The organism is Silvimonas amylolytica, assembly GCF_014645555.1.
GTDB lineage: Bacteria > Pseudomonadota > Gammaproteobacteria > Burkholderiales > Chitinibacteraceae > Silvimonas > Silvimonas amylolytica.
This window is the reverse complement of sequence record NZ_BMLY01000003.1, coordinates 1-56542: the sequence shown is the minus strand read 5'-3', so window position 1 is coordinate 56542 and position 56542 is coordinate 1. Positions and strand designations below refer to the sequence as shown.

Annotated in this window: 57 protein-coding genes (1 of these 57 cut by a window edge); 25 read left to right on the top strand and 32 right to left on the bottom strand. The window is 57.5% G+C overall.

What is annotated here, in order from left to right; translation table 11 throughout:
• A protein-coding gene (adhP, locus tag IEX44_RS10035) for an alcohol dehydrogenase AdhP (protein WP_188692735.1) crosses the window boundary here: on the top strand, positions 1-502 show its end. Its footprint begins 521 nt before the window's first position; only the last 502 of its 1023 coding nucleotides appear in the window; its start codon lies off the left edge, out of view; it ends in the stop codon at positions 500-502.
• Positions 503-579: 77 nt separating this feature from the next.
• Here adhP and IEX44_RS10030 read toward each other — a convergent pair whose 3' ends face one another.
• The 10 genes from IEX44_RS10030 to queA all read right to left on the bottom strand — a co-directional run bounded on the left by IEX44_RS10030 (position 580) and on the right by queA (position 10019).
• A complete protein-coding gene (locus IEX44_RS10030) occupies positions 580-1350 on the bottom strand; it encodes a flagellar brake protein (protein WP_188692733.1) in 771 nt (256 codons plus the stop codon).
• A gap of 6 nt (positions 1351-1356) precedes the next feature.
• Complete coding sequence (locus tag IEX44_RS10025) at positions 1357-1944, bottom strand: SCO family protein (protein WP_188692730.1); 588 nt, start codon at positions 1942-1944, stop codon at positions 1357-1359.
• Between the two features lie 60 nt (positions 1945-2004).
• Positions 2005-2676: a dethiobiotin synthase gene (bioD, locus tag IEX44_RS10020; protein ID WP_229678936.1), complete on the bottom strand. Its 672-nt coding sequence runs from the start codon at positions 2674-2676 to the stop codon at positions 2005-2007.
• A gap of 20 nt (positions 2677-2696) precedes the next feature.
• Positions 2697-3584, bottom strand: coding sequence for a malonyl-ACP O-methyltransferase BioC (gene bioC / locus IEX44_RS10015; protein WP_188692726.1), 888 nt, complete (start codon positions 3582-3584; stop codon positions 2697-2699).
• Complete coding sequence (locus IEX44_RS10010) at positions 3581-4216, bottom strand: DedA family protein (protein ID WP_188692724.1); 636 nt, start codon at positions 4214-4216, stop codon at positions 3581-3583. Before IEX44_RS10010 ends, bioC begins: the two co-directional genes overlap by 4 nt.
• 187 nt (positions 4217-4403) lie before the next feature.
• Positions 4404-5339, bottom strand: coding sequence for a protein translocase subunit SecF (gene secF / locus IEX44_RS10005; RefSeq protein ID WP_188693951.1), 936 nt, complete (start codon positions 5337-5339; stop codon positions 4404-4406).
• Between the two features lie 21 nt (positions 5340-5360).
• A complete protein-coding gene (gene secD / locus IEX44_RS10000) occupies positions 5361-7187 on the bottom strand; it encodes a protein translocase subunit SecD (RefSeq protein ID WP_188692721.1) in 1827 nt (608 codons plus the stop codon).
• Positions 7188-7245: 58 nt separating this feature from the next.
• Entirely contained in the window at positions 7246-7587 is a 342-nt protein-coding gene (gene yajC / locus IEX44_RS09995) for a preprotein translocase subunit YajC (RefSeq protein WP_188692720.1), read from the bottom strand.
• Between the two features lie 144 nt (positions 7588-7731).
• Positions 7732-8877 (bottom strand): tRNA guanosine(34) transglycosylase Tgt, encoded by a 1146-nt coding sequence (gene tgt / locus IEX44_RS09990; RefSeq protein ID WP_188692717.1) that lies wholly within the window; start codon positions 8875-8877, stop codon positions 7732-7734.
• A 116-nt stretch (positions 8878-8993) separates the two neighbouring features.
• Positions 8994-10019, bottom strand: a complete 1026-nt coding sequence (gene queA / locus IEX44_RS09985; RefSeq protein ID WP_188692714.1) for a tRNA preQ1(34) S-adenosylmethionine ribosyltransferase-isomerase QueA — start codon at positions 10017-10019, stop codon at positions 8994-8996.
• Positions 10020-10225: 206 nt separating this feature from the next.
• Here queA and aroQ point away from each other — a divergent pair, with 206 nt between their 5' ends.
• The 4 genes from aroQ (at position 10226) to prmA (ending at position 13686) form a co-directional block, all read left to right on the top strand.
• Entirely contained in the window at positions 10226-10681 is a 456-nt protein-coding gene (gene aroQ / locus IEX44_RS09980) for a type II 3-dehydroquinate dehydratase (RefSeq protein ID WP_229678934.1), read from the top strand.
• A gap of 51 nt (positions 10682-10732) precedes the next feature.
• Positions 10733-11194: an acetyl-CoA carboxylase biotin carboxyl carrier protein gene (gene accB, locus IEX44_RS09975; protein WP_188692707.1), complete on the top strand. Its 462-nt coding sequence runs from the start codon at positions 10733-10735 to the stop codon at positions 11192-11194.
• Positions 11195-11273: 79 nt separating this feature from the next.
• Entirely contained in the window at positions 11274-12644 is a 1371-nt protein-coding gene (gene accC, locus IEX44_RS09970; protein ID WP_188692705.1) for an acetyl-CoA carboxylase biotin carboxylase subunit, read from the top strand.
• Between the two features lie 145 nt (positions 12645-12789).
• Positions 12790-13686: a 50S ribosomal protein L11 methyltransferase gene (gene prmA, locus IEX44_RS09965; RefSeq protein ID WP_188692702.1), complete on the top strand. Its 897-nt coding sequence runs from the start codon at positions 12790-12792 to the stop codon at positions 13684-13686.
• Between the two features lie 94 nt (positions 13687-13780).
• On the opposite strand, the gene IEX44_RS09960 is transcribed toward prmA, so the two are convergent.
• Positions 13781-14248: an Rrf2 family transcriptional regulator gene (locus IEX44_RS09960; protein WP_188692697.1), complete on the bottom strand. Its 468-nt coding sequence runs from the start codon at positions 14246-14248 to the stop codon at positions 13781-13783.
• A gap of 87 nt (positions 14249-14335) precedes the next feature.
• Between IEX44_RS09960 and IEX44_RS09955 the strand changes: the two genes are divergently transcribed.
• Positions 14336-14647, top strand: coding sequence for a metal-sulfur cluster assembly factor (locus IEX44_RS09955; RefSeq protein ID WP_188692694.1), 312 nt, complete (start codon positions 14336-14338; stop codon positions 14645-14647).
• Between the two features lies 1 nt (position 14648).
• Positions 14649-15764, top strand: a complete 1116-nt coding sequence (locus tag IEX44_RS09950) for a DUF8744 domain-containing protein (RefSeq protein WP_188692690.1) — start codon at positions 14649-14651, stop codon at positions 15762-15764.
• Here IEX44_RS09950 and IEX44_RS09945 read toward each other — a convergent pair.
• A complete protein-coding gene (locus IEX44_RS09945) occupies positions 15685-17019 on the bottom strand; it encodes an MATE family efflux transporter (protein WP_188692688.1) in 1335 nt (444 codons plus the stop codon). The two genes, IEX44_RS09950 and IEX44_RS09945, sit on opposite strands and share 80 nt — an antisense overlap.
• A gap of 139 nt (positions 17020-17158) precedes the next feature.
• On the opposite strand from IEX44_RS09945, the gene IEX44_RS21180 reads away from it, so the two are divergent.
• Together IEX44_RS21180 and tpx are read left to right on the top strand one after the other, a co-directional pair.
• Complete coding sequence (locus IEX44_RS21180; protein ID WP_188692687.1) at positions 17159-18502, top strand: DUF3426 domain-containing protein; 1344 nt, start codon at positions 17159-17161, stop codon at positions 18500-18502.
• Between the two features lie 180 nt (positions 18503-18682).
• Positions 18683-19183 (top strand): thiol peroxidase, encoded by a 501-nt coding sequence (gene tpx, locus IEX44_RS09935; RefSeq protein ID WP_188692684.1) that lies wholly within the window; start codon positions 18683-18685, stop codon positions 19181-19183.
• A 46-nt stretch (positions 19184-19229) separates the two neighbouring features.
• On the opposite strand, the gene nudK is transcribed toward tpx, so the two are convergent.
• Positions 19230-19823, bottom strand: a complete 594-nt coding sequence (gene nudK, locus IEX44_RS09930; RefSeq protein ID WP_188692682.1) for a GDP-mannose pyrophosphatase NudK — start codon at positions 19821-19823, stop codon at positions 19230-19232.
• Positions 19824-19920: 97 nt separating this feature from the next.
• Here nudK and IEX44_RS09925 point away from each other — a divergent pair, with 97 nt between their 5' ends.
• Complete coding sequence (locus IEX44_RS09925; protein WP_188692680.1) at positions 19921-20676, top strand: DeoR/GlpR family DNA-binding transcription regulator; 756 nt, start codon at positions 19921-19923, stop codon at positions 20674-20676.
• Positions 20677-20730: 54 nt separating this feature from the next.
• Here IEX44_RS09925 and kdpE read toward each other — a convergent pair whose 3' ends face one another.
• The 6 genes from kdpE to kdpF all read right to left on the bottom strand — a co-directional run bounded on the left by kdpE (position 20731) and on the right by kdpF (position 28864).
• Positions 20731-21429: a two-component system response regulator KdpE gene (gene kdpE / locus IEX44_RS09920; RefSeq protein WP_188692677.1), complete on the bottom strand. Its 699-nt coding sequence runs from the start codon at positions 21427-21429 to the stop codon at positions 20731-20733.
• Positions 21426-24089, bottom strand: a complete 2664-nt coding sequence (locus tag IEX44_RS09915; protein ID WP_188692674.1) for a DUF4118 domain-containing protein — start codon at positions 24087-24089, stop codon at positions 21426-21428. The genes kdpE and IEX44_RS09915 overlap by 4 nt, the downstream gene beginning before the upstream one ends.
• Before the next feature lie 111 nt (positions 24090-24200).
• Positions 24201-24791 (bottom strand): potassium-transporting ATPase subunit KdpC, encoded by a 591-nt coding sequence (kdpC, locus tag IEX44_RS09910; RefSeq protein WP_188692671.1) that lies wholly within the window; start codon positions 24789-24791, stop codon positions 24201-24203.
• 63 nt (positions 24792-24854) lie between these two features.
• Positions 24855-26969 carry a potassium-transporting ATPase subunit KdpB gene (gene kdpB, locus IEX44_RS09905; RefSeq protein ID WP_188692667.1) on the bottom strand — a complete coding sequence of 705 codons (2115 nt, stop codon included), beginning with the start codon at positions 26967-26969 and terminating at the stop codon, positions 24855-24857.
• A gap of 18 nt (positions 26970-26987) precedes the next feature.
• On the bottom strand, positions 26988-28775 hold the full coding sequence (gene kdpA, locus IEX44_RS09900) for a potassium-transporting ATPase subunit KdpA (protein ID WP_188692664.1): 1788 nt from the start codon (positions 28773-28775) through the stop codon (positions 26988-26990).
• On the bottom strand, positions 28772-28864 hold the full coding sequence (gene kdpF, locus IEX44_RS09895) for a K(+)-transporting ATPase subunit F (protein ID WP_188692661.1): 93 nt from the start codon (positions 28862-28864) through the stop codon (positions 28772-28774). The genes kdpA and kdpF overlap by 4 nt, the downstream gene beginning before the upstream one ends.
• Before the next feature lie 953 nt (positions 28865-29817).
• Between kdpF and IEX44_RS21175 the strand changes: the two genes are divergently transcribed.
• Positions 29818-30666, top strand: coding sequence for a hypothetical protein (locus tag IEX44_RS21175; RefSeq protein ID WP_188692658.1), 849 nt, complete (start codon positions 29818-29820; stop codon positions 30664-30666).
• A 113-nt stretch (positions 30667-30779) separates the two neighbouring features.
• Here the strand turns inward: IEX44_RS21175 and IEX44_RS09885 are convergent, their stop codons facing one another.
• Entirely contained in the window at positions 30780-31343 is a 564-nt protein-coding gene (locus IEX44_RS09885) for a gamma carbonic anhydrase family protein (protein WP_188692655.1), read from the bottom strand.
• Between the two features lie 148 nt (positions 31344-31491).
• Between IEX44_RS09885 and IEX44_RS09880 the strand changes: the two genes are divergently transcribed.
• A complete protein-coding gene (locus IEX44_RS09880; protein WP_188692653.1) occupies positions 31492-33519 on the top strand; it encodes a M3 family metallopeptidase in 2028 nt (675 codons plus the stop codon).
• Between the two features lie 66 nt (positions 33520-33585).
• Here the strand turns inward: IEX44_RS09880 and IEX44_RS09875 are convergent, their stop codons facing one another.
• Genes IEX44_RS09875 through fur form a run of 3 tightly spaced genes read right to left on the bottom strand, consistent with a single transcriptional unit; the run spans position 33586 to position 35506 of the window.
• Entirely contained in the window at positions 33586-34356 is a 771-nt protein-coding gene (locus tag IEX44_RS09875; RefSeq protein ID WP_188692649.1) for an arginyltransferase, read from the bottom strand.
• Position 34357: 1 nt separating this feature from the next.
• Positions 34358-35059 carry a leucyl/phenylalanyl-tRNA--protein transferase gene (gene aat / locus IEX44_RS09870; RefSeq protein ID WP_188692646.1) on the bottom strand — a complete coding sequence of 234 codons (702 nt, stop codon included), beginning with the start codon at positions 35057-35059 and terminating at the stop codon, positions 34358-34360.
• Positions 35060-35089: 30 nt separating this feature from the next.
• Positions 35090-35506 carry a ferric iron uptake transcriptional regulator gene (gene fur, locus IEX44_RS09865; RefSeq protein ID WP_188692643.1) on the bottom strand — a complete coding sequence of 139 codons (417 nt, stop codon included), beginning with the start codon at positions 35504-35506 and terminating at the stop codon, positions 35090-35092.
• Positions 35507-35666: 160 nt separating this feature from the next.
• Here fur and IEX44_RS09860 point away from each other — a divergent pair, with 160 nt between their 5' ends.
• The 3 genes from IEX44_RS09860 (at position 35667) to IEX44_RS09850 (ending at position 37619) form a co-directional block, all read left to right on the top strand.
• Positions 35667-36116, top strand: a complete 450-nt coding sequence (locus IEX44_RS09860) for an outer membrane protein assembly factor BamE (protein ID WP_188692640.1) — start codon at positions 35667-35669, stop codon at positions 36114-36116.
• A 35-nt stretch (positions 36117-36151) separates the two neighbouring features.
• Positions 36152-36952, top strand: a complete 801-nt coding sequence (gene dapB / locus IEX44_RS09855) for a 4-hydroxy-tetrahydrodipicolinate reductase (RefSeq protein WP_188692637.1) — start codon at positions 36152-36154, stop codon at positions 36950-36952.
• A gap of 139 nt (positions 36953-37091) precedes the next feature.
• On the top strand, positions 37092-37619 hold the full coding sequence (locus tag IEX44_RS09850) for a cytochrome b (RefSeq protein WP_229678932.1): 528 nt from the start codon (positions 37092-37094) through the stop codon (positions 37617-37619).
• A gap of 67 nt (positions 37620-37686) precedes the next feature.
• Here the strand turns inward: IEX44_RS09850 and IEX44_RS09845 are convergent, their stop codons facing one another.
• Both IEX44_RS09845 and trpS read right to left on the bottom strand, forming a co-directional pair.
• On the bottom strand, positions 37687-38853 hold the full coding sequence (locus IEX44_RS09845; protein ID WP_188692631.1) for a BaiN/RdsA family NAD(P)/FAD-dependent oxidoreductase: 1167 nt from the start codon (positions 38851-38853) through the stop codon (positions 37687-37689).
• 143 nt (positions 38854-38996) lie between these two features.
• The gene (gene trpS, locus IEX44_RS09840; RefSeq protein ID WP_188692628.1) at positions 38997-40019 is read right to left on the bottom strand and encodes a tryptophan--tRNA ligase; all 1023 of its coding nucleotides are present in this window, start codon (positions 40017-40019) and stop codon (positions 38997-38999) included.
• Between the two features lie 290 nt (positions 40020-40309).
• Here trpS and IEX44_RS09835 point away from each other — a divergent pair, with 290 nt between their 5' ends.
• On the top strand, positions 40310-40954 hold the full coding sequence (locus IEX44_RS09835; RefSeq protein ID WP_188692625.1) for a DUF924 family protein: 645 nt from the start codon (positions 40310-40312) through the stop codon (positions 40952-40954).
• Here the strand turns inward: IEX44_RS09835 and IEX44_RS09830 are convergent.
• The 7 genes from IEX44_RS09830 to orn form a co-directional block, all read right to left on the bottom strand.
• Positions 40951-41748: an ABC transporter ATP-binding protein gene (locus tag IEX44_RS09830; protein ID WP_229678930.1), complete on the bottom strand. Its 798-nt coding sequence runs from the start codon at positions 41746-41748 to the stop codon at positions 40951-40953. The two genes, IEX44_RS09835 and IEX44_RS09830, sit on opposite strands and share 4 nt — an antisense overlap.
• Positions 41741-42571, bottom strand: coding sequence for an ABC transporter permease (locus IEX44_RS09825; protein ID WP_188692619.1), 831 nt, complete (start codon positions 42569-42571; stop codon positions 41741-41743). The genes IEX44_RS09830 and IEX44_RS09825 overlap by 8 nt, the downstream gene beginning before the upstream one ends.
• Positions 42572-42577: 6 nt before the next feature.
• Positions 42578-43546, bottom strand: coding sequence for an ABC transporter substrate-binding protein (locus tag IEX44_RS09820; protein WP_188692616.1), 969 nt, complete (start codon positions 43544-43546; stop codon positions 42578-42580).
• A 270-nt stretch (positions 43547-43816) separates the two neighbouring features.
• A complete protein-coding gene (hslO, locus tag IEX44_RS09815) occupies positions 43817-44683 on the bottom strand; it encodes an Hsp33 family molecular chaperone HslO (RefSeq protein WP_188692615.1) in 867 nt (288 codons plus the stop codon).
• A gap of 51 nt (positions 44684-44734) precedes the next feature.
• On the bottom strand, positions 44735-45310 hold the full coding sequence (locus tag IEX44_RS09810; protein ID WP_188692614.1) for an MFS transporter: 576 nt from the start codon (positions 45308-45310) through the stop codon (positions 44735-44737).
• Positions 45307-45810, bottom strand: coding sequence for a CinA family protein (locus IEX44_RS09805; protein ID WP_188692612.1), 504 nt, complete (start codon positions 45808-45810; stop codon positions 45307-45309). Before IEX44_RS09805 ends, IEX44_RS09810 begins: the two co-directional genes overlap by 4 nt.
• A gap of 268 nt (positions 45811-46078) precedes the next feature.
• Positions 46079-46648: an oligoribonuclease gene (orn, locus tag IEX44_RS09800; RefSeq protein ID WP_188692610.1), complete on the bottom strand. Its 570-nt coding sequence runs from the start codon at positions 46646-46648 to the stop codon at positions 46079-46081.
• A 159-nt stretch (positions 46649-46807) separates the two neighbouring features.
• Between orn and IEX44_RS09795 the strand changes: the two genes are divergently transcribed.
• The 9 genes from IEX44_RS09795 to IEX44_RS09755 form a co-directional block, all read left to right on the top strand.
• Positions 46808-47218: a DoxX family protein gene (locus IEX44_RS09795; protein WP_188692608.1), complete on the top strand. Its 411-nt coding sequence runs from the start codon at positions 46808-46810 to the stop codon at positions 47216-47218.
• A gap of 139 nt (positions 47219-47357) precedes the next feature.
• Positions 47358-47891 carry a sugar dehydrogenase complex small subunit gene (locus IEX44_RS09790; RefSeq protein ID WP_188692605.1) on the top strand — a complete coding sequence of 178 codons (534 nt, stop codon included), beginning with the start codon at positions 47358-47360 and terminating at the stop codon, positions 47889-47891.
• Positions 47892-47905: 14 nt separating this feature from the next.
• Positions 47906-49528, top strand: a complete 1623-nt coding sequence (locus IEX44_RS09785; protein WP_188692602.1) for a GMC family oxidoreductase — start codon at positions 47906-47908, stop codon at positions 49526-49528.
• 12 nt (positions 49529-49540) lie between these two features.
• Positions 49541-50992 carry a cytochrome c gene (locus IEX44_RS09780; RefSeq protein ID WP_188692598.1) on the top strand — a complete coding sequence of 484 codons (1452 nt, stop codon included), beginning with the start codon at positions 49541-49543 and terminating at the stop codon, positions 50990-50992.
• A gap of 97 nt (positions 50993-51089) precedes the next feature.
• Positions 51090-52337 carry a M48 family metallopeptidase gene (locus tag IEX44_RS09775; RefSeq protein WP_188692596.1) on the top strand — a complete coding sequence of 416 codons (1248 nt, stop codon included), beginning with the start codon at positions 51090-51092 and terminating at the stop codon, positions 52335-52337.
• A 3-nt stretch (positions 52338-52340) separates the two neighbouring features.
• The gene (gene rsgA / locus IEX44_RS09770) at positions 52341-53219 is read left to right on the top strand and encodes a ribosome small subunit-dependent GTPase A (RefSeq protein WP_188692591.1); all 879 of its coding nucleotides are present in this window, start codon (positions 52341-52343) and stop codon (positions 53217-53219) included.
• 156 nt (positions 53220-53375) lie between these two features.
• On the top strand, positions 53376-54122 hold the full coding sequence (locus tag IEX44_RS09765) for an RNA polymerase sigma factor FliA (RefSeq protein WP_188692588.1): 747 nt from the start codon (positions 53376-53378) through the stop codon (positions 54120-54122).
• A 131-nt stretch (positions 54123-54253) separates the two neighbouring features.
• Positions 54254-54991 (top strand): flagellar motor protein, encoded by a 738-nt coding sequence (locus tag IEX44_RS09760; RefSeq protein WP_188692586.1) that lies wholly within the window; start codon positions 54254-54256, stop codon positions 54989-54991.
• Between the two features lie 165 nt (positions 54992-55156).
• A partial coding sequence (locus tag IEX44_RS09755; RefSeq protein WP_188692581.1) for a DNA translocase FtsK occupies positions 55157-56542 on the top strand: 1386 nt, incomplete at its 3' end.

Sequence of the window (56542 nt, the reverse complement as noted above, 5' to 3'; positions counted from 1 at the left end):
CTCTGGTATTGGCGGGTTGGGTCATGTCGCTGTGCAATACGCCAAAGCCATGGGCTACAAGGTGGTTGCTGTTGATCACGGCGCCGAAAAACTGGCGCTCGCGAAAGAACTGGGCGCAGATCTGGCTTATGACTATGCCGACAAGGATATGGTCGCCAAGGTACAGAAAGACACTGGCGGCGTGCACGGTGCGTTGGTTACTGCGGTTTCGCCTGCGGCCTTCAAGCAAGGCATTGACCTCTTGCGCCGTGGTGGCACCATTTCTCTGGTCGGCTTGCCACCGGGCACTTTTGAAACGCCGATCTTTGATGTTGTACTCAAACGCATCACCGTGCGCGGGTCAATTGTCGGGACGCGTGAGGACCTGCGTGAAGCATTGCAATTTGCAGCAGATGGCAAGATCAAAGTGCACTACAGCAAGGCAAAGCTGGACGACATCAATAGCATCTTCGACAAGATGCTGGCGGGTGAACTGCTTGGGCGTGTAGTACTCGCACTCTAACAAGCACCAGCCTTCCGACCCAATAAAAAAGCCCCGGTAAAGGGGCTTTTTTATTGGGTCGACAACCAGAATCAGCATCAACGGCCAACGAGCGCCTTGCGTTCACGCTCCAGTTGGGCCAGCAGTTTTTGCAACGTGGCTTCTGCTTGACGGTTCAGATTCAAAAACCGGCAGCCAATGTGATGAACTTCCTGACCTGTGCGATTGGTCATGACACGCCGCGAGCGGACCTCAAGAGCCACGGACATGGCACCCCACTGCCCCAATTCCAGTTCAGCCTTGGACAGTTGTTCACCCGCTTGTAACTGCGCGGCTTGCGCGGGCGTGGCCCACAGACCAACCCCACCCAGCGAAATATCGTGGATTTCCAGCATCGCGCGCTGGCGGTCAGCGAGCACCGTGTCACACAGCCAGGGGCGTACCAGCGGGGTTTCAATACGGAAAAACTCGCGGCGCTGCAGTTTGATCAGATCTTTCGGGAACGGTACAGAAAAAGCGGGCGAGCCTTCGTACTTGATCAGCTTCGGGCGACCGATCACAAACTGGATTTTCACGCCGTCAGGCAAAGCCACCACAATATTGCGGTCAGACTGGGCCAGCGCTTCATTGGTGGGCTCATGACCACCGACATCCAGCACAATTTCACGGTTGGGCACATCAACCGTAAGAATTCGGGACAGCATCAGCTTCTGGCCGTGCGAAAAATACACGGTCACAAAGTCACCGCGCTGTACCAACTGGCGCATCACGGCACCAATTTCCAGCGGGTTGCTCAACAGAAACGGAGAGACGTCCTCGCCCTCTGCGATCGGCATCTGCCGTTCCTGGTTGTTCTCAGGCTCGCTCATGCAAGCTTATTCCTCAATCAGCGTAGTGATGTCTTTCGTCAGCACGGCCGGCGAAGCACCATAATTTTCCAGCACCCGCAGGCGCCCTTTTTTATCCAGCAGAAAGCTGCCCGCACTGTGGTCCAGCGTATAGTTGGCTCCAGCGCCCTGCTTCTGGTAAATCACTTTATATTGACCAGCCACTGCAGCGACCTGCTGCGGCGTACCCGTCAAGCCAACAAACGTTGGGTTAAAAGCGGGCACGTATTGTGCCAGCAAAGTGGGCGTGTCGCGCTCCGGATCAAGCGAAACGAACAAAACTTGTACGTCTGCGGCTTTGTTACCCAGATTTTTCATGACAGCCGCGTATTCTGCCATGGTCAAAGGACAGACATCCGGACAATGTGTGTAGCCAAAAAACAATGCAACGACTTTGCCCTGAAAATCCGCCAGGCGTCGTGCTTTGCCATGATGGTCGACCAGCGTGAAATCACCACCAAAGTTGGCACCCGTTATATCGGTACCTTCAAATGCCACTTTAGAACATCCAGTGCACAGTACGGCCAGCAAAACCAGGCATAGCAATCGTTGCAGCGGTTTCACATACAGGTTCATGGATTGGTCCGGTCAGTTTCGTTCGCCAGTGTGCGCCAGCCGCAACCCTGACACAAGTGTTCAGACTAGAAAAGCAACAGCTTCGGCTGGCAAGCTGCCTTTTTCCGCCTCAGGATGATGGGCAATCTGCCCAATCAAGGGGGCATTGAGGGTGTTTTGCAAAGTAGCCAGATTTTCTTCATAGCGCGCCATCTGCGGATCAACCCGGTTGGCAACCCAGCCCGCCAGCACAAGCCCGCTAGCACGGATCGCCTGGGCCGTTAGCAGGGCATGGTTAATACAACCAAGACGCATGCCTACCACCAGAATCACCGGAAAACCCAGTGCGATGGCCAGATCAGCCATAAAAGCGTGATCATCCAGCGGGGCCAGCCAACCACCCGCACCTTCGACCAGCACGACATTTGCCTGCTGTTGCAATTGCCGGCAGCAATCCTCAATATGCGTCAGCGAAATCTCGATCCCTGCTTCGCGAGCGGCCAGATGCGGCGCAACAGGCGGCATGAACCGGTAGGGATTAACCAACTGCGGATCAGCCTTCACCGAAGAGGCACTTGCATGCCCGGCGACGTCAGCATTCCACATATATGGCTCGTCATGGGGCCCGACTATTAGCTCACAACCTGACGCGACCGGCTTCATGCCGACACTGGAAAGGCCACCCGCAGTGAATGCCCGCAAAAGTTGGCAAGTGGCAACGGTTTTACCCACTTCGGTATCCGTGCCGGTCACAAAAAATCCTGTTCCCTGCATTAGCGCACCCGTGGGCGGAATTCAATAACCTGACTGCCATCGGCCAGCTTTTTGCCTGGTGCGGTATCTGGCTTCCAGGCATGACCATAAACCACTTCGTAGGTCGCGGGCAGTTCGCCGTCGCGGCGGAACGCCTCATAGGCCGCCGTAATGCGTTGCCATGCCGTCTTGCCCATCATGCCATCCCGTCTACCGCGCGTAGCGTTTTGCGCGCCAATGGCCTTGAGATCAGCCAGAATGGGTTTCAGTTCCGGATAGGTCAAGGTGATGTGTTCCATATCCATGACCGGCGTGGCAAAACCACTATTGACCAGCGCATCGCCAAGATCGTGCATGTCGATGAACTGATTCACATGGGTGTGGCCATCTACGCCGGCAAACGCTGCGCGCAACTCACGCAGGGTATCGGGGCCCAGCGTGGCGAACATCAAAAGACCACCGGGCTTGAGCACCCGAAGCATTTCGCCAAATGCGGTATCTGGCTCATTGCACCATTGCAGTGCCAGGCTGGACCAGATCAGATCAACCGAATTGCTGGCCAGCGGCAGCGCCTCCAGATCACCGCACACCTGCACCGGCTTGCGACGGTCAAATAAGGCCCGGATACCGCCGGCTCGACCATCTCGCGCGACACGCAGCATGGAGGGTGCCAGATCAAGCTCAATCAGCCGGCTCTCAGGATAACGCTCACGCAATACCGGACAGGCAAAACCCGTACCGCTGCCTGCATCCAGGACCCGCTCAGGCTTGATGCGGATGAACTCCAGCCGTTCTGCCATACGCTGGACCACCTCTCGCTGCAACACCGCTGCTGCATCGTAGGTGCTGGCTGCCTTGTCAAAGGCAGCACGCACTGCTGCCTTGTCCGTGTAAAACGCTTCGCTCATGCCTTGCTCAGTCTCGCTTTCAATGCACTGATCATGACCGGGGCGACCGAGAGAAACACGATGCCAATGACCATGACAGACAGATTTTTCTTGATAAATGGGATATTGCCAAAGAAATAACCCAGCGCCACCAACCCGCCCACCCAGACCAGCGTACCCGCAACGCTGAACGCCAAGAAGCGCAAGTAAGGCATCTTGCCGACACCGGCTACAAACGGGGCAAAGGTCCGGACGATGGGCACGAAGCGCGCCAGCGTCACCGTTTTGCCGCCATGCCGATCGTAAAACGCGTGGGTGCGCAGCAAGTAGTCGCGGCGGAAGATTTTTGAATCCGGATTACTGAACAGTTTCTCCCCAACCGTACGTCCAATCAGGTAATTGGTACTGTCGCCCAGGACGGCTGCAGCCATCAGCGTGATTGCAAGGACGTATGGGTCCATATTGCCCAGGGCTGCCACGGTGCCACCCACAAACAACAGCGAATCACCGGGCAAAAACGGGAAAACCACAAGGCCGGTTTCGCAGAACACAACCGCAAACAACAAGGCATAAATGCCAGTGCCATAACTTTGCGCCAGTTGCTGCAGATATACATCCAGGTGCAAGAAAATCTGGATCGGATTGAAGTCCATGAGGCAAGGAACCCTTGTCTGGTTGGGAAGGACGCAGCGCTATCCGCACGGATGGTACGGAATAACCCGGGAGTTGTTCAATATTTTTGCGATAAAAAATGACAACGCCGGCGCTGCACGCCGGCGTTGGTGTGAGGCGGCATACCGGTACAAGCATGAATCGTACCGATAAAACCTTTATGAATACTTAGACAACCGCCTCTTGCTTTACTTTCACTGGCTTGATCATGTTCTCACGTGTGACACCAAACATCAGCAGCAGCGGCGAAGCCACCAGCACGGAAGAATAAATACCAAACAAGATGCCAATGGTAAGGGCAGTTGCAAAACCATGCAGTGCCGGGCCACCAAAGATCAGCATGGATAACACCATGACTTCGGTCGAACCGTGGGTAATGATGGTCCGGCTCATGGTGGACGTAATGGCGTTGTCGATGATCTGCGGTACGTCACGGCCACGCATGTTCGGCTTGCGGAAGTTTTCGCGAATCCGGTCAAACACCACGACAGACTCGTTCACAGAGTAACCCAGTACGGCCAGAACAGCTGCCAGCACGGTCAGCGAGAACTCCCACTGGAAGAACGCAAAGAAACCCAGAATGATGATCACGTCATGCATGTTAGCGATCACGGCCGAGATAGCAAAACGCCATTCAAACCGGATAGCCAGGTACGCAATAATGCCCAGACACACCAGGGTAATCGCAGTCAGGCCATGCGAGACCAGTTCATCACCCACCGACGGGCCGACGAAGTCCACCTTGCGGATCTGAACGTCCTGACGATCCTGCTTAAGGACGTTGAGCACTTCATTGGAGAGCTGCGCCGAGGACTTGCCCTTGATGTTGGGGATGCGGACCAGCACATCGCGCGTGTTACCCAGTGCTTGCACCTGGGCTTCGCCATATTTGAGTGCATCCACCTTCTGGCGGATCTGGTTCAGATCTGCGGTCTGGCTGTATTGCAGCTCAATCGAAGTACCGCCGGTGAACTCAACGCTGAAGTTCAAACCTTTGTGCACCAGGAAAAACACGGCCAGCAAGAAGGTCACCAGCGAGATCGCGGTGGTGATCTTCCCGTAGCTCATGAACGGGATGTCGCGCTTTACATGAAAAAATTCAATCATTTTCCTAACTCCCCCGCCTTACACAGCCAGCGAAGACAAGCGGCGACGATAGCCGTAGAACAAGTTGATCAGCCCGCGTGAGACGAACACGGCACTGTACATGGAGGTCATGATGCCGATGCAGTGCACCCAGGCAAAGCCGCGTACGGCGCCCGAACCAAAGATCAGCAGAGCCAGACCGGCAATCAGCGTGGTCACGTTGGAATCCAGAATCGTGGCAAACGCGTGAGCGTAACCATTCTGGATAGACATGTGCGGGCTCATGCCGTTGCGCAGTTCTTCACGCACGCGCTCGTTGATCAGTACGTTGGAGTCAATGGCCATGCCCAGCGTCAGCGCGATCGCGGCGATGCCCGGCAGCGTCAGCGTCACACCCAACATGGACAACAATGCCAGCAGGAACACGAGGTTGGCGATAAGCGCAATGGCGGACGAGACGCCAAACACGCGGTAATAAATCATCATGAACACGGCAATGGCGAGGAAACCGTACATGGTCGATTCAAAACCACGTTCGATATTTTCCTTACCCAGGCTCGGGCCAACGGTCCGTTCTTCCACGATGTTCATCGGTGCAGCCAGCGAACCAGCACGCAGCAGCAACGCGGTATCACGGGCTTCATCCGAGGTCATGGCGCCGGAAATCTGTACGCGGCCACCACCGATCTCGCCACGAATCACCGGAGCGGTGACGACTTCACCCTTGCCCTTTTCAACCAGGATCATCGCCATACGCTTGCCGACGTTGTCGTGCGTGAGCTGGCGGAAAATACTGGAACCGGCCGAGTCCAGGCTGACCGATACGGCCGGCTGCCCTTGTTCGTCAAATGCCGGCTGGGCGTCATTGATGTTGTCACCAGTCAGTTCAACATCTTTTTTGACCAGGATCTGGCCAGGCGTACCACGGCGGGAAGGCTCATCCATCAGCTCCGTACCATCAGGCACATTGCCACCCTGTGCAGCCTGCAGGTGCGACTGGTCTTCGTCCACCATGCGCACTTCCAGCGTGGCGGTACGGCCCAGAATATCCTTGGCCTTGGCGGTATCCTGCACACCCGGCAGTTCAACCACGATGCGGCCTTCACCTTGCTGCTGGATCACCGGTTCAGCCACACCCAGTTCATTCACACGATTATGCAGCGTGGTGATGTTCTGCTTGACCGCGTCAGACTTCAGTTGCACCAGCGACTGTGGCGTAAACGTCAGCGCAACACTGTAGTTGTTCGCATCCTTGCTCGGCGTCACCGCCAGGTTGGGGAAGCCCTTGCGCAGCGCATTGGCGGCATCATCCACCGTTTGCGCATCACGCAACTGCACCACCACGCTGTCCCGCTGGCGATCGATCTTGCCGTAGCGGATCGACTTGTCACGCAACTGGCGACGAACCTCACCGGCCGTCTTGTCGAGTGACTTGGATACAGCGGCATCCATGTCGACTTCCAGCAAGAAATGCACACCACCACGCAGATCCAGGCCCAGCGCCATGGGCTTGCCGCCCAGACGCACCAGCCATGCTGGCGTTTGCGGAACCAGATTCAGGGCAACAGAGTAGTCATCGCCCAGCGCGGTCTGGATTGCATCCTTGACCTTCAGTTGCGTATCGGTGTCCTTGAAGCGCAGCTTGACCGAGTTCTCATCAGCCAACACAGCGTCTGGAGTAAAACCGGCTTTGGTCGCGATATCAGCCACACGATCCTGCAACGCGGCATCCACCTTGACGGTGGAACGGGCGCTGGAAATCTGGACGGCCGGGCTTTCACCAAACAGGTTGGGCAAGGTGTAAAGGACCGCCGCCACAACAGTGACGATGATCAGCAGGTACTTCCACAACGGATAACGGTTCATGTTCAGAGCCGGTAATGACAAGCGGCAGCCAATATGCTGCCGCTTCTCGGGTTACGTTTTACTTGTTGTTTTTGATGGTGCCTTTTTCCAGGCGCTGCGCGACGGCAGAACGCTGGATTTGCACTTCAACACCGTCTGCCACTTCAATGGTCAGGTAGTTGTCTGCAGTCTTGGTCACACGGCCCAGGATACCGCCAGTGGTGATGATCTCGTCACCCTTGGCGACGGCTTGCAGCATGGCTTGCTGTTCCTTGGCGCGCTTTTGCTGCGGACGGATCAGCAAGAAATAGAACAGCACAAAGATAACGACCATCGGCGCAAATTGGAGCAGGCCGGCGGCCGGGCTCGCTGCGGCGGCGCCAGCATCGGCGGCATAGGCAGAAGGAATCAGTTGCAGCATGACGGTTGATTTTCCGTTTTAGTGTTAAGCGTGATAAAGCCGCCCATTTTAGCCCGCGTGTTTGATGAAATCCACAACGGGCCGCCCAGGCGGGAATGCTGCCAGATTGATTGTATCCGGCAGCGACTTCGGACAAGGTTACGTTCAGTCGGTTCCGCGCGCGCGTTCGGCGTGAAATTGTGCAACAAAAGCCGGGAAGGTATCCGCTTCAATCGCCGCACGCATATCTGCCATCAGGTCCTGGTAATAGCGCAAGTTGTGGATGGTATTGAGTTGTGCGGCCAGAATTTCACCCGAGCGGAACAAGTGGTGCAGGTAAGCGCGGCTGAAATTTCGGCAAGTGTAGCAGTCGCAGGTTTCATCCAGAGGTCGCTTGTCCTGACGATGTTTGGCATTCTTGATCTTGATGTCACCGTAGCGCGTAAACAACATGCCGTTACGTGCATTGCGGGTTGGCATCACACAATCGAACATATCAATGCCCTGCGACACGCCATACACCAGGTCTTCCGGTGTGCCCACGCCCATCAAATAACGGGGTTTGTTTTCCGGCAGATGGGGTGCGGTAAATGCCAGCACGCGATAGAACTCCTCGCGCGGTTCGCCCACCGACAAGCCACCAATCGCCATGCCATGAAAACCGATGTCGTTCAGGACGCCCAGCGACTCCATACGCAGGTCTTCATGCATGCCGCCCTGCACAATCCCGAACAGTGCATTCGGGTTTTCCAGGCGATCGAACTCGTTGCGTGAGCGCTTGGCCCAGCGTGCCGACAGACGCATGGAGTCAGCGGCTTGTTTGTGATCCGCCGGGTAGGGCGTGCATTCATCAAAAATCATGACGATGTCAGAGTTCAACACACGCTGGATGCGCATGGATTCCTCTGGCGTCAAAAAGAGCTTGTCGCCGTTCACGGGGCTTTGGAACTTGACGCCCTCCTCCGTGATCTTGCGCAGATCACCCAGGCTGAACACCTGAAAACCGCCAGAGTCGGTCAGGATGGGTTTTTCCCAGCCCATGAATTCATGCAGCCCACCGAACTGGCTCACCACTTCCAGACCTGGGCGCAGCCACAAATGGAAGGTATTGCCGAGGATGATCTGCGCCGAGATTTCATTCAGATCACGCGGCGTCATGGCCTTGACCGTGCCATAAGTGCCGACCGGCATGAATACCGGGGTCTGCACCACGCCATGGTTTAGCGTCACCTGGCCACGCCGGGCCCCGCCGCTGGTGGTTTTAAGTTCAAACTGCAGGCCATCGGGCACTGCCTGATTTTGGGTAGACATATTATTAGATACCTCTCGCAACCGGAAAACAGTCCGGCGCGGATGGATTGAACAAACGGATACGCCAGACAAACGGTTCTTCAACCGGGTCTCTGGCGGAACCAAAACCCGTGATTCTACAGGGTTTGCTTCTCCAGCAGCATGGCGTCGCCATAGCTGAAAAAGCGGTATTCATGCTCAACAGCATGCTGATACGCATTTTTCATGACGTCGTAACCCGCAAACGCCGACACCAGCATGAGGAGCGTGGATTTGGGTAAATGGAAGTTGGTCACGAGGCGATCGACCACTTTGAACTCATAACCCGGCGTGATGAAGATGTCTGTATCGCCCTGCGGCTCAGCCAGCAAACCACGCTGACTGGATGCTTCCAGCGCGCGCAACGACGTGGTCCCCACCGCAATGATACGACCACCCGCCGCTTTGGCCGCTTTCAGTTGCGCCACCGTTTCACCCGAGATCACATAACGCTCGAAATGCATTTTGTGATCCGCAATATTGTCGACGCGCACGGGCTGGAAGGTCCCCGCCCCTACATGCAAGGTGAGAAACGCGGTTTGCACACCCGCCGCCCGCAGTTGCTCCAGGATTTCATCGGTAAAGTGCAAGCCGGCGGTCGGCGCGGCAACAGCACCCGGGTCACGCGCGTAGACCGTCTGATAACGCTTTGCATCTTCGTCATCGGGCACATGAGTAATATACGGCGGCAAGGGCAACTGGCCAGCTGCGTCCAGAATCTGCAGCACAGGCATATCAGATTCGAACTCCAGCAAAAACAGATCTCCCTGACGTTCGACCATCTTTGCTACCCAGCCACCATTGAAAACCAGCTTGCTGCCCGGTTTGGGAGACTTGGATGAACGCACATGCGCGAGCGCACGGTGATCATCCAGCACACGCTCAATCAGGGCCTCAATCTGGCCACCGCTTTCTTTCTGCCCAAAGATACGCGCCTTGATGACTTTGGTATCGTTAAAGACCAGAACATCACCTGCCCGCAAAAAACGGCCAAGTTCGGCGAACGTGCAATCTTCCAGTGTGGCGCCATTCACATGCAGCAGACGGCTGCCACCACGGTTCTCTGGCGGGAATTGTGCGATCAGATGCTCGGGCAATACATAGTCAAAATCAGATAACTGCATGAAAACGCTCGTTCATCACTGTAATAAAGTTACGGGATTATATCAGCATCAACCCCGTGCAAGCCGCGCCGCGCTTCGGTGAAACGCGCTTTCAAACGACTGTTTTACCGCAAAAATGCGGCGAATTTCGTCGAATTTGCTGGACAACACCCATGTAGCTCGGCAAACTCCCGCCGATGACAGGGAACACTCGATCCGGGGCGACCATGACGCAAGGCCGAAAAATTCTGGTTCTGCACGGTCCCAACCTCAATCTGCTCGGGGTGCGCGAACCGCAACATTATGGCGCCGACACACTGGCCGCCATCAATGCCCGTTTGGTTGAACAAGGCACCCTTGCCGGTGCTACGGTCGAGACATTCCAGTCCAATCGAGAGTTCGAGTTGATCGAACGCATTCACGCCACACTGGACGACGGCACTGACTTCATCGTCATCAATCCTGCCGCGTTTACGCATACCAGCGTAGCGCTGCGAGATGCCATTTCTGGCGTCAAGAAGCCGTTTGTGGAAGTGCATCTGTCCAACGTTCACGCCCGTGAATCGTTCCGCCATCACTCGTACTTTTCCGATCTCGCCGTTGGCGTGATCTGCGGGCTCGGCGCCAAGGGTTATGAATATGCCTTGTCGTTCGCGCTCTCCCATACCGTCAAGACGTCGTAGCACGACGTCTTCGTTCCAGACACCACTTAATTTCAAAAAGGGTTGCCATCAATGGACTTGCGCAAACTCAAAAAGCTGATCGATCTCGTCGAGGAATCCGGCATTGCCGAACTTGAAGTGACCGAGGGCGAAGAAAAAGTTCGCATCACCCGCGTCAACCAGAACGTTGCGCCGACATACCTGGCACAAGCGCCGCAAATTCAGCTGCCGGCTGCTGGTGCGGTTGCTGCCCCGGTTGCCGCCGCTGGCGAAGCCGCCCCGGCTGCTGCTGTACAAGAAGGCACCCCGGTCAAGTCGCCCATGGTCGGCACGTTCTACCGCGCACCGAGCCCGGGCGCCAAGAACTTCATCGAAGTCGGTCAGCAAGTGAACGCTGGCGACACGCTGTGTATCATTGAAGCCATGAAGCTTCTGAACGAAATCGAAGCTGAAGTCAGCGGCACCGTGAAGGCTGTGCTGGTTGAAAACGGCCAGCCGGTTGAATTCGGCGAACCGCTGTTCATCATTGGATAATTCTGTGAGGTGTGCGCTCGCTCACCTGGCCACGAGCCGGTTTGCAGCCAAAATCTCTCACTTCTCACGGAGTTGAGCCATGTTTGACAAGATCCTGATCGCCAATCGCGGCGAAATTGCGCTGCGTATCTTGCGCGCTTGCCGCGAAATGGGCATCAAAACCGTGGTCGTCCATTCCGAGATTGACCGCGAAGCCAAATACGTAAAGCTGGCCGATGAATCGGTATGTATCGGCCCGAACCCGTCCGCCCTCAGTTACCTGAACGTGCCGTCGCTAATCGCGGCAGCCGAGGTGACGGAAGCCCAGGCCATCCATCCGGGTTACGGCTTTTTGTCTGAAAATGCCGATTTTGCCCAGCGTGTAGAAGAATCCGGCTTTGTATTCATTGGCCCCAAGCCTGAATCCATCCGCATGATGGGTGACAAGGTGTCCGCCAAGAACGCCATGAAGGCGGCCAAGGTACCGTGCGTACCAGGCTCCGACGGCGCACTGCCTGATGACAATACCGAAGTACTGAAGATTGCCCGCAAGATCGGCTATCCGGTGATCATCAAGGCCGCTGGCGGTGGTGGTGGCCGTGGCATGCGTGTGGTGCATGAAGAGAACGAGTTGCTGCGCTCGGTTGAAATGACCAAGTCTGAAGCAGGCGCGGCCTTCGGCAACCCGACCGTGTACATGGAAAAGTTTCTGGAAAACCCGCGTCACGTGGAAATCCAGATTCTGGCCGACAGCCATGGCAATGCCATTTATCTGGGCGAGCGCGATTGCTCCATGCAGCGCCGCCACCAGAAAGTGATTGAAGAAGCGCCGGCACCATTCATTACCGAAGCCCAGCGCAAGAAGATCGGTGAAGCATGTGCCGATGCTTGCCGCAAGATCGGTTACCGTGGCGCAGGTACGTTTGAGTTCCTGTTTGAAAACGGCGAGTTCTATTTCATTGAAATGAACACCCGCGTGCAGGTGGAACACCCGGTGACCGAAATGATCACTGGCGTGGACATAGTGCAGGAACAGATCCGCGTTGCTGCGGGCCTCAAGCTCAATTACACGCAAAAAGACATCAAGCTCAAGGGCCATGCCATTGAGTGCCGTATCAACGCCGAAGACCCGCTCAAGTTTGTACCGAGCCCCGGTCGTATCACCACCTGGCACACGCCGGGCGGCCCCGGCGTACGGGTTGATTCGCACGTGTACCAGGGCTATTTTGTGCCGCCCAACTACGACTCAATGATCGGCAAGATCATCACTTACGGCGACACGCGTGAGCAGGCCATGGCCCGCATGCGCATTGCCCTGTCGGAAATGGTGGTGCAAGGCATCAACACCAACATTCCGCTGCACCAGCAATTGTTGGTAGACGCCAACTTTGCCAAGGGCGGCACCAGCATTCACTACCTGGAACACAAGATGCCGGAAATCCGCGCCTTGCTGGAAAACCAGGTCGTTTGATTGCCTTCAGGGCAAAACAAAAAACGGAGCTCTGGCTCCGTTTTTTGTTTTGTGCGATACCACACTCAACAAGCAAAAGCTGAAATAGCGTTGCGGATCAGCGTGCTGCAGTGAGAAAATAGTCATTTGGTCCTAAGGCAGCATCATGTCCTGGCAAGAACTTCGTATCGAAACCGACTCCCGGCATGCCGAGGCGCTTTCTGACGCCCTGTTTGATCTCGGTGCGCTCTCCGTATCGATCGAGGACGCAACCGCCGGCACCGCTGAAGAAAAACCCATTTTTGGCGAGCCAGGCGAACCGCTCGAACAATTGTGGGAAAAGAGCATTGTTGTCGCCTTGCTGGAAGACGGCGCAGCACCGGAATTCCTGGTCGCCGCGGCCGCCAACGCAGTGGGTATCCCGAATCCGCTGTATGTCGTGCAGATTGTGGAAGAACAGGACTGGGTACGTCTGACACAATCCCAGTTTGACCCGATCCATATCTCCGATCGTCTGTGGATCACCCCTACCTGGCACGAATCGCCTGATCCGCGCGCCATCAACATCGTACTCGACCCAGGCTTGGCTTTTGGCACCGGTAGCCACCCGACCACCCGCTTGTGCCTGCGCTGGCTGGATAACAATATCCAGCAAGGTGAGACGGTTCTTGATTACGGTTGTGGCTCCGGCATTCTGGCCATTGCCGCCCAGAAATTGGGTTCGGGCGAAACACATGGTGTCGACATTGATGCGCAAGCCATGGTGGCATCACGCCAAAATGCTGAACAGAATAACGTGCAGATCGAATTCTTCCTGCCAGATGCCGCGCCACAACGGCAGTACGATGTGGTTGTCGCCAATATTCTGACCAACCCGCTCAAGACCCTGGCGCCGTTGCTGGCTGGTCGTGTGCGTGCAGGTGGCCATATTGCGCTCTCCGGCATTTTGCAGGAGCAGACCGATGAAATCGTGGCGATCTACGGTGTGTGGTTCAATTTCCTGCCTGCTAGCCAGGAAGACGGTTGGGTTTGTCTGTCGGGCACGCGCAAGGCAGACGTATAAGGCGCATTCACCCTCGCTACAAAAAAAACACCGCTTTATGCGGTGTTTTTTTTGTAGGTTGTTTTGAGATCAGGCAACCCACTGCCCCGTTTGCTCATACTGCTGATTGTTTGACCGGAATTTCGGCAGGCACCACATGCAGCATCTTTGCCAACGGACGGGGGTCCGTGAGCAGGTCAGACAAAACATATTGATCCAGCACTTTGTAAAGTGCTTCAAGCGCCTCGGCCAGCACAAACTTCAGTCGACAGACAGAGTCGATCCGGCATGCTGAGTGCTCGCGATCAAAACACTCTACCAACGGACTATCCGACTCACTGGCGCGGACCAGTTCTCCGATATTGATACGGTCTGCCGTACGCCCGAGCCGCATGCCACCGCCCTTGCCACGTACAGTTTCGATATACCCCTGCCGCGCCAGCCAGTTCACCACCTTCATCAAGTGGTTATCAGAGATGCCGTAGGCAGTGGCAATATCGCTGCGCGTGGCCAATCCGTCATTATTCACGCCCAGGTACAAGAGCGTGCGCAGGCAATAGTCGGTAAAGACATTCAGGCGCATGACGCTTCCTTAATATGTATTTTATATATTGATTATAGCTGTTTGCGGTGCTAAGGTCAGAGCCATCTTCCCGACGGTTAATCGATCATGTCCAGCCTCTCTGCCGAAGCCGTGCGCGAAGCGCTCAAAAACGTGATCGATCCGGAAATCGGCATCAATATTGTCGATCTGGGTCTGGTGTACCGCATTGATGTCACGCCAGATACGCTGCATGTGGCCATGACCATGACCACCCCCGCCTGTCCCATGAGCAACATGCTGCAAGAAGATGTGCACGATACGCTAGCCCCACTGTTCGGCACAACGCATGCCATTGAAATCGAACTGGTATGGGCCCCACTCTGGTCCCCCACATTGATGAGCGAACGCGCTCGCGCCCATTTTGGTTGGGACGAATAACATGAAGCGTACTGCGCTGCCTTTACTGCTCCTGGCCATCAGCGCGTTGCTGGCGGGCATGTACGGTGGCCTGGCACGGCTCGGTTTTGTTCTGCCAGTGGGCAACGGGGCACTGATCATTGATCACGGCAGCCTGATGGTCTGCGGCTTCTTTGGCAGCTTGATTGCCCTGGAGCGCGCTATGGCATTACGAAGTGGTTGGGCCATGCTGGCACCCGCGCTGACCGCCATCGGCACGCTGGCCGCCGTCTTCTGGCCCACGCCCGGCATGATATTGATGATCGCCGGTGCGGGGCTGCTCACCCTGGCCAGCCTTCAGGTCTACCGGATACAACCCGCGCCATTCAACGCTTTTCTGGTGATTGCAGTATTGGGTTTGCTGGCCGGAGATCTCGTCCTCTGGTATAGCCATGCGCCTTGGCTAGCCGTACCTGGCTGGATGGTCTTTCTCGTGCTGACCATCGCCGGTGAGCGCCTGGAATTGACTCGTCTGATGCCCAAGGCACAACAGGCTGCCCGCCGCGCCTGGCTCCCCCTGTCGATGCTGGTGACAGGCGCAATACTCGCCGTTTTCTGGTACGCGACGATATTGGGGTTGGGGCTGTTAAACGTCGCTCTCTGGTTGATGCGGGAAGATATAGCCCGTCGCAATCTCCGCCAGCATGGCCTGACACGGTATATCGCCGCTTGTTTGCTGAGCGGTTATGCCTGGCTGGCGCTCGCCGGCGCATTACTCGCCTGGCACGGTGCGCAACCATTCGTTCCGGGTATGCCACATTACGATGCCGTGCTGCATATGGTGTTTATCGGGTTTGTTGTCGGCATGGTATTTGGACACGCCCCGATTATCATCCCCGCACTCACGGGCTGCCGCTTGCGCTACCGACCGATGTTTTACGCGCCGCTCGCGTTGCTGCAAATCACACTGCTGCTCCGGGTTGTCGGGGACCTGGCACACTGGCCCGCAGTGCGCCAGGCCGGCGGCATGCTCAATGTCGCGACGTTGCTGTTCTTTGCGGTCCTGATCCTGACCAGCATCACACGGCGTGCGCCGGTTGCACCACGCGCAGCACCCTCGGCAAACGCCAGGCCAGCGTCACCCCACGCAGGGCCATGAACAGGGTCATCGCCAACCACAGGCCGTGATTACCCCAGATTCGCTGCAAACCCAGGGCAAACGCCAGGAAACACGCCGTGCAAACCAGCATGCATAGCATCAGATCACGCGTGCGGGTTGCGCCAATGTAAACGCCATCCATCAAGAACCCCCATACCGACACCACCGGCATCAATACCGCCCAGGGTAAGAACTGCGCAGCAGCCAGGCGAATGGCACTCTGGTTGGTCAGCAGCGCCACAATGCTGTTGCCTGTGGTGGCGTAGACCACGGTAAAGATCAGCGCCAGCAGACCAGACCACAGCGCGCTGATGCGAATGGCACGTACCAGTCGATCCCGCTGTTGCGCGCCAATGGCCTCGCCAGTCAGTGCTTCTACGGCATGTGCCAGTCCGTCCAGCCCATAAGCCATGAAGGTCTGGAAATTCATCAATAAAGCGTTGGCCGCCAGAATTACATCCCCCTGATGCGCACCAGCATGGGCAAACCAGCCAAAGCTACCCAGCAGCAATAGCGTGCGCAGGAAAATATCGCGATTGATCAACGCCAGGCGCTTGAGTGGTTCCGCGCGCATGAGGTCCGCGCGCCGCACGCGTGGCAGACCTCGTGGCAACAGGCGGCGGATAACCATCAGCCCTGCACCAAACCCCGCCAGATCCGCGCAGGCCGTGGCATAACCAATCCCTGCAACACCCCACTGCAGGTGGCGAACAAACAAAAAGACGGCGAGCACATTGACCAGATTAACCCACAGTTGCAGGGCCAGCGCCTGGCGCACACGCTGCACGCCCAACAGGTATCCCAGTACCACGAAATTGGCCAGGACCAGGGGCGCTGACCAGATACGGGCATGGGCATAGGTGATGGCATCTGTTTGTACCGCCGACGTCCCGCCCAGCAACTGGATCGTGAGCGCGATAAGTGGCGTTTGCAGCATTAACACGCAGGCCCCAATCGCGAATGCCAACAACATTGCCCGCCACAGGTTATCGCGCAACGCGAGATAATCCCGCGCCCCCCAGGCCTGCGCAACCAGACCGGTCGTGCCCATGCGCAAGAAACCAAATCCCCAGAAAATGAAGCTGAAAAACACGCCGCCCAGTGCAACGCCACCGATGGCGGAGGTGTCTGTCATATGCCCGGCCATGGCGGTATCCACCGCAGCGAGCAAGGGCTGGGTGAGATTAGCCAGCGCAATGGGAATGGCTAGCCCCAAAACGCGGGCGTGAGTCACCGGGCTGGCCGAAGGGGTCATCTGGGTACAATTCCTGAACGGGATCAAGGCCCACGATCATCGCATATTCCGCGGGTTACATCGCCTGGCTGCGTATTCAGGGTGACAACCTGCGGAGCCTGTCGTGACCAGTCTGACGTTAACAGCTAGAATCGCGGCCATGAGCTATATCACGCGCTGCCCCAACTGTCGCACCGCCTTCAAGGTAACTGAACCGCAACTGGCTGCCCACGGCGGCAAAGTACGTTGCGGCAAATGTGCATTCATCTTCAATGCGCGTGACAGCCTGGAGCAGCGTTTGCCGGATGCACCGACGCCTGAGGCTGAAGTAGCTCGCCCGGAAACACCGCAACCGGCAGCAGAGGTTAAACCCGCTACGCCGGCGAGCCAGCCCGCGCCGGCACCCATTGCAGCGCCGGCTCCAAAACCAGAAACAGCGCACCCGGCTCCTGCACCGGTGTTCGTACCGACGCCACCCGTAGAAGTACCGCGCCCCGTACCTGCCCCAGCGCCGACGCCCGTCGCTATACCGGTTCCACAGCCAGCACCCGCAGTGGTCCCGCCGCCGCCAGTAGCCGCGCCCCGGCCAGCACCACAACCTGCACCCGCCACGACAGAGGTAGCACCTGAGCCCGCGCCTGCCGTGGCAATGCATGCGCCCTCGTTGCCGGCTCCAGAGCCCACTCCTGCTCCGCCGCCTGCCGAAACCATGCGTGAGTGGCTGCAGAACGATTACGTTCAGGCCATTGCCGCAGTCGCCGCAGAAGCCGAAGCGCGCGACTACGATGATTACGTTGCGACACCGGAACCAGCTCCGGCGCCCGCTGCACTCACGCCGGCAGAGCCCCCCGCCGAAGCACCGGCACCTGTCGCCCCTACTGAACCGCTGACCACGCCAGAACATGAAGAGCCGGTTTTTACCGTGCCACTGCAAACCTGGTCAGCCGAAGAACAAGAGCGTGAGGGCTACCGCCCGATTCGCACAGCAGAAGATGAAGCCCTGCTGGCACTGCCACAAGCAAAATCAAAATGGCACCTTGCGGCTATCCCGCTGGCCTTGCTACTGGTCCTTGCCGTGCTGCTACAAATCGGGATCCGTTACCGGAACGAACTGGCCGTCAACTTCCCGTGGTTGCGGCCGCCGCTGTCCTCGTTGTGTCAGGTGGCGGGTTGCGATTTGCCATTGCCACGTAACGCAGGCCTGCTCCGTTCAGACTATTCAGAACTGATCTTCGTACCCGATCACCCGGAGCTCATCCAGCTCTCGGCCTCGCTGCGCAACCTCGCACCCTACGACCAGGCTTTGCCTTCGCTGGAACTGACGCTCACCAATGCGCAGGAAGAAGTCGTGGCCAAGAAGGTATTCTCTGCACGTGATTATCTGGTCGCCAATGAGAAAAAACGGGCTGGCCTGACGGTGAACGATGAACTCCATGTGTTTCTGCAACTGGATGCACACGGTCTGGGTGCCAGCGGCTATTCGCTTTACTGGTTCTACCCCTGATCCATGGCAGACACTGCCATCCTCTTGAAATGCCGGCCTGTTAACCTCATTTGCTGAGCTGTCCGCTTGCACATTGCAGCAGGACATCTACAAAAAAAACACCAGCTTCATCTACAAAAGTGCTCCCGGCCGGTTTCCCCCGGCCGGGCCTCCCACACTGCATGTTCCCTGGAGATTTTCATGTCCCAAGTGACCCTCGGCGGCAATCCGGTTCCGGTCAATGGCGCACTGCCCGCCGTTGGCAGTCAAGCCAAGCCTTTTACCCTGGTGGGTAAAGATCTGGCCGATGTATCGCTCTCTGCCTTTGCCGGCAAGAAGAAAGTACTGAATATTTTCCCGAGCATCGACACCCCGACTTGCGCCACCAGCGTGCGCAAGTTCAATGAACAAGCCAGCAAGCTCGATAACACCGTGGTGTTGTGCATCTCTGCTGACCTGCCGTTTGCCCAAAACCGTTTCTGCGGCGCTGAAGGCCTGAACAATGTGCAGACCTTGTCGCTGATGCGTGGCCGTCAGTTCCTGAACGACTACGGCGTAGAGATTGCCGGTGGCCCGCTGGTTGGCGTTGCCGCACGTGCAGTGGTCGTGCTGGATGCCAACGATAAGGTCGTCCACACCGAACTCGTACCGGAAATCGCCAACGAGCCAGATTACGATGCCGCACTGGCCGCGCTGAAGTAAGCACCGGTCAGGCCCGAAAACGCCCGCTATACGCGGGCGTTTTGTTTTACAGCGCGTTGTGAAACAGATTGAGTGCCGCGTATTGCAGCAACATGATGGTCTTGCCATCAACAATCTCGCCGGTCTGGATCATGCGCATGGCACGATCAAACGGCAGTTCCAGCACCTCGATGTCCTCTCCCTCTTCTGCAACGCCACCGCCACTGGCCAGGCGATGCGCGTCATCATACTGAGCCACAAAGAAGTAGAGTCTTTCCGTCACCGAGCCGGGGCTCATAAAGGCTTCGAACACTTTGTTGACCTCATGCACGCGGTAACCGGTTTCTTCCGCCACTTCCTCACGAATACGCGCTTCTGGAGATGCCTTATCCAGGAGGCCTGCCGCCGTCTCGATCAACATGCCATGGTAGTCATTCACAAATGTCGGCAAGCGGAACTGCCGGATCAACACCACCGTGCGTTTCTCCAGGTTGTACAGCAGGATGGTCGCACCATTACCCCGGTCATAGGTCTCACGGCTTTGCCGCTGCCACTCGCCATTGGCACGCTGAAAGTCGAACGTCGTCTTTTTCAGTACGTACCAGTCATCCGACAACACCTTTACATCCACGATCCGTACGCGATCCGCCGTAGTGCCCATGCTTGTCTCCAGGGGTTTGCTTGAGTCCTTTTTCACGCTATCATGCAATTTCGTGAATTAACAAGAAATTTCGTGCAAACGCGCAAAGGAAAAAGTCATGCTGACCAGTCAGCGCAAGCAATATCTGCTGGATATTCTGCAGCGCACCGGCCAGATCCAGGCCAAGGCGGTAAGCCAGGAACTGGGTTTGTCCGAAGACACCATTCGCCGCGATCTGCGTGAACTTGCCGCTGAAGGCAAAGTCCAGCGCGTGCATGGCGGCGCATTGCCGGTCTCTGCTGCCATTGGCGACTTCACGCAGCGCCAGCATGTGGCCACGACCGGCAAAGCCGCCATTGCCCAAATGGCCGCGCACATGATCGAACCAGGCCAGATCGTGTTGCTGGATGGTGGCACTACCGCCGTGCAGATCGCCCGCAACCTGCCGCCAGGGCTGCGCGCCACGGTCGTGACGCATAGCCCCAGCGTTGCGGTAGAACTGGTCAATCATCCGGGTGTCGAGGTGGTGATGATAGGCGGCCGTTTGTTCAAGCACTCTGTGGTCAATGTCGGGGCTTGCGCCATAGAAGCCATGGCACGTATCCGGGCGGATCTCTTCTTTATGGGCGTCACAGGCGTGCATGCCGACGCGGGGCTATCTACCGGGGATCTGGAAGAAACCTACGTCAAACGTGCCCTGATGGCGCGGGCGGCAGAGACCTACGTCCTGGCATCGGAAGAAAAGCTCAACGCCGCATCCGCCTACGTGATTGCCAAAGTGCGGGACGTGGCGGGGGTCATCGTGAACAAAGAGGCCGATGGTGCTGCATTGGCGGGATTGAGAGCCGCAGGGGTGAATCTGGTGTTGGCATGAGCCCCGGGGTTCGCAGGCCAAATGACAGATTGCACGCCAATGCTGGCCAGCCGTTCAATTGTTCTGCAATAACAAGCGGTACCCCACGCCGGATTCGGTCAGCAGGTGCCTGGGCTGCGCCGGTTCATCCTCCAGCTTTTGCCGCAAATGTCCCATATAAATCCGCAGATAATGGCTGTGTTCCACATAGGCCGGCCCCCATACCTCCAGCAATAGCTGCCGGTGGGTAATCACTTTGCCGGCGTGGCGGATCATGGTGGCCAGCAGGCGGTATTCGATCGGCGTGAGATGCACCGCGTCACCCGCTTTGCGGACGGTGCGGGCCACCAGATCAATCTCGACGTCGCCTAACGTAATGCGCCCCTCGCCAGGTGCATCCTTCGCGTGACGGCGCAGCAGCACACGCAAACGCGCCAGTAGTTCGTTTACCCCAAATGGCTTGGTCAGGTAATCGTCTGCACCGGCATCCAGCGCTGCCACTTTATCCGTTTCCTGGCTACGGGCAGACAACACCAGGATGGGAACCTGGCTAAACGCCCGGATTTCCCTGATCAGGTCCAGCCCATCGCCGTCAGGCAACCCCAGATCCAGGATCAACAAGTCTGGCTGGCGGGTGCCTGCCTCTACCAAACCCTGCCGGGCCGTACTGGCGTGCCAGGTCTGCATACCTGCAGTTTCAGCAGTCATGGCTACAAAACGGGCAATTTGTGGTTCATCTTCAATGATGACGAGGACGGGTTTCTGGGTGCTCATGGTGCGGCATCTGGCGATAAAAACAGGTCGGGGTGTTCCGGGTCCGGCATGGCGGGTGGTTCGCGCCGTGGCAGTGTCACGGTAAACAGGGCGCCGCCTTCGGGACGGTTGCCGGCGATGATCGTACCACCATGCGCAGCGACAATGGCGCGACACAAGGCCAGCCCCAAGCCGACCCCGGTCGTGGCCGATTCATTCTGGCCGCGGGTGAACTTGTTGAAGATGGTTTCCTCCTGGCCCTTCGGGATACCTGGGCCGGTATCGCTCACCGTGATCTGCAAGGCTTGAGGCAGGGCTCGGGCAGCGATGATCACTGGCGTTCCGGTTGGCGTGTATTTGATGGCGTTATCGATCAGGTTGACCAGCACGCGCTCCATCAAGACGGCATCGAATTCCACCAGCGGCAGCGCGATCGGGATATCCAGGTCCACCGGGTGTCGGGTAAGGCGTAATTCCACTGCGCGCAACGCACTGCCGACGACTTCCTCCACCGCTTGCCAGTCCCGCCGCAAACGTACCTCGCCCGCTTGCAGGCGGGCCATATCCAGCAGGTTATTCACCAGATCACTCATGCGACGTATCTCACCGACCAACTGGTGTGCGATCTCTCGTGCAGGGGGCGCCGCGTAAGGGCTTTCCGAGAGCGTGCTGGCAAGGCCCAGCAGCACGGTAATCGGCGTGCGCAAATCGTGCGAGATCGCCGAGAGCAAATGGTTACGCAGCCGCTCGCCTTCCATCGAGACCAACGCGTTCTGGGCGACCTCTACAAAGTGAACACGCTCCAGCGCCAGACCGATCTGGGCGGCGCAGGTTTGCAAAAAACGCTTTTCTTCGCGATCCGCCAGCCAGTCGCCTTTGGGGACCAGCGCCAGCACGCCCCGCACACGCATGGGTGCCGTCAGGGGCAGATAAAATGCATTGGCGGCGGCGAGTGTGCCGGTACCCTGCCCGGCTTCTTCGCCATGGCGGTACACCCAGTCGGCCACGGCCAGGTCTAGCGCCATGCCACCCTCATGATGCAGGTGCTCAGTCAGATCAGGCAGCGCCAGGCCGATGTCGGTTTTAAAACGCGGCGCCAGATGGGCCAGCGCGATCTCGACCACCTGCTCTTTCATCAGCGCGCCAGATAGCGCTTCAGAGAGTTCGTACAACGCCGCGGTGCGCCGCTCTCGCCGTGAGGCAATCTGCGCCTGAAAACGCAAGCGGGCAGAGAGTTGGCTGAGCGTCAGCGCCACGGCCAGCATGATGCCGAAAGTCAGCAAATACTGTGCGTCAGCCACCGTAAATGACATGCGCGGTGGCACAAAGAAGAAATCGAACGCCGCCACGGACAACAGCGAGGACAACGCCCCGGCCACCCGGCCAAAGCGTACCGAGACCAGCAGCACAGACAACAGGTACAGCATGATGACGTTGGCCAGATCGAAAATCTGCGTCAGTCGTGCGGCCAGAATGGTGGTCATGCCGCAACCAATCAGCGCCCAGACTGCACCTTGCCAGCGTTGCCCAATCATGGCCCATGGGTCCAGCCGTTCTGCCGGTGCGGCGCAGACCCCCACAATCTGTACGGTCAGGCTCGGTGCCATCCGCGCCACGCGCGCGGCCTGGCTTTCCATCAGATTAAAGCGGCGTGGTGGTTTACCGATGATGACTGTGCCCAGATCATGATCAGCGGCGTAATCGGCCAGCGTCTGCGCGACATGCGGGCCAGGTAGCAAGGCGGTGCGTGCCCCCAGGCTTTCTGCCAGTTCCAGATTACGGCGGGCACTGGCCAGTTTGTTCCGGCTGCGCAACAACGCGGGCGTTTCCACAGTCACCGCCCGCCAATCCACCTTGAGCCGCCCGGCCAACCGCGCCGTGTGGCGCACCAGTGTTTCGCCGGCTGGCCCAGGGGCAATCGCAGCGAGCAGGGTTTCGCCTGGCTTGCTGCCAGCGGGTTGATCGCGCCGTAACTCGGCATCAACCCGCTCTGCGGCCCGGCGCATGGCCAGTTCACGCAATGCAATCAAATTGCCTTTGCGGAAAAACGACTCTTTGGCCCGCGCGATATTGCCAGCGAGGTAGACCTTGCCCTCTTGCAGGCGCTTGAGCAGTTCGTCGGGCGGCAGGTCAACCAGCGTAATGTCATCGGCCGAATCGAATACACGATCGGGGACAGTCTCTCTCACGCGCACGCCAGTGATACCACCGACCACATCGTTCAGACTTTCCAGATGCTGCACGTTGACCGTGGTGTAAACGTCGATCCCGACTGCCAGCAACTCTTCAATGTCTTGCCAGCGTTTGGGGTGACGGCTGCCGGCCACGTTGCTGTGCGCCAGTTCGTCGACCAGAATCAGTTGCGGTTTGCGGGCCAGCGCCGCATCCAGATCAAACTCGGTCAGTTGCCTGTCGCGGTGGTCCAGTTCCTTGCGTGGCAGCACTGACAGACCATTGAGCATGGCCGCAGTTTCCTCCCGCGAATGGGTTTCGACCAATCCGACCAGTACATCAACGCCTTCGCGTTGCCGGGCATGCGCTTGCGCCAGCATGGCCCAGGTTTTGCCAACACCGGCGTTGGCGCCGAAAAAAATCTTGAGCCGACCGCGGTGGGCGTCGGCTTCATCGGCCTTCAATTCGGCCAGCAACTGGTCTGGATCAGGGCGAGAGGGGTCGGTCATGGGCTTATGTTAGCGCCTTGGTGTGAGTACGTCGTCATCGCAATGGTGACCTGGTTCTGCCCCGCAAGGTGGATTTGCAACCCGATTCACCTTGCGGGCCAAGGCTTCAAATCACTTTTTCAATCCATCCAGCGCCAGATTGAGTTTGACCACATTCACCACTGGCTCACCGAACAGCCCCCACTGCGGGCCATCCGTATTGGCCGCCACCAGCAGTTGCACCTGTTCGTCACTCAAGCCACGGGCTTTGGCAATGCGATGAATCTGGTACGCCGCTGCCGCTGGCGAGATATGCGGGTCCAACCCGCTGGCCGAAGTGGTCACCAGATCGGCCGGCACGGGGCCGGTTTGATCCGGGTGCGCCCCGCGGATCAGGTCAATCCGCCCTTTCACGGCGTCTTTGAGCGCGGGGTTGGTCGGGCCCAGGTTGCTGCCGCCAGAGGCCAGGCCATTATCCGGCTGCGGGGCGGTGGCAGAGGGGCGACTCCAGAAATACGTCGGGCCGCTAAAACTCTGGCCGATCAGGCTGGAGGCCACAGTCTGACCATTCTGTTCAATCAAGCTACCTGCCGCAGCTTGAGGGAACAACGCTTTGCCGAGGCCGGTTACAACCAGCGGATAAGCCAGACCAGTCACGATAGTCAGCAAAACAAACAGCGTAAACGCCGGGCGAATCAGGCTGGCAGTGTTTGGGGTACTCATGATGTTTTCTCCTTATGCGCCAGAGACATACGGTGCAGCTGGCGCATTCCATTCTGAAAAGGGTTAAACCCAGCCGGCAGCGCCCAGTAACAGATCAATCAGCTTGATCCCCGCAAACGGCACCAGAATGCCGCCAAGACCATAGACCAGCAGATTGCGGCGTAACAGCGGGCCGGCCCCCAGCGCACGATATTTCACGCCTTTGAGCGCCAGCGGGATCAGCGCAACGATGATCAGTGCATTGAAAATCACCGCCGACATGATGGCGGAAGCCGGGCTGTTCAGATGCATCACATCCAGCGCTTTCAGTTGCGGGTAGGTCACGGCAAACGCAGCCGGAATAATGGCGAAGTACTTGGCCACGTCGTTGGCCACGCTGAAGGTGGTCAGCGAGCCACGCGTCATGAGCATCTGCTTGCCGATCTCGACGATCTCGATCAACTTGGTCGGGTTGCTGTCCAGGTCGACCATGTTGCCGGCCTCTTTGGCGGCTTGCGTGCCCGAATTCATCGCCACGGCGACATCGGCTTGGGCCAGCGCAGGCGCATCGTTGGTGCCGTCACCCGTCATGGCCACCAGGCGGCCCGCAGCCTGATGCTCCCGAATCAGCGCAAGTTTGTCTTCCGGACGGGCTTCAGCCAGAAAATCATCTACCCCGGCTTCTGCGGCAATGGCAGCGGCGGTCAGGCGGTTATCGCCGGTGATCATCACGGTCTTGATACCCATCTGGCGCAACTCGGCAAACCGCTCTTTAATGCCGCCTTTGACAATATCTTTCAGCTCGACCACGCCCAGCACTTTTTTGCCATCCGCCACCACCAGCGGTGTGGCACCGCGGCGAGCGACGTCATCGACGGCATCAACCACTGCTTGCGGGAAGTCTCCCCCCATCGCCTGCATGTGCTTGCGGATGGCATCGGCCGAGCCCTTGCGGATCTGTCGGGCCGCCGGTGCAGCGACTGCGACATCACCATCGTGCGGCTTGAGCGACGCCTGCAGCCCCAGATCGACGCCAGACATCCGCGTTTGTGCGGTAAACGGAATGAACAGCGCATCTTGCAACTCGCGGCCACGCAGGTTAAAGCGGTCTTTCGCCAGCACGACGATGGAACGCCCTTCCGGTGTTTCGTCGGCCAGTGAAGCCAGTTGGGCGACGTCGGCCAGTTCTTGTTCGGCCACGCCCGGTGCGGGGATGAACGCAGATGCCTGACGGTTGCCCAGCGTGATGGTGCCGGTCTTGTCCAGCAACAGTACATCGACGTCGCCAGCAGCCTCTACAGCACGACCGGAGGTGGCGATGACGTTCGCCTGCATCATGCGGCTCATACCGGCCACGCCAATGGCAGAGAGCAAACCGCCGATAGTGGTGGGGATCAGGCAGACCAGTAGCGCGATCAGCACGGTGATGCTGACGGGTGAACCTGCACCCGCCGCAGTCACGCTGTAAATGGAAAACGGCAAGAGTGAGGCGCACACCACCAGGAAAGTCAGCGTGAGCGAAACCAGCAAAATAGTCAGCGCCACTTCGTTCGGCGTCTTTTTGCGCTTGGCGCCTTCCACCATGGCGATCATGCGATCCAGAAACGCCTCGCCCGGATTAGCGGTGACGCGCACCACCAGCCAGTCAGACAACACACGCGTACCGCCGGTCACGGCAGAAAAGTCCCCGCCTGACTCACGGATCACCGGTGCAGATTCACCGGTAATGGCCGATTCATCGACCGACGCCACGCCCTCCAGCACTTCACCGTCGGCCGGCACAATATCGCCCGCCTCGATCAGCACGTAGTCGTCTTTGCGCAGCGAGCTGGAATCCAGAATCTGCACTTTGGCATTGCGTGAGGCACTGGCCAGCTTCTTGGCCACGCCGTTCTTGCGCGTGGCACGCAAAGCATCGGCTTGCGCCTTGCCGCGACCTTCGGCCAGCGCCTCGGCAAAGTTGGCAAACAGCACGGTAAACCACAGCCATGCCGCGACGGCCAGGATAAACGCCGCCGGCGCTTCGCCATGCCCGCCCAGTGCATGCACACCGAGCACCGTGGTCACCACGCTGCCCACCCACACCACAAACATCACCGGGTTGCGCCATTGCACTACCGGCGAGAGCTTGCGGAACGATTCGACCATCGCCGGGATGGCGAGCTTGCTATCGAATAATGACAATCCAGCTTTACTCATCTTGATTCTCCGCGCTGTTTAACGACCAAACAGCTGCAAGTGTTCGATCACCGGGCCCAGCGCCAGCGCCGGGATATAAGTCAGCGCACCCACAATCACCACGGTACCGACCAGCAACATCACAAACAGCGGGCCGTGCGTTGGCAAGGTACCGGAGGTCTGCGCCAGCCGTGGTTTGGCCGCCAGTTTGCCGGCAATGGCCAGCACCGGAATGATCACGGTGAAGCGACCAAACCACATGGCAATACCCAGCATCAGGTTGTAAAACGGGGTGTTGGCAGACAAACCGGCAAAAGCAGAACCGTTGTTGTTGGCCGATGAGGCAAACGCGTACAGCACCTCAGAAAAACCGTGTGCACCCGGATTAGCCATGCCTGCCTTGCCGACATCCAGCATCACGGCCAGTGCAGTGCCGCCCAGAATCAGACACGGTGTCACCAGGATGGCAATGGCGACCATCTTCATTTCAAACGATTCAATCTTTTTGCCCAGGTATTCCGGCGTGCGGCCAATCATCAGACCAGACAGGAACACGGCCAGAATGGCGTAAATCAACATGCCATAGAGCCCGGCACCCACGCCGCCAAACACCACTTCGCCCAACTTGATCAGCCACATGGGTACCAGCCCGCCCAGCGGCATGAGCGAGTCATGCATGGTATTCACCGCCCCGCACGATGCCGCCGTGGTGATTACGGTAAAGAGGCTGGATGCCACGATCCCGAAGCGGGTTTCCTTGCCCTCCATATTGCCCGGCAAGCCGGACATGCCCAGATGCGTCAGGGTCGGGTTGGCGTGGATTTCCGCCCAGTACTCAACCCCCACCATGGCCACAAACAAGAGCGTCATGGCGCCCAGCACGGTCAGACCCTGGCGAGCATCACCCACCCAGCGGCCAAACATGAACACGAGAGCTGCCGGAATCAAAAAGATGCTCAGCATCTGCACAAAGTTGGATAGCGGCGTGGGGTTCTCATACGGGTGCGCCGAGTTGGCGTTGAAGAAACCGCCGCCATTAGTGCCCAGCATCTTGATGGCTTCTTGCGAGGCCACCGGCCCCATCGGCAAGGTCTGAGTGCTGGTTTTGGTATCGACCATCACCGGGTTGCCTTTGGCATCCTTGACCGGCTGACCATCTGCACCCGTTTTGGGCACTTGATAAGTCACCGTTTCGGTCAGCTTGACGTCTTTGTAACCGTCAAAGTTCTGGATCACCCCCTGCCCCACCAGGAACATGGCCACCACGACCGAAAGTGGCAGCAAGATGTAAACAGTCGCGCGGTAGAGATCCAGCCAGGCGTTCCCCACACCCGACGCTTTCCGCCGCACAAACCCGCGAATCAGCGCAACGGCCACCGCCAGACCGGTAGCGGCCGACATGAAGTTATGCGCAGCCAGCGACAACATCTGCGTGAAATAACTCATGGTCGATTCGCCGGCATACCCTTGCCAGTTGGTATTGGTCAGAAACGAGATCGCGGTATTGAACGACGAATCCGGGCTAACCGCGCCCATATGCGCCGGGTTGAACGGCAAGCTGCCTTGCAGACGCTGTTGCGCATAGACAAACACCGCACCAATCAGATGAAACACCAGCAGCGCCAGTGCGTAGCGCCACCAGGGCATGTCTTCATCGGCGTTGATACCCATGAGCTTGCACAGCGCCCGCTCGGACTTGCCCAGAAAAGCAAATCGGCTTGAGAGCGAGCCATCCAGTGCGGTGGCCAGCAGGCGGCTCAAGGGCCAGGCCAGCGCAAACAACACCACCAGGTACATGGCGGTCTGGAACACGATTGACGAGCTCATGCGACGTCCTCCGCATTAAACAGCGCGTACACCAGATACCCCAGCAGCAGCACGAACACGACTGCCGTCATCACATACAGCCAGTTCATTTGCGTGCCTCCAGGAACCTGCAGAAAACCACCAGCCCCTGAATGGCTGCGCAGCAAGCCAGGATCAAGAGCAGATACACGACGTCCATGACGTTCTCCTTGAAATGGAATGCCCGACTCGATGCGGGCTCTGGAACCACTGACCGGGTCTTGCCGACTGCATACGGGCTTGATTCAGGATGAGCTGCAAGCCGTACCCCACGATCAATGCCAACAGCTGAACAAATGGCTTGGTGGAGGTCCCCGCCAAGGGGTAAACCGCTCTCGTAGCGCAGCTACGGCGAGAGTTCACCACACAGCGGATCGCCTGAAGCAGGCTCGTATGCGCCGAAGAGAACCTGTTCAGAGGCACCTTGGGACACCGTGAATTGTGGATAAGAAGAGATAAAAGCCTGATAAAGCCTTGGAGGAGGGATATAAAAATTGCGTAAAGAAGTGCGTTGCGGGGTCAGTCCGGCAATCTGGAGTGTTGCCCGTTTGATACATAAAAATACATGAGCCTGCCGTTCATCGGCCCACGGGACATTTATGAAAAATTCATTAAATTCAAATACATACAAGCTTGTTTGTTTTATTTCTTACGTCAACAGAAATGCCGTGAACTGACACAGTTTGATGCAATAGCCGCGTTGGAATAACGAAAGATGAATAACACCACTGAGCAATCCACATGAAGAAAAAAGCCAGAGGCTGGTTTTCAACAATGCAATTCTATTTATTAAATTCAATCAGTTAAAAACAAAAACACGCCAGGGCACGCAGAACCAACTGCCCACGTACATTCATACCACTGACATCATTCTCAGCCTCGCCAAGTCATCATTCGGCCACCTATTTCTTACACATCATGTTGGACAATTGCTTACTTCAACCTTGAGGTCAAACATCAGAACTTGCTTATACTCGACGCCACACAATACGCATATTCAGTCGATCCTCAGGGAATTTTCTTTATGAAACAGGTTTTTGCATTAAGCGCAGTTGCTTTGTCTCTGGTTCTGGCGGCTTGTGGTGGCGGCGGCGGTGATAGCACATCCACCTCTGCCCCGGCCACAACGCCGACCCCCACGCCTGCTCCAACGCCGGCACCCACGCCCGTACCTACCGTTCAAAACCCGCAGGCAGGCTCGACCGCAGACGTCGGCAATGGCGTTGAAGGTTTTTGGACCACCAGTGCCTCTATCGCAAATCCGACGAGCAGCGCCAAGAGCCTCGCAATCATTGCGCCAAACGGTGAAATGATCGCATTCTCAAATGCCACCAGCACTTACAACCAGGGAACACTGAACTTCACGGGGACTACCTGGGCGGCAGCGGGTGAACGCGCAATAGGCTCAACGGACGGCACATTCAACGATAACGGTACTTTCGTACCCAAAAGTTCGTTTACCGATCCGACCAGCAGCGATCTGACCTTTGATACTTATTCCCTGGCCAACGCGCTTGCAGTGACCCAGGCCGACCTGGCAGGCACGTGGGGTCCCGCCACAAGTCGTATCACGGTAGATGGCAGCGGCAACTTCACCGGGATGACACTCCAGGTAGGTAACTGCAATGTCAGCGGTACGATTCTGCAGTTTGACGCATCGAGCAAGAAGAACTTGTTCAAAGTTCTGTTTACCGCAACCCAAGGCGTTGGCAACACGTGCACCTTGCCTATCGGCTCACAGTTCTCGGGTCTGGCCGTGATCGATCTGTTGAATCTTGGCACCAGTGCCAAACCAAGCTATGCACGCGCCCTGCAGGTGCTCACCAGCGTTCCGCACGTCGACTTCCTTTGGCTGCAACTGCAAAAGAGCTGAGTTGACTCGGCACACAGAAAAAGGGGCCCAAGGCCCCTTTTTTCTTACCTGACTGAACGGGTTTTCCGGACTTTCAGGCCTCGCACCAGCGCGAGCGGTGATCTACGCGATGATCAACCATGTTCCGCATCACGCGCCGCTGCAACATCCCGCTCCCGATACTTTTTCATCAGCTTCACGTAGTGCTGGGCGGAATAGGCAAAGTGTGCGATCTCTTTCGGTGTTAGCGCGCGTACTTGCTGCGCTGGTCGGCCAACATACAAAAAACCCGATTTAAGCACTTTGCCTGGCGGGACCAGCGATCCGGCCCCTAGCATCACATGGTCCTCGATCACCACACGATCCAGCACAATGCTGCCCATGCCGATCAGGCATTCATTACCAATGGTGCAGCCATGGAGCATGACACCGTGCCCCACGGTAACGCGCTCGCCAATAATCAACGGCGCGCCATTGGGGTCTTCGGGACGTCGATGGGTCGTATGCAGTACGCTGCAATCCTGAATATTTGTGTCGTCACCAATCCGGATAAAATTCACGTCGCCACGCAAGACCGCGCCCGGCCAGACGGAGACATCCTGACCCAAGGTCGTCTCGCCGATCACCTGTGCGGAGGTATGAATCCATGCAGTGGATGGCACAACGGGTCGATGGTCTTCAAAAGTTTCAACAGCCATGCATTTCTCGCTTGATATTTATGAACGACGCGTACATCTAGACATATGAAGGCCATAGATGGTTTCGCCGGGCGCTTGCCTGACGCGGGCCCGTAACCCTGTGGAACCGGCCAGACCGGTTGCCGCACTCATATTAAACGAGTCCTATATGACCCAAGCCAATCCTTTGCTCGATTTTTCCGGCCTGCCGCGTTATGCCGACATTCGCCCGGAACACGTCTCCCCCGCGCTTGACCAATTGCTTGAGGCGGCCACTGCGGCTGTTGCCCGTGCCGAAAAGCTGCAAAACCCGACCTGGGAAAGCTTTGTCTTGCCACTGGATGAAGTACTGGAAGAACTGGGCCGCGCCTGGGGCACCGTGGGTCACCTGGAAAGCGTGGTCAACACCCCTGAGCTGCGCGAGGCCTACAACAGCAATATCCCCCGGATTTCCAATTTCTTTACCGAGCTGGGCCAGAATGAAGCCCTCTACGCACACTACAAAGCGATTGCGGCCAGCCCGGCCTATGCCACGTTCGAGCCCGCCCGCCGTGTGGTAATTGATCACGCCTTGCGCGGTTTTCGACTGTCTGGTGCCGAGTTGCCCACCGCAGAGAAGCAACGCTTCAAGGAAATCGCCGAAGTACTCTCTGAGCTGACGACGCGGTTCTCCCAAAATGTGCTGGATGCCACCGATGACTTCGCGCTGTACATCGAAGATGTGGCCGAACTGGACGGCTTGCCACAAGACAATCTGGCGGCTGCCCGTGCCCAGGCGCAGGCCGATGGCAAAACCGGCTACAAGCTCACGCTGAAAATGCCGAGTTATTTCCCGGTCATGCAATACGCCACCAGCCGCAAGCTGCGTGAGCAGCTGTACCACGCCTACGCCACCCGCGCGGCAGAATTTGGCAAGAACGACTGGAATAACTCGCCGCTGATTGATCGCATCCACGCCCTGCGCCAGGAAGGCGCCGCGATGCTGGGCTTTGCCAGCTACGGCCAGGAATCTCTGGAAACCAAAATGGCCAATACCCCGGCCGAAGTACTGGGCTTTTTGCGCGATCTGGGCCATCGTGCCAAGCCGTACATGCAGGCAGATCGTGCAGAATTGCTGCGCTTTGCCCAGGATGAACTGGGTATCTCGACGTTGCAGCCGTGGGATCAGACTTTTGTCTCGGAAAAACTGCGCGAAGCACGCTACGCATTTTCTGAGCAAGACGTGAAACAGTATTTCACCGAGCCAACCGTGATCAAGGGGCTCTTCCATCTGGTCGAGACCTTGTACGGTTTGCAATTTGTACCGGCTGATGCACCGGTATGGCATCCGGATGTGCGTTATTTTGAGCTGCGCAACAAGGATGGCAGCCTCGTTGGTGGCCTGTACATGGATATGTACGCGCGTGAAGGCAAGCAAGGGGGCGCATGGATGAACGAAGTCCGCAGCCGCCACAAACTGCCTGATGGCACGGTACAAACACCGGTTGCGTTGATCATCTGCAATTTTGCTCAGGGCGTAGAGGGCAAGCCTGCACTGCTCCCGCACGATGACGTCATTACCCTCTTCCACGAAACCGGCCACGCATTGCATCACCTGCTGACTGAAGTGGACGAGCGCGATGTATCAGGCATCAACGGTGTGGAATGGGATGCCGTCGAACTGCCCAGCCAGTTTATGGAAAACTTCTGCTGGGAATGGCAACTGCTGCCGCAATTGACCAGCCACGTACAAACCGGCGAACCACTGCCCAGGGCTTTGTTCGACAAGATGTTGGCCGCGCGCAATTTCATGTCCGGTTCAGCCATGATCCGCCAGATCGTGTTCAGCGTTTTCGATATGGAACTGCACGTCGATGCAACCGGCCCGCGCGCCCTGCAGCGTTACTTCCAGTTGCTGGAAGAATTCGATGCCCCGCGCGTGCCGGATTATCACCGGTTCCCCAATAGTTTCAGCCACATCTTTGCGGGCGGTTATGCGGCCGGGTATTACAGCTACAAATGGGCGGAAGTGTTATCTGCTGATGCGTATGCAGCGTTCGAAGAAAGCGGAGTACTGAACCCGCAAACCGGTGCACGTTTCCGCAAGGAAATCCTGGCCCGGGGTGGCAGCCGTCCAGCGCTGGAATCATTCATCGCGTTCCGGGGCCGTGCGCCACAAACGGATGCGTTGTTGCGTCATAACGGGCTGGCGAACTGACCTTGTCGCCTGGCAAACAAAAAGCCGGATCAATGATCCGGCTTTTTTCATGCTGATGGGCCTGCGTTATTTCTGGTGCAGCGGAATAACCCGGCTGGTCTCTGGCGCTGGCGCCGTCTCGGGTGGCAGGCGCTGCCATTCACCATTCACCAGCCCTTCCATGGGCTGGTAGCGCGTTTTATAGGCCATCTTGCGGCAGTCTTCGATCCAGTAACCCAAATACAGATAGGGTAGCCCCAGCTGTTTAGCCAGACCTACTTGCCACAGAATGTTGAAGACACCGTAACTGGCGCCCGTGATGTCCGGATCATAAAAGGTATAAACGGACGATAAACCATCATCAAGCTGATCAATGAGACTGACCATGCGTACACCGGTGTCATCGCGGAATTCGGCCAGAAAACTGGCCACATTGCTCTTGAGGATGAAATTCTCGTATTGCTCGCGGTTATCCTGATCCATGCCGCCGCCAGCGTGACGGATCAACTGATAACGCTGGTAAAGCTGGAAATGCGCTTCTGAGTACTCCAGCCCCAGCAAGCGCGTGCGCAAGTTGCCGTGCTGCTTCTGTGCTCGCCGCTGGGAGCGGTCGGCCACGAAATCAGCCACTGGAATACGCACCGGAACACAGGCCTGGCAGTGATCGCAGTGCGGGCGGTAAACAAACTGCCCGCTACGCCGAAAACCGTGCAGCACCAATTGACTGTAGGTACGCGCATCGATCAATTCAGACGGCACAGCGACTTGCGAACGTGCCATGCGCTCGGGCAGATAACTGCAGGGGTAAGACGTCGTCGCGTAAAACTGAAGTTGCAGCGTGTGTCCACGCGGGTTCATATCAGCTTCCCGGATTGTGAAAATCGTATTGCCAGTGTGCCGGCGCCCTGGGTGCTGTCACGAGTTCTCCCAGTTTACGGGCAAACTGGTCCCGATCAATTTCATGGGCACCGAACCGTGCCAAGTGTTCAGTATGCATCTGGCAATCGATCATGCCAAACCCATGTTCACGCAAATACCTGACCAGATGCACAAATGCCAGCTTGGAGGCATCTGGCCGCCGTGCGAACATCGACTCGCCGTAGAACATGTTGCCGATGGCCACGCCATATAAACCACCAACCAGTTCATTATCCATCCAGCATTCGGCGCTGTGGGCATAACCCAACTGGTACAACGCGCCGTAGCCATCCCGAATTTCCTGGCTGATCCAGGTCAGGTTTTCCCCACGCCGCGGCGAGGCACAACCGTTGATCACTTCGTCGAAAACCAGATCAAAGGTGACCCGGTACGGTTTGTTGCGCAGGGTTTTGGCAAGAGAACCGGGTACGTGCAGTTTCTCAGGCATCAGCACCATGCGTGGGTTGGGGCTCCACCAGAGGATCGGTTCACCCGGCATATACCAGGGAAAAATCCCCTGGTAATACGCAGCCAGCAAGCGCTGGGGAGAAAGATCACCGCCTGCCGCCAATAACCCGTTGGGTTCCACCATGGCATGCTGTAAAGGTGGAAACCGGTTGCTGTCATCCAGCCATGCAATCACCGCTGTCTCCCGCCATGCGGCAATAACCGGTTACTTGATACGGCAGTTTGCACACAAACCGTACAGATACATTTCGTGGTCCTGGATTTCAAAACCATGCTTGTCAGCAATGGCATCCTGGCGTTTTTCGATTTCCGGATCGCAAAACTCTTCTACCTTGCCACACTTCATGCAGACCAGATGGTCATGGTGACCGCCCTGATTCATTTCGAACACGGCCTTGCCGGTTTCAAAGTGATGGCGAACCAGAATGCCGGCCTGCTCAAACTGGGTGAGCACGCGATAAACCGTCGCCAGACCGATATCAATGTTCTCGGCCAGCAAGAGCCGGTAGACATCTTCAGCCGTCATGTGACGCTGTTCGCTGTTTTCGAACAGATTCAGAATGCGCAGGCGGGGACCGGTGGCCTTCAGGCCCATTTCTTTCAGATCAGCAGCAGAGCTCATTGCTTACCCCGTCATGGTTATAGATGGTATTGCACGCAGGTTCACAGTCTGTATCGACAACTTGTACCCACGTGGCTGCGGCAAGCCGCAAGAACAGGTTATGATATAGCGTTTGCACCCTACGCTCCAACCGACCCACGTTGTGAAACAGCCCAGACGCATGCATATCAAATCATTTTTTCTGGCCATTGCCGCCGCTTCCGTCCTTGCCGGCTGCAATGTCGCCAACGTTCTTACCCCCTATAAACTGGCCATTCCCCAAGGCAATGAAGTCACTCAGGATCAGGTCACGCAACTGAAAGAAGGCATGACCCGCAGCCAGGTTCGCTTTGTGTTGGGTACGCCGCTCCTGACCGACCCGTTCCATTCGGACCGCTGGGATTACATCTACACCGACGCCAAGGGCGGTTCGTTGCGCGAAAAACATACATTCCACGTGGTGTTTGAAAGCGACAAACTCAAGAGCTGGGGTGGCGATGTCTTGCCAGCCAACAAGCTGATCAAGCTGGGTGCTGACAACAGCGCCAGCGCGCCTTCGCTGGATGACCCGGTCACCGCTGCTGCATCCGCATCCGCCACGCCGGCTGCCTCTGCGCCAGCAACCAGGTAATCCGCTTTGCCGGTTTGACTGATGGAATATCGACTATGTCTTTAAAAATTGCCATTGCCGGCAGCAGCGGCCGTATGGGCCGCATGCTGATCGAGGCCGTTGCCGAGGCCAATGATTGCGAACTCGCCGTTGCGCTGGATCGTGCTGGCAGCCCTGCACTAGGGCTGGATGCGACCGCCTTCCTCGGCAAAGAAAGCGGCGTACTCATTACTGATGACATCAGTACCCTGGCCAACGCCGACGTGCTGATCGACTTTACCCGCCCGGAAGGCACACTCGCGCACCTTGAAGTCTGTCGCCAGCACGGCGTGAATATCGTCATTGGCACCACAGGGATGAGCGAGACCGACAAGGCCGCGATTCAGACTGCCGCAGGCGAGATCGGTGTGGTGTACGCGCAAAATATGAGCGTCGGCGTGAACCTGGTGTTCAAGCTGCTGGAAATCGCCGCCAAATCGCTGGCCACCGGTTACGACATCGAAATTCTGGAAATGCATCACCGCATGAAGGTGGATGCGCCCTCTGGCACCGCCCTGCGCATGGGTGAAGTCGTAGCCGAAGCGCAAGGCCGTCAGCTGAAAGACGTCGCCGTGTATGACCGTGAAGGCATTACCGGTGAGCGCTCACCTTCAACCATCGGTTTTGCCACCTTGCGTGGCGGCGATGTCGTGGGCGATCACACCGTGATCTTCGCTGGCATGGGCGAGCGCGTTGAAGTCAGCCACAAAGCATCCAGCCGTCTGATCTACTCGGCCGGCTCGCTGCGTGCAGCACGCTTCTTGCAAGATAAAAAGAGTGGCTTGTTTGATATGCAAGACGTGCTGGGCTTGCGTTAATCGCATTCGCCCCATGTTTTGCAGCAAACTCAATTGCGCCCCGTCAAACCGGGGCGCTTTTGATTTGTGTTAAGTGCTGATTAAGTCCGCCCTGACATGATGGCGGCTTTTGAGATGACAAACGAGGGGGATGGGGCTCATGCAAACCAACCGCTATGCGCCTTCACTGGTGCTGCTGCACTGGTTGATGTTTTTACTGTTTGCGATTGCACTGGCCGCGATTGAGTATCGTGGGTTTGTCCCCAAAACCGACCCGTCCCGCCCGTTTATTACCATGATTCATATGACGGCAGGCGTGCTGGTGCTGATTCTGGCCTGTGTGCGCGTGGCAGTCCGCTTTACACGTCCTGCCCCGCGGCCCGTGCCGGGCCCGTTGTGGCAAATCGGTGCGGCCAGACTGCTGTACCTTCTGATGTATGTGGTGATGTTTGCCCTGCCGCTGGCCGGTATTTACTTTGTGCAGGCCGGTGGCCGCGACGTCGCGTTCTTTGGCACCACATTGCCGCATTTCTTTGCCGCCAACCCTGATCTGCGTGGGCCGGTGAAAGACTTCCATGAATTTGTCGGCAACGCCGTGTATTACATCGTAGGGCTTCATATTCTGGCCGCATTGTTCCACCAGTTTGTACTCAAGGACGGCATCATGAGCCGCATGCGGATGCGTTGACCCTGACCTTTTCGCAATAAAAAAACGGCGCCTTGATGACGCCGTTTTTTTATTGCCAAGCCTTGCCTCAAGCAGCGGCCCCCGCCGCATAGCCTGAAGACCACGCCCACTGGAAGTTATACCCGCCTAGCCAGCCGGTCACGTCAACGACCTCGCCAATGAAGTACAAACCAGGTACAGACCTGGCCATCATGGTTTTGGAGTCCAGGCCGCGCGTATCCACCCCACCCCGCGTGACCTCAGCCTTTTTGTAGCCTACCGTGCCGGACGGCACCATTTGCCACTGCTGCAACGCGGGGCCAAGGCTGGCCAGTTGTTTGGGGCTGTACTGCTTGAGTGGCAGGTTCTGTCCCCAACGGGTAATGAACGCCTGAGCGAAACTACGCGGGAGTTTTTCCGAGAGGATTGTCAGCAAATGGGCATCCCGACTGGCTGACGCCAGCCATTCTGCGACATCCATATCCGGCAGCAGGTTGATGATGATGGGCTGACCGGGCAGCCAGTAAGACGATATCTGCAAAATCGCGGGGCCGGAAACACCACGGTGCGTCAGCAAAATAGCCTCACGGAATTTGCCTTTGCCGCTGCGTACTTCAACATCATCAATCGCCACACCCGCCAGTTCGGTCCACAAGTCTTGTGGCTGAAACGTCAGTGGCACCAGTGCTGCGGAGGTCGGCAACACGTTCAGCCCAAACTGTTTTGCCAGTTCATAACCCCACGCCGTCGCGCCGATTTGCGGGATCGACAACCCGCCGGATGCCACAACCAGTGACTGACATCGCCAGGTTTCTGCTGCCGTCTCGACCTCAAAACCGCCGTCGACTTGCCTGACCGCCAGCACGGCCGTGCCCATGCGCCATGTCGCGCCACCGTCATCCACTTCGGCCTTGAGCATATCGATGATGGCTTGCGAGCCGTCGTCGCAAAACAACTGACCCAGTGTCTTTTCATGAAACCCGAGGCCGTGTTTTTGCACCAGCTTGATGAAATCGTGCTGCGTATACCGCGCCAATGCAGATTTCACATAGTGCGGGTTATCAGAGAGATAACACTCCGGCCGGGCATCCAGATTGGTGAAGTTGCAACGGCCGCCACCCGAAATACGGATTTTCTCGGCCAGTTTGGTGGAATGATCAATCAGCACCACCTTGCGGCCACGCTGGCCCGCAGTCGCGGCACACATCATCCCCGCCGCACCGGCACCTACGATTACAACATCACATACCGGCATGGGCTGATTCACTGTCTGGAAAAACGCGATTTTACCGGGTTTAGCTGCTGATGGATTGCTACGCAAACCCGCCCTGGTTTTTCAGTAATAAAAAAGGCGGCCAAAGCCGCCTTTTTTAACCACTTCGCCGCAACGAGCCACAATCAGAAGTAAACAATCCCCATGGCACGCTTCACTTCATCCAGCGTCTTGCCCGTCTGCTCACGGGCCTTCTCGGTGCCCGCCTTCAGAATGGCCATCACATGATCCGGATTCGCCGCCAGTTCTTCACGGCGCGCGCGGATCGGAGCCAGCAGGGCTTGCAGTTTTTCTTCCAGATAACGCTTGATCACGCTGTCACCCAAGCCGCCACGCTGGTAGTGCGCCTTGAGTTCTGCCACTTTCTCGACATCCGTATCGAACACGTCCAGATACGTAAACACCACATTGCCTTCCACCTGGCCCGGATCAGCCACACGCAGGTGGTTCGGGTCGGTGTACATCATCTTCACGGCCTTGGTGATATCGTCAGCCGACGCACCCAGGGTCAGCGAGTTGCCCAAAGACTTGGACATCTTGGCCTTGCCATCAATACCCGGCAGGCGTGCGCCGTTTTCCGGCACCAGCGCACGGCATTCGACCAGAATTTCCTGGTTCACGCTGGCGTTGAACTTGCGCACCACCTCATTGGTTTGCTCGATCATCGGGATCTGGTCAGCGCCGACTGGCACGACCGTCGCCTTGAACGCGCTGATGTCCGCAGCCTGAGCCACCGGGTAAGTCATGAAACCCGCCGGGATGTCACGTTCAAAGCCGCGCAGCTTGATTTCGTCCTTGATCGTCGGGTTGCGTTCCAGCCGCGAGACGGTCACGAGGTTCAGATAGTACGAAAAGAGTTCAGGCAACTCTGGCACCAGGCTCTGGATAAAAATGGTGCTTTTGGCCGGATCAATCCCCACCGCCAGGTAATCCAGTGCCACTTGCAGCACGTTCTCACTCACCTTGGTGTAGTTACCCATGTTGTCGGTCAGCGCCTGGGTATCGGCCAGCAGCAGGTATTGCTTGCAGACATCCTGCAGTACGACGCGGTTACGCAAGGAGCCGACAAAGTGGCCAAGGTGCAACGGGCCGGTAGTGCGGTCGCCGGTCAGGATGATGTCGCTGGAAGTGACGGTGTTGGTAGACATGACGTTCTCTAGCCTCAAATCGTTTGCCGAGTGCCCTGCCGGCACGCCGCGCATAAAAAAACCCGGTTTGCCGACGTGAGCAGAATCCGGGTTTTACAGACGAAACCACGCACTGCTCTTATGAGAAGCGCCACCAATGCGTGAAAGCGGGTTTCGTTAAAAAATTCATGGCGGGCAGTCTGCACTGGCAACGCGCCCGCGGTCAAGCCTGGCGGGCCGCCTGTGGCGTGGTTTGGCGCACTTCATGCCAACGCGTTATCCTGAAACATTCCCGTTGTAACGACGCTGCCATGTCTGACACGCCACTCATTCACCGCGCCAGCCCGGAAGGCAAGGTTAAATCCGGCCGCCGGCCACACAAAGTCACGCCCGATACCGTGCTGGCCTTCTGGTTTGGCTGCCCGGATGACCCGGACTTCAACCAGCCACGCAAAGTGTGGTTTGAGAAAGACGACGCGTTTGATCACGTCATCCGCCGCCACTTTGAAAGTGCATTGCATGATGCCGCCAAAGGCAAGCTTGATGGCTGGGCCAAAGACCCGCAAGGCGCGCTGGCGCTGGTGATCCTGCTGGATCAGTTCAGCCGCAACCTGTACCGGGACTCCGCCCAGGCCTTTGCGCAAGATGAACATGCCCGGCATTGGGCTGAGGTGGCCATCCAGAACGGCTGGGACAAGCAGGTTGCGCCGGTACAGCGGGTGTTTTTCTATCTGCCGCTGGAGCACTCAGAAGACCTGGTACATCAGCACCGCTGTGTTTTTCTGATGGCGCAGTTCAAAGACGATCCGGAGATGCAAAGCTATTACGAGTTTGCGGTGAAGCATCATGCTGTGATTGAGGCGTTTGGGCGGTTTCCGCATCGCAATGCGGTCTTGGGCCGGGAGAATACGGCGGAGGAAGAGGCTCACCTGGCGCAGCCAGGGAGCGGGTTTTAATCCACCGTCAACCCACGCACCTCCGCCTCCTGGTGCCGTTCCTGTTCATGCATCACCACTTCTGCCAGTTGCCGTTTCAGCGCGTTGAACTCAGCCGAACTGGCATCGCGCGGGCGCGGTAAATCCACTGCGATATCCAGCTTCACCGTGCCTGGCCGGTATGAGAGCGCGATGATCCGGTCGGCCAGGTAGATCGATTCTTCGATGCTGTGCGTGACAAACAGCACTGTTTTTCTCAGGGACGCCTGAATCTTCAAGAGTTCATCTTGCAGGCTGCGGCGGGTAAGTGCATCCAGCGCGCCAAAGGGTTCATCCATCAGCATGATGGGGGAATCGAGCGCCAGAATCCGCGCAATGGCCACACGCTGACGCATGCCACCAGATAAATCCTTGGGAAAGCGATCTTTGAATTCAGTGAGGCGCAGCGTTTCCAGTAGCCGATCTACCGTTTGTTTGATGGTCGCGACGGGTGTTTTGCGGATTTGCAGGCCGAAGCCGATGTTCTGCGCGACAGTCATCCACGGAAACAGCGCGTATTCCTGGAAGACCATGCCGCGATCCGGGCCGGTATCGGTCACTGGTTTGCCTTCGACCAGTATCTGCCCGCTGGTAACCAGAGAAAACCCCGCCACGGCGTTCAATAACGTGGATTTACCGCAGCCCGAGGGCCCTAGCAGGCAGACAAACTGCCCAGCCGGAATATCAATACTGATGTCGCGCAGGGCTTCAATATCACCGCCGGCAGAGGTGAACACTTTGCTGGCGTGCGCAATGCGGATTTGCGGTTCAGCCACGGTCACGCTCCAGGCCACGGTGCCAACGCAGCAGATGGTTGTTAATACGGGCCATGATCAGATCGATCGCAAGGCCAATCAGGCCAATGCTGAGCATGCCGGCGATAATCTTGTCGGACCAGAAGTACTCGCGTGCTTCCAGGATTCTAAAACCCAGGCCGTTGTTCACGGCGATCATCTCCGCCACGATCACCACAATAAACGCCGTACCCATGCCGATGCGCGCGCCGGACAAGATATACGGCGTGGCAGCCGGCATGATCACCCGCGTAAATAGCGTAAAGCGGTCTGCGCCCAGATTGCGCGCGGCACGCAAGTAAATGACATCCACATGCTGTACGCCGGCAATGGTGTTCATCAACACCGGAAAAAACGCACCTAACGCAATCAGAAAGATGGCCGGGGGGTTACCAAGGCCAAACCACAAGATCGACAGCGGGATAAACGCGATGGGCGGGATAGGCCGGATGAGTTGAACAAGCGGGTTGAACCAGTCATTCACGCGGGTACTCGCACCCATCGCCAACCCCAACGGCAGTGCCAGCACAGTGCCAATGACAAAGCCGGACACCACGCGGGTCAGGCTACCGATGGCGTCACGGATCAGCTCGCCCGAAAACAACCAGGCCAGCCTGCCGCCACTGGCCGGATCGTAGGGATCAGCCGGGGTCAGATAGGCCCACCAGCGCACCACCACCTGAACTGGCGATGGCAAGACCTGCGGGTTGATCCATTTGAGGGTTGCCGCCAACTGCCACAAGATCAACAGCACCAGTGGCACCCACACGCCGCGCAGCGCGGCTTTATAACGGGATTCAGCCACACTGCCTCACTTCACATTGAGCGACTTTTTGGCCTGATCCAGCAGATCAAGCTTCACCCAGTCTTTGGCGACTGGCGGTTTGGCCATGCGCCCTACCCCGTACTTGACCATGAAGTCTGTGGTGGTCTGGATATGCTCCACCGTCAGTTCATAGGCAAACGGCGAGTTTTCGATGGCGTCTTTGTAGTCGTCGGCGGTAATCTGGCCCTTGAACATATTGCTGACGACATAGTTCTGCGCCAGTTTGGGATCATCCATAAACGCGCGGGTGGACTGCACAAAACATTTCATGAACTTGGCCGCCAAAGGCTTGTTGTTATAGAGCTTTTCCGTCATCACCAAGGTACGGATGGGTTCCCCCATGGGCGTGTCATACGGCTTGAGCAGTTCCGTGCCAAAGCCCTTGTTGATGGCTTGCGATGCTTGCGGTTCGGATTGCGCCATACCGTCGATCTGCTTTTGCATCAGCGCCTGGTTCAGATCAGCAAATGGCAGATAGACAATCTGCACGTCTTTGCCGGGTTGGTCAGACCAGGTCAGTCCCGCTTTGGCCAGTTCGGCCAACAACAAGAGTTCTTGCGCCCCACCGCGTGCCACGCCGATCTTCTTCCCTTTCATGTCGGCCACCTTCTTGATGGGCGAACCTGCTGCCACCACAATGCGCGCGCCACCTTTGGCAAAACCCGCCACAGCGTAGATCGGCGCACCGCCGGCCCGCCCGGCAATGGCGGCATCGGCCGCACTGGCCGCGACATCGATATCCCCTGCCACAATGGCCGGCATGATATCGAGCCCCTTGGCGAACATGCGCTCTTCAATCTTGATGCCACATTTGGGCGCCAGTTCTTTCATATAAGAGATCGCGCCGTAGTGGGCGAATTTGAGGTTGCCAAGGCGGATGACATCATCGTCACTGAACGCCTGACTGGCCGTTGCAGCCAGCACCATTCCTGCCAGAAACCAGCGAGCCTGCATGCTTTACTCCTGAAATCAGAATCCGGTTTGCCCAAGGCCGGAACCGCACCAGCCTCACAAAAACGTCTTTATTTCATGAACTTGCGTGATACTGCCGGTTTGAAGCGGGCCATATCACCAATGCATAAGCTGTTGTCATTGTGGCTGAACAGCCGGCAATTGGCAGAAGATGCGGGAAATCTTGTAGCGCCGCTGTGGCATATACGGCGCGGCGGGCAACAAAAAAGGCGCCTGCAGGCGCCTTTTTTCGGGTGACCGATCAACGGGTCATCAATGTACTTGCGGACCTGGAGGCACCGGGGCTGCGCCCGTGAAGAGTTGCGCGACATCGACGGCGTCAAACTCATATTCCTTGCCACAGAATTCGCAGGTTACGTCGACCTTCTTGCGCTCTTCAATCACGCTTTCCACTTCTTCGCGACCCACCATCTTGAGCATGCCGCCGACGCGCTCACGTGAGCAGGTGCAAGCAAAGCGCGGGGTTTGCGGATCAAATACGCGGACGATTTCCTGGTGAAACAGGCGGTACAACACATCACGCGGGGCCAGCCCCAACAGTTCATCGTCGGTGATGGTTTCAGCCAGTTTCTGCACGCGATCCCAGGCATCGGCGTCGCCCTTTCCCGCCGGCATTTTTTGCACCAGCAAACCCGCTGCGCCACCGTTCTGGCTGGTCAGCCACATGCGGGTTTCCAGTTGTTCGGAATGCTGCATGTAATGTTCAATGATTTGCGCGACCGTCTGACCCGCTTCATAGGCCACGATGCCCTGATAGGTTTCGCCTTCGTCCGGGTCCAGCGTGATGATAAAACGGCCTTTGCCCAGCAAATCACCCAGTTCTGCATCCGGAATATCGCCATCCCAACGTGCAGTGGCACGCAGCGTCATATCGCTGGTGCATTCCACCACAATCAGCTTTACCGGGCCGGAGCCGTGCAGTTGCATGATCATGGTGCCTTCAAACTTGAGCGTGGCCGACAACAGCGCGGCCGCAGCCATCAGTTCGCCAATGCGCTTTTGCAGCACGGGCGGGTAGTTGTGACGGCTCATGACTTCATGCACGGTATCGTGCAGTTGCACGACTTCACCGCGCACGGGTGCTTCTTCAAATACAAATCGTTCCAGAATGTCTTGCATGATGTATTCCTGATTGCCTTGGCTGGCTGATTCCGGGATCAACCTGGCAAATTACGATTTTGCCAGGTCAATGGTATAGCTGGTCATGGGCAGCGATGAATTCACGTCAAACGCGCAACCGGCTTCCACGCCGATCCGCGCCAGTTCCGCTGCATCCATTTCCGGGTTGTCATAATGTGCATGGATGGCACCCAGCGCGTAGTCAGCGCCGCTGCCGATGGCCCAGAACCGACTGTATTCGTAGACCTCACGCAGGCTGAAAATGCCATAAATGCCATGCGGATTGGCCAGCAACACGGTCATCTGGCTAGATTCATAGGGGTCGTTGTCTTCCTCTTCGGTTTTGAGGAAGAAATCGTCTTTCAGTTTAACGTGCAGTTTGCGAAAGCTCTCAAAAATGGCCGGACGGCTGCTGAAGTCCAGCTTTTTGGGCTTCTTGAGCACGGCCTGCAAGACAAGGTCATGCGCGGCGCTACCGGAGATCGCAAAATACCCGCCATGTGCTTCAAAAATCTTGTTCCATTGTGCATCCAGCCCCGCACCGAGACGGGTTTCGCCAAAGGTGGATTGACTATCCGCCGCAATGGCGACCTGGTTTCCTTTACGGACTACCACAACCGTGGTCATTGATTATCCTTGATGAATGCGATGAGTTTACGCAGCGCGTGTTGCACTGTGGCTGCACGCACGGCGTGACGGTCACCGCTGAAAATCTTGCGTTCTGTTTCTATACCCATGGGCGTAGCCCAGGCAAACCAGACTGTACCGACCGGTTTTTCTGCCGAGCCACCACCCGGACCAGCCACACCAGATACGGCAACAGCCCATTGCGCCCGCGCCGCATCGGCGGCGCCTTGCGCCATGGCCGCCACAACGGGTTCGCTCACGGCCCCCACGGTTTCCAGGAACAAGGGTGGCACGGCCAGCATATCGACCTTGGCGCTGTTGGCGTAGGTGACAAAACCGCGCTCGAACCAGCTACTGGAACCGGGTACGTCGGTAATCGCGCCAGCGATCAACCCGCCCGTACATGATTCGGCAGTGGTGACCGTTTGACCGTGAGCCATGAGCAAATGGCCGAGTTCTTCGGCCAGCACGTAAGTGGGGTAAGTGGCGTCTTGCGGCATATTTTCAATATGTGGAGGTGAGTCGGTTTACTTCGTAGCCTGGATGAAGCGGTCGCGGGAATCCAGTTGTGCTGCTGCATGAGGACCGCAGTGCTGGCTGTTTTTCACTGCCTTGTCACGCCCTCTGCTGACTCGTCATTCCGGCCCTGAACCGGAATCCAGTGGGGCCGGAACAACCCCGTTTTCTGACGAAAGCCATGGTCAGTCCGCGTTACCGCCCTGCCAAAAACACAGGCCCGCAACAGCGGGCCAGTCATGCGTCAGACCATCAATCCACAATCAGCGGTGCGGCAGGTACACGCAGGAAGTGTTCACGGTAGAACTTGAGTTCTTCGATTGACTCGTGAATATCTGCCAGCGCTGTGTGCTTGCCTTGTTTTTTGAACTGGCGGGCGATTTCCGGCTGCCAGCGTTTGCACAGTTCTTTGAGCGTGGAGACATCCAGATTGCGGTAGTGAAACCATTCTTCCAGTTGCGGCATGCCACGGGCCATAAAGCGGCGATCCTGGCAGATGGAGTTGCCACACATGGGCGAGGTACGCTGCGGCACGTATTGCTGCACAAAAGCCAGTGCTTCGCGTTCAACATCGGCCACGCTCAAGGTCGATGCCTTGATGCGGTCAATCAGGCCAGAGCGGCCATGCGTGCCTTTGTTCCAGTCGTCCATGGCATCCAGCACGCTGTCGGGCTGGTGTACGGCCCAGGATGGGCTTTCGGCAAGGATATTGAGGTGGCTGTCTGTGACGACGATGGCAAGCTCGATGATGCGATCGTTGTCCGGGTCCAGACCGGTCATTTCCATGTCCAGCCAGAGCAGATTGTTCTGGTCTTGTGCCATTGCGCGTTCCTTGCTTGCCTGATTCAGAATGCGCCGATTATAGCGCATCCCTCGCATGCGCCGCGGCCACCTTGACATTGGCATGGCGCTCAACAAGAAAGAAATAGCGGGATAGCCCGATATTGCCCAGGCCAGGCCCGCCCTCACCGGGAGCCCAACATGCCTGCCCCTTTGCCGAATCGTGATGTCAGTCTGCTGGCCGCGCGCATCCTGCTCGCGCTGCTTTATCTTTTAAGTGGTTTTTCCAAAGTCATGGCCTTTGACGGCGCGGTGCAATATGCCGCCTCGCACAACTTGCCTTTACCGCAGGTTGGCATCGTGATTGCCATCGTTGTCGAACTGCCGCTTGCCATCTTGCTGGTGTTGGGCTGGCAGACACGTCTGCTGGCATGGGTCTTTGCCATCTATACCGTGGCCACGGCGCTGTTTTTCCATAACTTCTGGGATGTGGCCGATGCCGCCCAGCATGGCAACCAGTTCATTCATTTCTGGAAGAACATTGCCATTACCGGCGGCTACCTGGCGCTGGCTGGTGCCGGCAGCGGGCGTCTTGCGATCCGGCCGGACTGAATGGCAACGGCGTGCATGTAAGACGATTCCTGCACCATTTGGCGCAGAGTTAACCTTGCTCAGGACGGTTTGCCTGCCGAAACTCAAGAGAATGTTCTGAGCATCTCAGCGACCCCTCGCCGCCTGGAGCGCCCGCACCATGAGTGATCCACACGCAATCCCGCCCGACCAGCCCGCCAGCCCGGCACGCCGCCGCGTGCTACTGGCCACCAGCCTGTTGATTGGCACGCTGGCGGTATCAGGCCGACTGGTGCAAACCGTGTTTGCCGATACGCCGGCGCAGGATGCTGCCTTTTTGCAGTTATCACAGTTATTGACTGGCCGCCCGCAACTGGATGCCACCATCGCCCACCGGTTTTACTCAGCGCTGGGTACAAAAAACAGCCAGCTGGATAGCCAGATTCAAGAGATCGCCGGTGAAGCGCAGACCAACAGTCTGACCAACGCCGATGAACTGCTCGCGGCGCTGGATGCCAACAAGCCGGAACTGGCTAAAACCGCACGCTCCATCGTCGCCGCATGGTATTCCGGCGTGGTGGGTGATGGCCCGGATGCCCTGGTCATTACCTACGCCAATGCCTTGATGTTTGATCTCGTCAAGGATGCCACCATGCCCCCGTCTTACTGCCAGGCTGCGCCTTTGTATTGGTCGGCAAAACCGCCTTTGGCCTGATCCGGAAACCATTCATGCGTGCAAATGATCATTCTGCAGATGTCATCGTTATTGGCTCTGGCGTGGCTGGCGCGCTGGTCGCGCACGACCTCTCTGCCGCCGGTATCTCTGTATTGATGCTGGAAGCCGGCCCACACCTTGAGCGCTGGCGCATTGTTGAGAACTACCGCAACGGAGCCAACAAAGACGACAACCAGCAACCCTACCCTGCGTCTAAACATGCGCCGCATCCGGAATACAAACCGGACAACGATTATTTGATCCTGAAAGGGCCAGACGCCAAGGCATATGCCTCGCAATATCTGCGCGTGGTCGGCGGGACTACCTGGCATTGGGCTGCATCCTGTTGGCGCTTTCTGCCCAACGACTTTCACATGAAACAGGTGTATGGCGTGGGGCGAGACTGGGGGATCAGCTATGACGACCTGGAACCCTGGTACTACAAAGCCGAACTGGAGCTGGGTGTCTCCGGCCCCAACGACGGCACGGACCTGGGCTCGCCGCGCAAGCAGAACTACCCCATGGATCACCTGCCACTTTCGTACAACGACCAGCGGTTTTCGGATGTCCTCAATGCCAACGGTTTCAGGCTGGTGTCGGAACCCGTGGCGCGGAACAGCCGCCCATATGATGAGCGCCCGACCTGCTGCGGCAACAACAACTGCATGCCCATCTGCCCGATCGCGGCGATGTACAGCGGGATAGTTCACGTCCTCAAGGCAGAGCGCGCGGGCACACGTTTGCTGACCAATGCGGTGGTTTACCGGCTTGAAGTTGATGCGCACGACAACATCATCGCCGCGCTGTACAAAGACCCGGAGGGCAACAGCCATCGTGTCACCGGCAAGTACTTTGTGCTGGCGGCCAATGCGCTGGAATCTGCCAAAATCCTGCTGATGTCGAACACTGACAAGTTCGCTAACGGTCTGGCCAATAGTTCAGACCAGGTCGGCCGCAATTTGATGGACCACCCGGGCACGGGGGTGACATTTCTGGCCAACGAACCCTTGTGGCCCGGGCGCGGGCCGATGGAACTGACCTCGATTGTCGATCACCGGGATGGCGATTTCCGGCGTGAGTGGGCCAGCAAGAAACTGCATCTCAACAACCAGTCGCAAACCCGCAAGGCCACGCTCAAGGCGCTATCCATGGGGCTGGCTGGTAAAAAGCTGGATGAGGAAATCCGCTACCGGGCGTCGCACACGGTCAACATCAACAGTTTCCACGACATCCTGCCTGACCCCGACAACCGCCTTGTGTTGTCAGACCAGAAAGATGCGCTCGGCCTGCCACGCATGGAAATCACCTACAAGATTGGCGATTACACCAAACGCAGCGCCGAGCATACGCATGAGTCCTACGCAAAGATCGCGCAGCTGTTTGGGGGCACTGAGGTCACGTTTGATGATGCATTCGCGCCCAACAATCACCTGATGGGTTCAGTCATCATGGGCAGCAACCCCAAAGACTCGGTCGTGGATGGCGATTGTCGTGCTCACGATCACGCCAACCTGTATCTGGCAACCAGCGGGGTGATGGCTTCAGCCGGCAGTGTGAATTGCACGCTGACTATTGCCGCCCTTTCCCTGCGTATTGCCGACACGCTCAAGCGCCAGCTTGGGCATGTCACCACCTGAGGGCATGCCGCCATGACCCATCGTCTTGTTGCGCTTGCCCGGATCACCTTGTGTAGCTTGCTGCTGGCACCCCTGCTGGCGCAGGCCGCCGAGATCAGTACTGAACAAATCAAGCGTGGTGAATATCTCGCCCGTGCAGCTGACTGCATCGCCTGTCACACCGTCCCGCACGGCGGCAAGCCATTTGCGGGCGGTTACGGTATTGCCTCGCCGCTGGGCACTATTTATTCATCCAACATCACACCGTCAACCACAGCAGGTATTGGCAGCTACACGCTGCAGGATTTCGACAACGCGCTACGCAAAGGCATCCGCAAAGATGGTGCCCATCTGTACCCGGCCATGCCGTACACCGCCTACGCCAGGCTGCAACCGGAAGACGTCGAAGCCCTCTATGCCTACCTCATGCATGGTGTAGCCCCCGTTGATATCCAGCCCCAACGCACGCGGCTGCCGTTCCCGTTCAATATCCGGCTCTCCATGGCGGTCTGGAACAGCCTGTTTCTGGACCCGCGTGTCTTCCAGCCTGAGCAAGGCAAGAGTGACCAATACAATCGCGGCAGATATCTGGTGGATGCGCTGGAACACTGCAGCGCCTGCCACACGCCGCGAAACATGATGATGGCAGAGCGCAGCGATGCACCCTTCGCGGGTGGCCAGTTAGGTGCCTGGTATGCGCCCAACATCACCTCTGATCCAGTGAGCGGGGTGGGTGGCTGGTCGCAGGATGAACTGGTCCAGTATCTGAAAACCGGCCATGTCCCGGGCAAAGCCGCCGCCGCGGGGCCTATGGCAGAAGCGGTATCAGACAGCCTTAGCCATCTGACCGACGCCGATCTACAAGCCATGGCAACGTATATCAAAACTCTTGCGCCCATCCGCAACACGGCAGAAACCAAACCCGCCTACGCCTGGGGCGAGGCCGCCCATGATGACGCAACCTTGCGTGGCACATCGGGCGTAACGCAAAGCAGCCACGCCACCAGCCCGGCAGAACTATTCAGTGCCAATTGCGCCACCTGTCATCAGCCCAGCGGTATGGGAACAGCCGACAATGCCTATCCCTCGCTGACCAACAATACGGCGTTAGGCCACGCCAACCCCAGCAACCTCATTGCCGTGATTCTCAATGGTGTGGATCGTCCTTTGCCGGACGGTCGTCACGTATTCATGCCCGGATTTGGTCCGGACAGCATGGTTAATCCGCTGTCTGACGCCGATATCGCTGCGCTGGCCAACTACGCACTCAAACAGTTTGGCAATCAGAACGTGCATGTGACCACGGAGGACGTCGCAACCTCGCGAAAAGGCGGTGAAGCACCACTACTGGCCAAGGTGCCACGCGTCTTGCCGATAGTGCTGGTCGTGTTCGCGCTGTTATTGATACTGGGGAGCTGGCGCTCGGTACGCCAGCGCAATTTACGCCGCGCGGTACGGCCATCACCCACCCCCAGAGCACCGTGAGGCTGCGCGGGATGAAGGCAAAATGTGGCATACTGGCTGTCTACTCTTTTGTCCTGCAAACCCGCGCCAGCCGGCGCATCAGTGATTTTTGGACCGAATGACCTCCACCCAGTTTTCTGCCCTTTTCGTGTTTGCCCTGGTGGCCAGCGTACTGCTGCAATTGTGGCTGGCTGCACGTCAGATCAACCATGTCCGCCGACACCGCGATGCCGTACCAGATGCGTTCGCCGGCAGTATCGTGCTGACTTCGCACCAGCGCGCCGCAGACTATACCGTCGAAAAAACACGCTTTGGCATGGTACATACCGTGTTCGAAGCCATGGTGCTGGCCGCCTTCACCCTGGGCGGAGGTATCGAATGGCTGACTCAGCTGGCACAACACTGGTTTGGTACCGGCATTGCCGCTGGCGTGGCCATGATTGCTCTCGTGGCGATCATCCAGACTCTACTGAGCTTGCCGTTTTCGTGGCATAGCACGTTCGGTATTGAGGCTAAATATGGTTTTAACCAGAGTACTCCGGCCATTTTCTGGGGTGATCTGCTCAAGACTGCTGGCATCGCAGCGGTGCTTGGCCTGCCGCTGGTGACCTTTGTGCTGTGGCTGATGCAGCAAATGGGCGCGCACTGGTGGCTGTGGGTCTGGCTCACCTGGATGGGGTTCAGCCTGTTTGTAATGTGGGTGTTCCCGACCTGGATTGCGCCGTTGTTCAACAAATTTGAGCCGCTACCCGATGAAAGCTTGCGCTTGCGCATCGAAGCGTTGCTCACGCGCTGCGGCTTTGTGGCCAGCGGCATTTTCATGATGGATGGCTCAAAACGTTCCAGCCATGGCAACGCCTATTTCACGGGTCTGGGTAAATCCAAGCGCATCGTGTTCTTTGATACGCTGCTCAAACAACTGGATGGCGACGAGATTGAAGCCGTGCTCGCGCATGAACTGGGTCATTTCAAACGCCGTCATATCATCAAGCGTATCGGTTTTACTTTTGTGCTGATGCTGGGCTTGTTGTGGCTGCTGGGCCAACTGATGCAAACGCCGTGGTTTTATAACGGTCTGGGAGTACAAACCCAAACTACCGCGACCGCGCTGATGCTGTTCTTTATGGTACTGCCCGTGTTTACTTTCCTGTTTGCCCCTTTAGGCTCCTGGCTGTCACGCAAACACGAATTTGAAGCCGATGCCTACGCCGCCGAACAAGCGTCCGCAGGGGATCTGATCAATGCGCTGGTCAAGCTGTACCGCGACAACGCCTCGACGCTCACGCCTGACCCGCTGCACAGTGTTTACTACGACAGTCATCCGCCGGCCAGCCTGCGTGTCGCCGCCCTCAAACGGCTGGCTTGACACATGACAGACAGCGCCCGCATCGTCGCCAGTCATGGTCGTGTCTATATCGTAGAAACGACCGGGGGCCAGCGTCTTTCCGCCAGTGCCCGTGGCAAAAAATCTGACTTTGCCTGTGGTGATCTGGTTGATATCCAGATCCTGAACGGTGAACAAGCAGTGATCGAAAAAGTGCAGCCGCGCACATCGCTGCTATATCGCTCTGATCAATGGCGCTCCAAGCTGATTGCCGCCAATGTCACGCAGATTGTGATCGTGGTGGCGCCCGTACCCAGCTATCTGGATGAGCTGATCGGCCGCACGCTGATTGCAGCAGAATCACAGGACATCACGCCGCTGATCTTGTTGAACAAGTGCGATCTGCCAGAAGCCGCTGCAGCGCGTGAAGCGTTGTCTTATTACGAGAAACTGGGCTATCCGCTACTGGCGCTCTCGGCCAAAGAAGACGTCTCCGCGCTGGGTGAACGGCTGGAGGGTCATATCTCTGTGCTGGTGGGCCAGTCAGGGATGGGCAAATCTACACTGTTGAATGCCCTGATCCCGGAAGCCAGAGCGCGGGTAAACGATATCTCTACCGCGCTCGATAGCGGCAAGCACACCACCACGCATGCCACGCTCTATCACCTGGATGAACGCTCTGACTTGATCGACTCACCCGGGGTGCAGTCGTTTGGCCTTGCTCATATCAAGGAAGAAACCCTGCCCGGGCTGATGCCGGATTTCAGCCCGTTTGTAGGACAGTGCCGCTTTCATAATTGTCGCCACCGCCAGGAGCCTGACTGCGCCATGCGCCAGGCCGTGACTGACGGTGCAATTGCCCCTGCCCGACTGGCCCTGCTACAGCGTCTGCAAGATGAGTTGGCGCAAGGCAATGCCTGGTAAAAGGCCCAAAAGCTTACAAGCGGGTTGCCGAGCATGGGTGATTGATATGACAATCAAGTAGCAACAGCGCCCCGAAGGGCGGCCTGATCGCGCACAAGCGCAGCATGCCGCACCCGATTTGTTATATTGATATTGCCGTAATCCGCAGCCTTGCCAATGCCCGCACAACGCGCTTTGCACCTTTACAAACAAACCCAGAACGCCGGTGACGACGATCGGGTTACCAGGCATGCGCCGCTGGTCAAGCGTATCGCTTACCACATGGTGTCGCGTCTGCCAGCCAGCGTGGATGTTGAAGACCTGATTCAGGTGGGCCTGATGGGCTTGATGGAGGCAGCACGCAATTTCGATCCATCGACCGGTGTGCAGTTTGAGACCTTTGCCTCACAACGTATTCGTGGTGCCATGCTTGATGAACTGCGCAATGCAGACTGGGCGTCACGCCAGACCCGCCGCAACATGCGGGAGATCGAAAACGCACTGGCTACCCTGGAGCATCAGTTAGGCCGCGCACCGACAGAGAGCGAAATCGCGCGCTCCATGGGCTTACCGCTGGATGAATACCAGCGCATGCTGGCCGACGCACGTGGCCATCAGTTGGTGTACTACGAAGATTTTGAAGACGAAGACGAGCACAACAACTATCTGGATCAGGTCGCGGCGGATCATACTGCCAACCCCTTCAACCAGATTGCCGATGCCGGCTTCAGAAGCATGTTGATTGAAGGCATCAAGAAACTTCCTGAACGTGAACAGCTCGTCATGGCGCTGTACTACGATGAAGAATTGAACCTGAAAGAAATCGGCGCCGTATTGGGCGTCACTGAATCACGCGTGTCACAGTTGCACAGTCAGGCCATCGGCCGGCTGCGCACGCAGCTTAAAGACTGGTTGCATCGCTGATCGTGTCTTATTGGTCAGTGCGATACCGGTATTGGTCATTGATCAAAGCAAATTGATTTAAAGTAAGTACGCAATTAAAGAAAACACGGCTGCCGCCGAAATAACCTGAACAACAATGACCCTCCCGGCGCATGGATAAAATCAGTGTCATCGGCCTCTTGCTGGGCCTCGTCGCCATTACTCTCGGCCAGTGGCTGGAGGGTGGCCACATCGGCTCCCTGCTGCAATTCACCGCTTTCCTGATTGTGATTGGCGGCACCGCCGGTGCCGTCATGCTGCAAAGCCGTGTCGTGGATTTTGTCGCCGGCATGCGCATGGTCAAGTGGGTCTTTATCCCGCCCGCCCACGATTTCCGCCGCATTCTCAATACCTTGACCACCTGGAGCCAGCAAGCACGCCGCGCCGGCCTCTTGGGGCTGGAGCAATTTGTTCAGAGCGAGAAAGACCCGTTCGTCAAACGTGGCCTGCAAATGCTGGTTGATGGCGCAGAACCGGAAACCATCCGTCACGCCATGGAACTGGATATCGACGCGTGGGAGCTTCACGCAAAGGCTGCAGCCAAGATCTGGGAAGCCGCAGGCGGCTACGCACCCACCATCGGCATTCTGGGCGCTGTGCTGGGCTTGATCCACGTCATGGAAAACCTCTCTGACCCTTCCCGGCTGGGCGCGGGCATTGCAGTGGCCTTTGTGGCGACCATTTACGGCGTGGGCTCGGCCAACCTGATCTTCTTGCCGATCGCCAACAAGCTCAAATTTCATATCGGCACCGAAGTTCGCCGTCGTGAAATGCTGACCGAGGGCCTGATCACCATCGCCAATGGTGAAAACCCCCGCATGATGGAAAGCAAGCTGGCGGCATACCTGTAACACCAGCCCCATCGCCAGACAGGTGTCTTAACTGTGCGACACCCTTCTGCCACCTAACCGGTGAGTCGCCCCAATATCAACGATTTACGGCTGGTGACGCCTGTCACAGCCCGCTTGTCGTTATAATCCCCAAGTCTCATTATTCCGGCCCCAGCTCCAGGTCACATGGCTTTCTTTCGCAAGAAAAATGTCTCTAACGCCTCGTCGCGTTCTGCGTTGCCACCGCAACTGGCCAACGTGTTGCGTGAATCGTGGTGGTTACTGCTGGTCGCGGCAGTCCTTTACCTGGTGTTGGCCCTGGCAACCTGGCACGCGGCAGACCCTGGCTGGTCACACAGTGCCACTCGAGCCGATGTGCACAACCGCGGCGGTCTCTTTGGCGCCTATCTCTCTGACATCCTGCTCTCTGTGTTCGGCTTTTCCGCCTGGTGGTGGGTCGCGTTTTTGTTTGCGGCCATCTGGTGGGGCTATCGCAGGCTGGATCGCGTAAGTGAATCCTCGCGCCCGGTAGTGTTTCTGGCTTGCATTGGTTTTCTGGCCATTATTTTGTCCAGTTGCAGCATGGAAGCGCTGCGGCTGCACTCGATTCATTTCAGCCTGCCTCTTTCCCCCGGCGGCGTTCTGGGGCTGGCGCTGGGCGGCTGGCTGTATCACGCACTGGGCTTTACCGGCGCCACCGTTGCCCTGGCTGCCCTGTGGGCGGTTGGCGTTTCTTTGTTTACCGGCTTATCCTGGCTCGATCTGATGGAGCGTATTGGCGCCATCGTGGAGTGGGTCGTCCTCAAGGTTATCGACACCTGGCAAGCGGCACAGGACCGGCGCATTGGCCGACAGGCTTCTGTCGCGCGTGAAGAGCGCGTGAGTGTCGAGAAGAAAAAGAAAGACGAAGCACCACCGCTGGTGATTTCTGAACCGGTGATGGAAATCCCGGTTGCCAAGGCCGTGGTGAAGGCGGAAGAAAAGAAAGCGGTGCAGGAACAGAAGAAGGCTGCGCAGCCTTCGTTGTTTGAATTCACCGACTTGCCGCCCGGCGAGGCCGCCCTGCCCGCGCTCAACCTGCTGACGCCGCCCGTTGCGGCACAAGAAACCATCAGCCACGAAACACTGGAATTCACGAGCCGGTTGATTGAACGCAAGTTGGCGGACTTCAACGTCGAAGTCAAAGTCATCGCCGCTTACCCCGGCCCGGTCATCACCCGTTACGAGATCGACCCCGCAACGGGTGTAAAAGGCTCACAGATCGTGAACCTGATGAAAGATCTGGCCCGCGCGCTGGGTCTGGTGTCGATTCGTGTGGTGGAAACCATCCCCGGCAAGACCTGCATGGGGCTGGAACTCCCCAACCCAACCCGGCAAATGATCCGCCTCTCCGAGATCCTGAGTTCCGAGTCTTTCCATACCCAAAGCTCCAGACTGACCATGGCCCTGGGCAAGGACATCACCGGCAAGCCGGTGGTGACCGATCTGGCCAAGGCACCGCACATGCTGGTGGCGGGTACCACGGGTTCGGGCAAGTCGGTCGGTGTGAATGCGATGATCCTGTCGCTGCTG

Bases quoted from the DNA above. Each gene is read 5' to 3' on its own strand.
- dapB (WP_188692637.1), top strand. From the start codon at position 36,152: ATGTCTTTAAAAATTGCCATTGCCGGCAGCAGCGGCCGTATGGGCCGC.
- nudK (WP_188692682.1), bottom strand. From the start codon at position 19,823: ATGGGCACTACGGCGGATCGCGTACGGATCGTGGATGTAAAGGTGTTG.
- secD (WP_188692721.1), bottom strand. From the start codon at position 7,187: ATGAACCGTTATCCGTTGTGGAAGTACCTGCTGATCATCGTCACTGTT.
- IEX44_RS09880 (WP_188692653.1), top strand. From the start codon at position 31,492: ATGACCCAAGCCAATCCTTTGCTCGATTTTTCCGGCCTGCCGCGTTAT.
- IEX44_RS09955 (WP_188692694.1), top strand. From the start codon at position 14,336: ATGTCCAGCCTCTCTGCCGAAGCCGTGCGCGAAGCGCTCAAAAACGTG.
- IEX44_RS09875 (WP_188692649.1), bottom strand. From the start codon at position 34,356: ATGAACCCGCGTGGACACACGCTGCAACTTCAGTTTTACGCGACGACG.
- IEX44_RS09805 (WP_188692612.1), bottom strand. From the start codon at position 45,810: ATGCCGCAAGACGCCACTTACCCCACTTACGTGCTGGCCGAAGAACTC.
- IEX44_RS10030 (WP_188692733.1), bottom strand. From the start codon at position 1,350: ATGAGCGAGCCTGAGAACAACCAGGAACGGCAGATGCCGATCGCAGAG.
- IEX44_RS09860 (WP_188692640.1), top strand. From the start codon at position 35,667: ATGCATATCAAATCATTTTTTCTGGCCATTGCCGCCGCTTCCGTCCTT.
- accB (WP_188692707.1), top strand. From the start codon at position 10,733: ATGGACTTGCGCAAACTCAAAAAGCTGATCGATCTCGTCGAGGAATCC.
- IEX44_RS09765 (WP_188692588.1), top strand. From the start codon at position 53,376: ATGCCCGCACAACGCGCTTTGCACCTTTACAAACAAACCCAGAACGCC.
- IEX44_RS09775 (WP_188692596.1), top strand. From the start codon at position 51,090: ATGACCTCCACCCAGTTTTCTGCCCTTTTCGTGTTTGCCCTGGTGGCC.
- IEX44_RS09885 (WP_188692655.1), bottom strand. From the start codon at position 31,343: ATGGCTGTTGAAACTTTTGAAGACCATCGACCCGTTGTGCCATCCACT.
- trpS (WP_188692628.1), bottom strand. From the start codon at position 40,019: ATGTCTACCAACACCGTCACTTCCAGCGACATCATCCTGACCGGCGAC.
- kdpF (WP_188692661.1), bottom strand. From the start codon at position 28,864: ATGAACTGGCTGTATGTGATGACGGCAGTCGTGTTCGTGCTGCTGCTG.
- fur (WP_188692643.1), bottom strand. From the start codon at position 35,506: ATGAGCTCTGCTGCTGATCTGAAAGAAATGGGCCTGAAGGCCACCGGT.
- IEX44_RS09810 (WP_188692614.1), bottom strand. From the start codon at position 45,310: ATGACCACGGTTGTGGTAGTCCGTAAAGGAAACCAGGTCGCCATTGCG.
- IEX44_RS09950 (WP_188692690.1), top strand. From the start codon at position 14,649: ATGAAGCGTACTGCGCTGCCTTTACTGCTCCTGGCCATCAGCGCGTTG.
- tpx (WP_188692684.1), top strand. From the start codon at position 18,683: ATGTCCCAAGTGACCCTCGGCGGCAATCCGGTTCCGGTCAATGGCGCA.
- IEX44_RS21175 (WP_188692658.1), top strand. From the start codon at position 29,818: ATGAAACAGGTTTTTGCATTAAGCGCAGTTGCTTTGTCTCTGGTTCTG.
- yajC (WP_188692720.1), bottom strand. From the start codon at position 7,587: ATGCTGCAACTGATTCCTTCTGCCTATGCCGCCGATGCTGGCGCCGCC.
- IEX44_RS10010 (WP_188692724.1), bottom strand. From the start codon at position 4,216: ATGGACTTCAATCCGATCCAGATTTTCTTGCACCTGGATGTATATCTG.
- kdpB (WP_188692667.1), bottom strand. From the start codon at position 26,969: ATGAGTAAAGCTGGATTGTCATTATTCGATAGCAAGCTCGCCATCCCG.
- IEX44_RS09820 (WP_188692616.1), bottom strand. From the start codon at position 43,546: ATGCAGGCTCGCTGGTTTCTGGCAGGAATGGTGCTGGCTGCAACGGCC.
- IEX44_RS09790 (WP_188692605.1), top strand. From the start codon at position 47,358: ATGAGTGATCCACACGCAATCCCGCCCGACCAGCCCGCCAGCCCGGCA.
- IEX44_RS09915 (WP_188692674.1), bottom strand. From the start codon at position 24,089: ATGACCGACCCCTCTCGCCCTGATCCAGACCAGTTGCTGGCCGAATTG.
- IEX44_RS09780 (WP_188692598.1), top strand. From the start codon at position 49,541: ATGACCCATCGTCTTGTTGCGCTTGCCCGGATCACCTTGTGTAGCTTG.
- IEX44_RS09835 (WP_188692625.1), top strand. From the start codon at position 40,310: ATGTCTGACACGCCACTCATTCACCGCGCCAGCCCGGAAGGCAAGGTT.
- IEX44_RS09795 (WP_188692608.1), top strand. From the start codon at position 46,808: ATGCCTGCCCCTTTGCCGAATCGTGATGTCAGTCTGCTGGCCGCGCGC.
- IEX44_RS09785 (WP_188692602.1), top strand. From the start codon at position 47,906: ATGCGTGCAAATGATCATTCTGCAGATGTCATCGTTATTGGCTCTGGC.
- IEX44_RS09945 (WP_188692688.1), bottom strand. From the start codon at position 17,019: ATGACCCCTTCGGCCAGCCCGGTGACTCACGCCCGCGTTTTGGGGCTA.
- IEX44_RS09850 (WP_229678932.1), top strand. From the start codon at position 37,092: ATGCAAACCAACCGCTATGCGCCTTCACTGGTGCTGCTGCACTGGTTG.
- IEX44_RS09845 (WP_188692631.1), bottom strand. From the start codon at position 38,853: ATGCCGGTATGTGATGTTGTAATCGTAGGTGCCGGTGCGGCGGGGATG.
- kdpA (WP_188692664.1), bottom strand. From the start codon at position 28,775: ATGAGCTCGTCAATCGTGTTCCAGACCGCCATGTACCTGGTGGTGTTG.
- bioC (WP_188692726.1), bottom strand. From the start codon at position 3,584: ATGAGCGAAGCGTTTTACACGGACAAGGCAGCAGTGCGTGCTGCCTTT.
- orn (WP_188692610.1), bottom strand. From the start codon at position 46,648: ATGGCACAAGACCAGAACAATCTGCTCTGGCTGGACATGGAAATGACC.
- IEX44_RS21180 (WP_188692687.1), top strand. From the start codon at position 17,159: ATGAGCTATATCACGCGCTGCCCCAACTGTCGCACCGCCTTCAAGGTA.
- IEX44_RS09925 (WP_188692680.1), top strand. From the start codon at position 19,921: ATGCTGACCAGTCAGCGCAAGCAATATCTGCTGGATATTCTGCAGCGC.
- aroQ (WP_229678934.1), top strand. From the start codon at position 10,226: ATGACGCAAGGCCGAAAAATTCTGGTTCTGCACGGTCCCAACCTCAAT.
- rsgA (WP_188692591.1), top strand. From the start codon at position 52,341: ATGACAGACAGCGCCCGCATCGTCGCCAGTCATGGTCGTGTCTATATC.
- IEX44_RS09960 (WP_188692697.1), bottom strand. From the start codon at position 14,248: ATGCGCCTGAATGTCTTTACCGACTATTGCCTGCGCACGCTCTTGTAC.
- kdpE (WP_188692677.1), bottom strand. From the start codon at position 21,429: ATGAGCACCCAGAAACCCGTCCTCGTCATCATTGAAGATGAACCACAA.
- IEX44_RS09760 (WP_188692586.1), top strand. From the start codon at position 54,254: ATGGATAAAATCAGTGTCATCGGCCTCTTGCTGGGCCTCGTCGCCATT.
- prmA (WP_188692702.1), top strand. From the start codon at position 12,790: ATGTCCTGGCAAGAACTTCGTATCGAAACCGACTCCCGGCATGCCGAG.
- IEX44_RS10025 (WP_188692730.1), bottom strand. From the start codon at position 1,944: ATGAACCTGTATGTGAAACCGCTGCAACGATTGCTATGCCTGGTTTTG.
- hslO (WP_188692615.1), bottom strand. From the start codon at position 44,683: ATGCAAGACATTCTGGAACGATTTGTATTTGAAGAAGCACCCGTGCGC.
- tgt (WP_188692717.1), bottom strand. From the start codon at position 8,877: ATGTCTACCCAAAATCAGGCAGTGCCCGATGGCCTGCAGTTTGAACTT.
- queA (WP_188692714.1), bottom strand. From the start codon at position 10,019: ATGCAGTTATCTGATTTTGACTATGTATTGCCCGAGCATCTGATCGCA.
- accC (WP_188692705.1), top strand. From the start codon at position 11,274: ATGTTTGACAAGATCCTGATCGCCAATCGCGGCGAAATTGCGCTGCGT.
- kdpC (WP_188692671.1), bottom strand. From the start codon at position 24,791: ATGAGTACCCCAAACACTGCCAGCCTGATTCGCCCGGCGTTTACGCTG.